The organism is Paenibacillus spongiae, from assembly GCF_024734895.1.
Lineage (GTDB): Bacteria > Bacillota > Bacilli > Paenibacillales > Paenibacillaceae > Paenibacillus_Z > Paenibacillus_Z spongiae.
The window spans coordinates 7,180,514-7,238,184 of record NZ_CP091430.1 but is presented as its reverse complement, the minus strand read 5'-3'; the positions used below and the strand labels follow the sequence as shown (position 1 = coordinate 7,238,184).

The window sequence follows — 57,671 nt, the reverse complement described above, 5'->3', positions numbered from 1 at the left end:
GGATCGTCCGTTCCTGCTTATGGAAGCCGGCTACAATTCGGACGGGGAAGTGGATTCGCATCTTACCGCGGAAGACCGGAACTCCTTCTGGCGGCATTCCAGCGGCTGGAAACTGGATTTGAGCATACCTGAGGGGGCGCACTTCACCTTTACGGACTATCAGTTTTTGCTTCCGCAACTGGAAAGCAAGCTGAGTATGTCGCCCCAAGTCATTCAAAGCTTAATCGGCTTCGCCGGTCCCGATCGGATGTTGGCTGCACAGCGAAGTTATATCACGGCATTTTTCGACCTCCATTTGAAAGGCATTCCACAATCGTTATTGCTCGAACCGTCCACCCTGTATCCGGAAGTTGAATTTGTGAAGTGATCAAAAGCACCGCAAGAGGTGAACTACGTTCAAGCCTTATATCAAATACCGTTAATCTTGGTTCCTATGTTCTCCAATGCTTCTTTTGTTCTCTCCATCAGACTTGGCTCGCTTGGAGCCTTCGCAGTTGCCTTTCCATCCAGAATGATCTGTGTTTCATCACCATTCGTTTCGTTCTGACCCTCAGAACGGATAACCGGGTTACGTTCGCTTTTTTCCATTTTAGACTCCTTTTTATATATATCTGCCAGTGTCATAAACACTTACTATTATTCCGATGCCTAATTTTCTTTATGCAGGTATGCACGGCTCAGCCATTCTCCTGGATTCGGCGGACTATAACCATTTAATGAGGATAACGTTAAGCATGTAGGAGGAAACAACAGCCGAAGAGCCGTGATTCACACCGGGCAGGGTAGTGATGGGGTAAGCCAAGATGAATGCTTGATCCTGAAAACATATTGACGGTGATTGAACGCCTGCATCATCGTGCATCCATCATCGATTCGACTTATATGGGAGAAGCCGTCCGGACGCTCGTCTGGACGGCTTTATTTTTGTTGAAGCGCAGCTCCCACACGATCCCATGATTAACCTAAGAACGGATCGCCATCCTCATTCGAACCGGTTCGATCAAGCGATTTATTGCGAAACATGCTCGGAGTCATTCCGGTGTATTGCGAAAATTTGCGCGTGAAGTAGTCCGGAGAATGAAAGCCGACGTCTGCTGCGATCTGCGTTATATTGCGGGAGGTGAACTCCAGCAGCTTGGCGGCTTGGCGAAGGCGCATCTTAAGCAGAAATTCGAGTATGGAATCGCCCGTTTGTTCCTTGAACAAGTGGGCGAGACGTGAAGGGGAAAGGCATACGTGCTGCGCCAGATCCCGGATGCTGTAGGGCTCCTTTATGTTATGGGAGATCAGATTCAGAACTTCATGGATCCGCGGATCCAGCTTATGCTTCGAATCGGAGTGCAGGCTTGTGGCAAGCAGCATGATTTCCTCCAGCGAATTAAGTCCGAGCTCTTCGCGCAATGGATGGTTCATTGCTTGATTATCGGCAATGAGGTTCGAGAAAGCCGTGCGCATGCGCTCTTGTACTACCGGATCACGAACATGGATGAACAGCAGTCCCTTGGACAATTTCGGCAGATTGATCCAGGACATCCAAGACGATCTCGGTATGAAGTGAGCCCACATCATCTCCCAATGGCTGCCTTCCGGAGTGAAGTAATCATGCGGGGTTCCCGGCTGCAAAATGATCAGATCGCCGGATCGGCAGTACTGCAGCAGGTCATCGTTTCTCACGCAGCCTTCACCCGAGAGCGTGAACATGACAAGCCAATCCTTGGTACCCCAAGAGCGGTAGCCATAAAAACCGTAAGGTTCGTTCGTGTAGCCCGACACGAGAGCTCCTGGAGGCGGAGCGGGCGTTTGTTCCAATACGCGATTGCGCGGTTTATCGTCCATGAACGGATCCCTCATTCGTCCTGTGATTGTCGTTACAGGTTCCTGATTATGAAAGTCATTGTAAGTGCGGGATGCCTGCCCGTCAAGTCAGCAGAATCGTATGGGTATTTAGCCGTTCCCGAGGTTTACGCCCTTCTTGCCGGTTGGCTAAACTAGAAGAGCAAATGCCGAGCTCATCGATAATAGGAGGCGGGTTTCATGTTAACGCATCAACATGTGTTCGATTATCAACGTGACGGTTACGTCATTCTGGAGAACGTATTCAGCCAAGAGGAAGTTGGAAGGATGATTGACACGGTAGAACGGGGCGAGGGCGTCGCGCAAGCGAACGCAGGGGGCCCTCGGGACGCTTCGGGCAGAAGTTCGAGACTGGCTCTCTGGTATGATTTGCGGGACGATATCTGGTCTGCCGCAAGCACGGCGCCCCGGATTGTCAATTCGGTCCGGATCCTGCTCGGCGAAGACGCTTCTTTCTTTCACGGGAAGGTGATGCTCAAGGAAGCGAAATCCGGCGGCGCGTGGGAATGGCATCAGGATTACGGCTATTGGTACGGCCATGGCTTTGTTTTCCCGAACCTGATCAGCGCCTTCGTCGCATTGGACGCTTCCACTGTCGAGAACGGCTGCTTGCAGGTGCTTAGAGGCTCGCATAGAATAGGCAGGCTGGACCACGGGAGAGTAGGCACCCAGACGGGAGCGGAGCAAGCCCGGTTAAATCAGATCGAGTCCATGTTCGAGCGGGTCTATTGCGAATTAAAGCCTGGTTCGGTGCTGTTCTTTCACAGCAACCTGCTCCATGCTTCGGCCGCGAACGAATCCGACCGGCACCGAAGATCCTTCATCATGTGCTATTCGGCTGCATCCAATCCGGAAATTACGGAGAACGGATTGCGGTACAGGCCTTCCTGCCCCGTCGGGGATGAAGATGCCATCATGCGTTATTAGAAATTAGCAGCCGTTCCAGGATACGACGAATACTAAAGAACAAATACCGGTCCTGATACTCCGTTATCTGCCGGTTTGTTCTAGCGGAACGAACAGGACTCATTATCGAGATTGTCACCCCCGCAATGGAAATGGCCGGACGCGATGTAGTTTCTACACGCGCCGGCCATTTTTGCGGACTATTATGATTTCGGTTCGCTCTTGCCGTCGTACCGCTTCGTCCATTCGCCGAGGATGGCTTCCCGGTCTTTAGCGGCTTGCTGCAGATCATACTTGATCAACTGCTCGACAGGGTTCTTCGAATATCCTTCAGGAATTACGCTGGAATCGCTCTTCACGGAAACGATGGCGAAATTCTTGTTGTACTCCTGCATGGCTTCATCGGAAATTGCCCAGTCCAGGAAGTCCTTCGCCACTTGCTTGATAGCCGGTTTGTTCACGAGCGCGTTCGCTTCTACGTCCCAGCCGGATCCTTCTGCCGGGAATACCGTTTCGACAGGAGAGCCTTTCTTCTTCTCCGATATGCTGCGGTATCCGAACGAGATGCCAATCGGGTATTCACCCGTACCGGCCATCTTCGCAGGCTTGGAGCCCGAGTGCGTATACAAGCCGATGTTCTCATGCAGCTTGTCCAGGTAAGCCCAAGCTTGCTCGGCGCCCTTGAGCTGAACGAGTCCGGATACCGTCAGGAAGCCCGTGCCGGAGGAAGCGGGGTTAGGCATGGTGATCAGCCCTTTATACTCGGGTTTAATCAGATCCTCATAAGATTGCGGGATCGCAATTCCTTTCTTCTCGAGCTCCACGGTATTGACCGTGAAGGCCGTTTCCCAAGCATCTATGCCGACCCAATGCGCGGGATTCGCGCTATCCTTGAAGCTCGGCTCGATCCGCTCGATGCCCTTGGGGGAATAGGGTGCGATCATGCCGTTCTGGTCAAGCACGAGAAGGCTCGTTGCAGCGGTTCCCCAGACGACATCGGCTTGCGGATTGTCCTTCTCGGCAAGCAGCTTCGCTGTGATGATACCGGTTGAGTCGCGTACAATATTGAGCTTCACATCCGGGTATTTGCTCTTCCACGTCTTCAGATATTCGTTGATTTGATCATCCTCAAGCGCGGTATAGACGGTCAGTTCCTTGCTTTCCGTGTCGACGCCGGCTTCAGCGCTGCCAGCCGCGGCGGCCGCATTATTGCCGCCTCCATTTGTTTCCGGTGCGTTGTTTTTGCTGCCGCATGCCGATAAAATGGACAAGACGATGAATGCGCTCATGATGAGTAACCAACGTTTTTTCATTGTTATCGCTCCCTTTTTCTTTCTGTGCTCTTGCTCCTTATACTATAAGGAGGATTCGTTAAACGAAGGTAAAATACAAGTAAATATTTTGTTTTGTTTTCTGTTTGGTTGTTTTATCGTGTGTTATCATGAAAAAACTACGCCGATGCACAGGCGTAGTCCTTATTCATATAATGGAAAGGCCGGCAGCATTCCGGCCCGTTATTCCGCCACGATCCAATGAATGTCATTCTCGTCCAGCTTGTCCTTCCATTCTCTTGGCGGAGCTACATCGCTGATAATCATGTCGATCTCCTCCAAGCCTGCAATCTTGCAATAGTGGTTCGTGCCGAGCTTGGTATGGTCTGCGAGCACAATCGTTTGCTTAGCTTGCTTCATGAATGCGCGGGAAAGCATGGCGCGCTCGTCCTCGTAGCTCGTAACGCCTCCGTCGATTTGAAGCCCGTCCGCCACGACAAATGCTTTATCGACATGGAAATAGGACATGAAATGGACGGCCAGCGAGCCGGAGGTCCGATAATGCTTCGGGTTGACGCGCCCGCCGAGAAGGACGATTTCGCCGTCGAATACGCCGCGGTTTTTGTAGGCGATGAGCGAATTCAGCGTATACATAGACGTGACCAATATGGTTAACTGGCTTTTGAGCGCCAGCATGTCGATCATCTGCAGCGTTGTCGTACCATCATCGAGGATGATCACCTCTTTGTCCTGCACGAGAGCAGCCGCGGCGCTGCCGATCAGGCGTTTCTCCGCGGCTTGCAGCACTTCCCGCTGCACATAGACGGGCTCTTCGCGCTCCACGTTGATTTTGACCGCGCCCCCATAAACTCTCTTCAGCTTGTTCTCAAGCTCGAGCTCCTCCAAGTACCGGCGGATCGTTTCCGATGACACCTCAAGCTTGGCTGCGAGCTCGGGCGAACGAACCTTTCCTTGAAGCTGAATCATGTTTAATATAATCTGCTTTCGTTCTTCCCCGGCAAGCGACATCGTCGTATTCTCCTTTTTGCGTGATCAATCATCCGGAGCTTTGCCGACAAGTGACAACCGGTATTCACGATTGCAACACTTGCGGACACTGCCACAATGATTTGCATTTGCATGTCGTCCGTTTACAAATTCTCAATCGTTTCGTGAATGTGAATGCCGCGTTTGCGGAGCTGATCGAAAATAGCAGATGGCTCGAATGCCTCCTCAGGCGTTACGATTCCAGGGCGGCCCGCACATAATGTCTGGCCTGTTGCGATCAGCTCCGTTGCGATGGCAAGCGGAATCCCGACGTTGCGCGTGTAGGCGCGAAGCGCTTCCCAGCCCGGCACTGAACCGTCGGACGACGGATGGGTATGGGTGAGCGTATGGCGCCGTGAAATGCCGTCCTTCACACCGGTTACTTCGACGTGCAGCGCATAGCCGTACAGTTCTGTTTGGCTGCCTTCCGGCGCATCGCATAAATAGCTCCCGATCGCATCCATAATGCCGATTTCCGCATCGCCGACACGAATCGCGTCATTCCGCATAAACCCGTATTCGTACAGGGCCCGGACAAGGCGCATATTTTGCTGCGGCCAAGTTCCCCGTACTTCGATCAATCGGACGCCTTTGCTTTGCAGGGCGCGGGCAAGGGTGCGCGTCTCGGCATGGGGAATGATGTATTGAACGGCAGTGCCGTATGGCTCAGGCAGCTTGATTTCGCGAGGACGGGCAAAAGGCGGCACTTGAATGAATTCGCCGTTCTCATAAACGATGCGGCCCGGCAGCTGCGGATCATACTCGTACGTTGTCGTTTCTGCGATAGACTTGGAGAATGCGATAGGGCGATACGACCCGTGGCTGACGCGCACATCATGAACGTCATCCAGCTGATTGGCGGCATGCATGGCCATCATTTGGGTTACGCCAGGCGTCATGCCGAAGCCCGGCAGACAGGTTCGCCCATGTTCTACGAAGCCTTCGTGGCTGCGATCTTCCTCCCCGAAGCCGTTCAAGTTGATGCCGTGGCATCCCGCCTCGGCGATGCATGCCGTCGACAGCCCGTTCAGCGTAATGGTCGTGCCGTCCATGACAATATCGTAGCCGCGCATTTGGCGGACCGTAGCGTCGTGATCGCGCACATTGACTTGTACGACATTGACGCGAGGATCGTTAAGCTCGGCGGCTACGCGCTCAGCCTCTTCCACGTTATAGTCGCCAATAGTAATTTGTTCGAATTCCGTATGCTGGACCAGATCCAGCACCGCTTCCCGGCAGATGCGGCCCGCGCCGCCCAAGCAAAATACTTTCATGTTCAATAACTCCCTTCGAATGGAAAAGGTATGGAGAAAAACCGTTGCTCTGCACAATCCGGCGGTGCCGTTATTGCCTGGCGGACAGCGCTTTATAATGTGCAACTGCCTTTAGCAAGCGGTGTACATCGCCTGGATATATCTCGCCGATACTGCCGATCCGGAAGGTATCGGCGGAGGAAATTTTGCCGGGATAGATGACAAAGCCTTCTTGTTTCAGCGTTTCGTAGAACGATTGGAACGTGAAGCCTCCGTCCTCCGGGCAGCGGAACGAAGTGATGATCGGCGATTGCAGTTCCCGCGGCAGCAGCGGCGCAAATCCCGCGGCTTCCATTCCTTCGACGAGCGCCCGCTGATTATCGGCATACCGGTTATGGCGCGCTTCGATGCCGCCTTCTTGCTCAAGCTCAACCAGCGCTTGGTCAAAGGCGCGGACAACGTGAGTGGGCGACGTGAATCTCCATTTGCCCTGCATCCGCTCCATCGTCTCCCATTGATCGTACAGATCGAGCGATAACGAGCGGGCATTGCCGCGGCATGCCCCGATCGCTTCTCCGCGTGCGAGGACGAAGCCGAAGCCCGGGACGCCTTGAATGCATTTGTTGCTGCTGCTGACCAAGAAATCGATTCCGAGCTCGGCCATGTCGAGAGGGATGCCGCCGAAGCTGCTCATTGCATCGACGATGAACGTTTTACCGTGACGGCGGACGACCTTCGCAATATCTGCAAGAGGATTGAGAACGCCTGTCGTCGTCTCGCAGTGGACGACGGCCACATGGGTAATCATCGGATCCTCCGCTAATGCCTGTTCGAGCGTATCCGGTTGAACGCTCGCAACCTCCCCGAATGGAATAACGGCAGTAGAGATGCCATGGACGGCTGCTATTTGGGCCATACGGTCTCCATAAGCGCCATTCGTAATGACAGCAAGCTTGCCGCCATTGCGCGGAAGCGCGGTTCCGAGCGCGGCCTCAACGCTGAACGTGCCGCTGCCTTGCATGAGAACGGCCGTGTATTCGGCGGGATTGGATGGCGCGGCCAAGCGGACAAGCCGCTCGCGGATCGACTGAACGAGCCGGTTATATTCGTTATCCCATGTACACCAATCGCGCAGCATCGCTTCCTTCACGGTCGCGGTCGTGCTTAGCGGGCCCGGCGTAAGAAGCAAATAGGGGTTTGCGTTTGGAACGACGGGTTTTACGTCCGGCGATGGAGCGGGAGATAATGGCTTGATCATGGCTGTTCACCCCGTACGAGCGCATTGTTAATATGCGTGATGACGCCGTCCAGTTCCCCGATTTCCCGAATGATGTAATGGGCACCGGCTGCGGTCAGGCGGTCGGACACTTCTACATACAGCCGTTCGCGTTCCGCGGCCGATAGTGCCTTCGTTTCCTCCAGGCTCAAGCCGAGCTCATTGCCGCCGAATACGACACCGACGGTCCATGCTCCGGCATGGCGCCCTTCGAGCATATCCGCCTCCGTATCGCCGCATTTAACAATAGCCCGCATCGGATAAACGCCGAGCAGCTCGGCGACGCGATAGACCATCCACGGATGCGGCCGGCCGCCGCCCGGCACTTCGTCCGGCGTTACGACGACATCGGGGGCATAACCGCGTTTCGCCGCTTCGGGCTTAATGATGTTCATCATCGGGCGGGTGTAGCCTGTCGTGGATCCGATGGCGATTCCGCTTGCTCGAAGCCGTTCCGTGAGCTCGACGGCGCCTGGAACCGGCTGGGCGAATTCATGGAGAATGGACATGAGCATCGGTTCGAACGTTTCATACATTTGATCGATATCGGCTTCTTCGGACGGACGGCCATATTTCGCCGTCCAGGCTTGCGCGACTTCCGGTGCGGCGCAAATGTCGCGAAGATGGTCTTTCTTCATCCGCCCCATCGGACCCCGGACAACGGAAGCCGGTACATCGATGCCGCGCTCCAGGAACATTCGGCGGAAAGCTTCCACCGGAGCAAAACTGCCGTAATCAACCATCGTCCCTGCCCAATCCACAATTACTGCTTTGATCATTCTTTATTCCTCCTAAAAGTTTTGTGGGGTACATCGCTTCGTGGAAGCGGAAATCGAGCAAAACTTGCTTCGAAAGCATGGGCCTAAGTTTTGTGAGGTACATCGCTTCGTTGGAAGCGGAAATCGAGCAAAACTTGCATCGTAAGCATAGGCTCTGTTGTTTTGCAAGGCTCCGTTTAACGTTCGCGCCAAGCGGCCGTCTTGCGCCGGATGCGGGCGGAATACGCTTCGTAGAGCAGGCGGACGATCAGGTTCGTGAAGATAATCAACACGGACATGGCCGCCGCTTGAGCGGTGTCTCCGGCATCGTCCATACTGACGATGGCGATGGACGCAGGCTTCAAATCCGCGCCGTACAGAAAAATGACCGCAGATACCGTTACCATGGCATTGATAAAGAAATAGATGGCCATCTCCATAATCGCCGGCAGCGAAAGAGGCAGTGTAATCCGCATGAATGAACGAATCCGGGAAACGTTCATCGACAAGGAGACGTTCTCGAATTCTTTGTCCATCATTTTCAGCGACGTTGTTGCGGTCATGAAGGGAACGGAGTAAAAGTGGGCGATATTCGCCAGCACGAGAATACTCATCGTTCCGTAAATGACGTTGAGCGGATTGCCGGGGTCGTTGAAGAAGAAAATATAAGCCAAACCGATGACAAGACCTGGCAGAGCCAGCGGCACGATAGAGAGAAAATAACCGGTTTGCCGCAAGAACGGCAGGATGCGGATATGTTCAATCAAGTACGCGAATATAAAGGTGACTAACGTACCGATGACGGCGGTTAACGCAGCCATTCGCAAGCTGTTCCAGAATGGCGCGAAGCCGCCTGCGGCTGAATCGGTAAATTTATAGTTGTCCCAGGAGAGGGTCATCTGGTACGGCCACACCTTCACTAACGACGCGGTGACAACCGCTGCGAGCAAGACCAGCATCGCCAGCGCAATCATTCCCGCATACGTATGGGCCATGACGTTGCGCGTCCGGTGAGGCCTTACAATATAAGGCGTCGATCTGGATGTGACGTACGCTTGCTGCCTGCGCGTGACGACCCGGTCGATAATGAATGCAACGACGGCCGGGAGGGTAAGCACGATGCTGACGACGGCTCCCAAGGCCATATTTTGCTGACCGACGACCTGCTTGAAAATATCCGTTGCCAGTACGTTGAACTGCCCGCCTACCACCTTGGGAGCGCCGAAATCGGTAAAGCTTAGCGTGGCGCAGACAATAATGGCGCTCATAAGCGCATATTTGACGGAAGGCAGCGTTACGGTGAACAGCTTCTTCCATTTGCTCGCCCCAAGCGTTTCAGCAGCCTCATACAGCCGGTAGTCACTGATGGACAACGCGGCTGACAAGATCAGAAATGCTTGCGGGAACGTGTAGATAACCTCTGAAATAATGATGCCGACCGGTCCGTATAGGGGAATCCGCATCTCAAAAGGCAGCCAGCCGAAGAAACCGGTGGAGATGAGTCCTTGATGGCCGAATAAATAAGTCAGTCCGATACCGTGCATCATCGTCGGTGCGAACAATGGCAGCAGTGCCGCTGCTTTGTACAGCGATTTGCCGCGAATGTCGGTACGGGCCAGCGCGTAAGCCAGCAGAAACGCCAGCGGTACGGCAATGACCGTTGTCATGAACGAGACGAAAACCGTATTTTGAAGCGACTGCAGCAGAGCCGGGGATTCGAGATAGGCTCGAAAATAAGCAAGACCCGCATAGCTGCCGTCAACGGTCAGAAAAGCTTGTTTGAAAATGGCAATGAGCGGCAAAATGATCAGGACGGCGAGCGATATGAGCATGGCCAGCAGTGCTGCGGCTTGTATCCATTCGGCTGTGCCCCAAGTGCGCCGGAATCGCGCTAAGGAGCTCTGGAGCCTGCCGCCCGGCGCGGGTCCGTGATGATTCGGCGGCTGTTCGGGCTGAGAATCGATCCGCGCTGCGTTATCGGTTTTTATCATAGGCGAGCCTCGGCATACGCCCCGTCTGCTTCAACCGGATATTGCAGCAGACGGTCGGCCGGAAGCTGCAGCGTCATGACGGTATTGCGTCTCAGGTCGTGCTGCTGAGCAGCTTGCGCCGATACATCGACCGTAACCGCCGAGGCTGCCTTGCCGCCATGATCGCTTATCGGAAGCAGGCTGATCCGGTAGAATGAACCGCGAAACTCAATGTGCTGGATGATGGCGCGGAACGATCGGGAACCGTCCGCAGTGTCCACTGCTCCGTCAGGTGCGATAATGATATGTTCCGGGCGCATGGCATAGAGCTGCTTATCCGCTGCATGTTCGGGGAAGAAGTTGATCGCTCCGATGAAATCGGCGACGAAAGGCGTGCTCGGCCGGTCGTATACCTCCTGAGGCGTACCGGTTTGCACCACGAGGCCGTGATCCATGACGATGATCCGATCCGCCATCGTGAGCGCTTCCTCCTGATCGTGAGTCACCATGACGGTCGTGATCCCAAGGCGCTGCTGCAGCAGACAAAGCTCTTCCCGAAGCTTGACGCGCACCTTCGCATCAAGCGCGGACAGCGGTTCGTCCAGCAGCAGCACCTCCGGCGACATGGCCACGGCGCGGGCTAATGCGACGCGCTGCTGCTGGCCGCCTGACAGCTGCGAAGGATAACGATCGCGGATACCTTCCAGGTCGATCAGCCGCAGCATCTCATCGAGCTTTGCCTCCACGTCCCGGCGAGGCATTTTTCCTTTCAGCCCATACGCGATATTGGCGGCAACCGTCAAATTCGGGAACAGCGCGTAGGATTGAAATACAATGCCGAAGTTTCGTTTGGCCGCGGGAAGCATCGTGATGTCGCGTCCTCCGAGCAGCACCGTTCCGGAGTCCGGCCGTTCCAAGCCGGAAATAATGCGCAGAAGAGTCGTTTTGCCGCATCCGCTCGGGCCGAGCAAGCAAGTGAATTTGCCTTTTGGAATGTCGATAGCAATGTTATTTAACGCTTGAAAGGATCCAAACGACTTTCGGACATTTCGTATGGTCAGTCCCTCTCGATTCATGGCCAATCTCCTAACGTAGCAAAATGGATAAACATGTGTTTCGTTGGCTTTGCTTGTGTTGACCCGGTTCAGACATTCATAGTGTAGGGGATAAGTGTAAATGGGGTGTAAAATCCAAGTAAAGATTGTGTTATTTATTTTAATTAATTGTATTTAGTTGGTTTTTGTAGGAGGGAGTATAGGGAGTAGGCGATATGAAATGAGAATCAATGGACGAAGAAAGATCCAATTATCGGCAATATTTTTCGATGGTTTGATCAACTGGCTGGATTCATCCCAGTCTACGGAACAATAATAAAGAAGAAAGGACGGTCTCCGCGGAGACCGTCCTTTTTCTGATTTATAAGGCTATTACACCGCAGGAGGCGTAAATACGCGCTGCGCGAACTCGTTATCGAGCATGAAGAAGGCGTTGCTGTCCTGGTCGATCCGCTTCAGCTTGTTAATGATGCTGTCGAACATAGACTCTTCTTCAACCTGCTCATCGATAAACCATTTCAGAAATTGAATGGTCGCATGCTCGCGGTCGTTCATCGCAATATCGGACAGATCGTAAATGCGGCGCGTTACGATCTGCTCATGCTCATAAGCGTGCTCGAACGCTTCCAGAATCGACTTGTATTCGTTCTTAGGGGTATCCATGCCTTGCAAGTAGACGCGTTTTCCCCGGTCGTTCAGGTACTTGTAAATTCTCATGGCATGAAACCGTTCTTCCTCGGCCTGGACGATGAAGAAATTCGCGAACCCGTCCAAGCTTTCTCCCGAGCAGTACGCGGCTATGGCCAAATAAACTTGGGCGGAGTAAAATTCGAAATTCAATTGATCGTTCAGAGCCTGACTGAGCTTATCGTTCATCATGGGCCTCACGCACCTTTCATCGGTTCTAACGGCAGACAAGCCCCTGCGCAGGATGCATGGCAACGGCTGCGAGCGGCTGGACATCAGTCTCTATAGTGTATCACAATTGGATGATTTTAGCCTATTCGCTTCTTTAATTCCTCAACCAGCATGTCGGCAGTCGGTGCGACGATGACCTCTTTCTTGCCGATCATGACGATGCACTGCTTGACGCATAGCTTGCAATTGCCTAGGCAGTCCTTCTTCTTCTGCTTGAGATCGGGGTATTCATCCTTGATCGTTTTGTATACGGCCTTCGAGCCATGCCTTCTGAAATTCCGGCAGCAATATTTGATTTTCTTCATCCGCTCGTACCGACCTTTCCGGGTGTGGTCTGCACTTTCCTTTCTCAATGATATTCATTCTCATTAAATCTGTCAACAGGCGATGTAGCGAGAGAGGCGGAGCTAATCAACATGCTGTGCACAAGCAGCAAGGACAAGTCGAATAACGATGTGCTGGGGATGTCCATCGAGGACGCGGAGGGCTTCTTCCAGGAGGAGAAGCTGATCGCGATTTCTCATATACGTCACCGCCATGGTGTATATAACCCTGGATTCGATAAGCAATGCGAGCGTTAATCGCGGAAGGATTAATCTAGGAGATGTGCAGGAACCCTGCCACACAGCTGTCAGTAATGTCGTCGTATAATAAAGTGGACAAGCCGAGAGGGGAATAACAGATGAATATTCGATATGAGAAAGTGGAAGCGATGAAATTATGCGGTCTGGCAGGGAGAACGACGAATGCCGCAGAAGCGGGACCGGGCGGGCAAATTCCGGCGCTGTGGGGGGCTTTCCATGCCAAGGGCGTTACTTCCGCATTAAGCGGTTATGCGGAACCGTCCAACATGTATGGACTTTACGCCGAATATGAGAGCGATGCGAGCGGTGAGTACACGATACTGCTGGGGCATCGTCTACTTGAGGAATCGGAACCGTCCGGACTGCCTGACCAGGAGTGGAAAACAATTGACCTGCCCGCATCTCGCTATGCCGTGTTCACGACAGAACGCGGACCGGTCGCGAAGGTTGTTCCCGAAGCTTGGGGACGGATATGGGCATGGTTCGCGGAGGGCAATGGCACCCGTACATTCACAGGCGACTTCGAACGGTACGACGGGCGCGCGGCCGATCCGGCAGATGCGGTCGTTGAGATCTATATCGCGGTTACGGATGGCGATGCCGCTAATATGTAGTCGATAAAAGCGATTGGGCAGGCGGCCTGCGTTTTAACCATACAGTCGTGATTTGTCTATTTGCCGTTACTAATGGTACGCTATAATCATCTAGAATGATTAGAAGGAGACCAGGCATGAGCACGAATGGACAACAGCGGGCGTCGATCCGCCCGGGTATTACAGTGGATATCGTCTTGAAGCAGGATCAGCCGACGGGGAAGCTGACGCGAGGCGTCGTGAAGGATATATTGACGAATTCGCCCAATCATCCGCATGGCATTAAAGTAAGGCTGCAGAGCGGACAGGTCGGCCGTGTAAAATCGATCATCGCTCCCGGCTCCGAGCAATAAGGCTGCTGAGCGAGTTCGTATAAGCCTGCTTGATCCGATGAGCCGGTATCAACGAAAGAGGCATACCGGATATCGTTAAAGCTTACAATAAACAAGGTGCCGCAGGCCAAGCCGTACGGCGCCTTGTTTATTGTCGTTGACAGTCCGTACCGCCTGTTCGATAATGACGTTGCAAGAATATGCGATCGGAGGCGACGAACAATGATTTACAGCAATTTGGCCAATTACGAGTACGAGAAAGCGACCTTTCCTGCGCCTGTACGCCGCGCGATCGACCGGCTGCTCGATATGGATCTGGACGCTCTGCCGGCAGGGCGCCACGAGTTCGGCGAACCCGGGATGTATCTGCTCATCAATGAGGTCACCACGCAGCCGAAGGAACATGTCAAACCGGAGTCGCACCTCGTACATACAGACCTGCAGCTGCTGCTAACGGGCCGTGAGCGGATGGTGGTTGCGAAGCTTTCTGCATCGCTGGAGCCGGAGGATGACCGGTTTGCAGCACAGGACATTGCCTTCTATGGAGCGGTAAGCGGCGAGATTGACGTGGACCTGGTTCCCGGTGCGTTCGTCGTCTTGTACCCCACCGATATTCACCGGCCCAACTGCTCAGTTGAAGAGGACATTCCCATTCGCAAGGCGGTTGCTAAGATCCATCAGGACCTGTTCGCCGACCGGGGATAGGCATCAGCCATGCGCAGCTCCTGGTGCTCGACATGGCGCTTCTCCACGGCACAAAGACCGGTTTTGCAATTGCCAGCAAGTATGAAAGTATTTACCGGAGCGCCATGCCTATTAAAGTGCCCGGAGGACCGGTTCGATTCTTGCAAAGACATGAGCGGAATGCATGAAAATGGCGCGCGTGGCGCAATATAACCCCGAACCCAACCATTAACGGTTGGGGCGAATCGTGCGAAGGGGGAGTTGACGTTCATGCGTGGCGTCCTTCAACTGCTAGTGGCTGTACTCTTGTGCAGCAGTTTGCTGATCGGGCATGGAGCCGCGGATGCTTCCGGGGGTAAGCCGTATCACTTTGGCTTCAAGAAGAGCAAGAATGGCCAGCTGCCGTCTATCGCGGAGGAAGGCTTCATGGACATTGTGAAGAAGCATGGTGCCATCTTCCTGGGCGACACGTCGGACAAGGAGCTCTACCTGACATTTGACAATGGCTATGAGAATGGCTTCACGGCGCCTATTCTCGACATATTGAAGAGCAAGGGTGTTCCTGCGGCCTTCTTCATTACGGGTCATTATGTAAAGGATAAGCCGGAGCTGGTCAAGCGGATGGTCGCAGAAGGGCATATCGTCGGCAATCATTCGTGGAGCCATCCGGATATGACCACCTTGCCTGCGGAGCGGGTTCAATCGGAGCTCGACCGCGTGAAGCTTGCGGTGAAGGAATTGACGGGTCAGCAGGAGATGCATTATTTGCGGCCGCCAAGAGGCATCTTCAGCGAGCAAACGCTTGCGGTTAGCCGTCAGGTGGGGTATATTAGCGTCTTCTGGTCCATTGCCTACAAGGATTGGGATACGAAGGCGCAGAAGGGTGCCAAGTACGCTTACGACAGCGTCATGGCGCAGCTCCATCCTGGAGCGGTCATGCTGCTGCATTCCGTATCCAAGGATAATGCGGAAGCGTTGGCGCAAATTATCGACGATGCCCGAAGCAAGGGCTATACCTTCAAAAGCCTGGATCAAATGAAGGTCAAGCAATATCGCTAGCTCAAATTTTTAGGCTGGCTGTCTTATCCCCGTACAGAACTACATAAGCTGCGGCCGGAGCGTCACGAACGTTACCGGCAGCAGCTTTTTATATGCATCGACTTCCGAAGCTGGGGCTCGAGGAATTGAAAACGTCCGGATTATGATGTACGTTGGTAATGACGGAATAAGCGGATTGGACGCATAAGGAGGCGATATCCGAATGGACTCGAACCTGACGGAACGCGTACGGCAAACCAGGCGAAAGCTGCGCAAACAGACGCTTACGGTTATTTTTGACGAATTCGATGGGAAGCTGATGGGGTTGGACCGGCGGAAGCGTGCGGAGAAGTACCGCAAGATGGCGGACAGTCCGTTCTCTTTCTTTCGGGGAAGCACTTATTTATTCTATAGCGACGTAACGCGGGAGTGGTTCCCGTACCATACGAGACCGGAACGGCCGACCTGGATTCAAGGCGACCTTCATTTTGAGAATTTCGGGGCGTTTCGCAGCGAATCCGGGGCGCTGGTCTATGATGTGAACGACTTTGACGAGGGCTATCTGGGCTCCTATTTGTACGACTTGCTGCGCATGTCCGTCAGCATCGCGCTCGTATGCCGTGTAAAAATGATGACGACGGAGGAGCAGCAAGGAATCATTGGCGCATTTCTGAGAGGCTATAGGGATCAAATACGCCGTTTTGCCAAGCGAAAGGACAATCCGGCGACGTTCGTCATGGATGAAGACCGCGCGGAAGGACAGATTCGCAGGCTGTTGAAGAAGCTGCGCAAACGGAAGGAGCAGCATTTTCTGGAGAAGGTGACGGCGCTCATGCAGCAGGAGCGGCAGTTCGCGGAGACGGATGAGATCGTGCCGCCCACGGAAGAGGAGCACCGTGCGCTGATGGAGGCTTGGCCGCAATATTTGGCGTCTGTAGAAGCCAGCGGGGAGGCGGCCGTTCATTTCAACATCAAAGACATGGCGGTTAAGCACGGTTCAGGCACGGCGTCGATCGGCTTGGACCGGTATTATGTGCTGATCGAAGCAGGCGAGGCGGCCGAAGGATTGGACGATGTTGTGCTTGAGGTCAAAGAGGTTCGCGTTCCCGTTCCCGCTTATTTCCTGCCGTATGACGATTCGTTCTGGGCGGCTCACGGCCATCAAGGGGAACGGGTGGTCATGACCCAGAAGGCGATGCACCATGAGGCGGACAAATACCTCGGCTTCTTATCGATGGGTGACCGGCATTTCTACGTGCGCGAGCGTTCGCCCTACAAGAAGCGGCTCAAGCTCGAATCGCTGGAGACGGCTGAATCGCTGGAGACGGTGGTCGACAGTATGGGCCGGCTGACCGCTAAGCTGCATGCCCGGGCTGATATCGATGTGCGGCAAGGGGTGCTTGCTTATCATAGCGAGGATGAGATTGTCCTCGCGATGGGCGAAGATGAAGAAACGTTCTGCGCGATTGTCGCGCAATGGGCGCTGTCGTATGCGGATCAAGTGGAATATGACTATGCGTTATTCGTCGAATGGGCGGGGAACCGCCGCAAGAGCTAGGGCGGAAATAATATAGCGGTCTAATGCATACCGTATAGAGCATCCATTTGAAACCGGGTATATAATTGCAGTACGCTTATTAAGAAAACCGTGGCTGATAGGAGGCCCACTGAAGAAGGAGGCGGGCGTGTGCATCTGTTCCCGCAATCGTTTCAATTGTCCCATATCGCATCGATTCTCTTCTCGCTGCTTGCCGGCGCGGCGGTTGTCTTTCTTCGCCTCCGCGCTTCCAACCAGCCGACTTCGATGCGCAAAATCATCATCCCGCCGATTGCGATGTCCTCCGGCTTCCTCATGTTTGCCGTGCCGGTGACGCGGGTCCCATGGCTGTGGGCGCTGGCAGCCTTCGCAGCCGGTGCGCTGCTGTTTGCTTATCCGCTCATCCGCACCTCGAAGCTCGAACGCTCCGGTGATGATATTGTGCTGAAGCGGTCGAAGGCATTCATTATCATTTTGTTAGCTTTGTTCGTGATAAGGCTTCTGCTGCACGATGTCCTGGAAGCTTACATCAGCATTCCGCAGACAGCCGGGTTATTCTTCATTCTCGCATTCGGCATGATTCTGGTATGGCGGATCGTCATGCTGCGCAAATATAATGAGCTTCAGCGGGAGCGGGAACGGGATTAAGGCAAGGAATAAGGCTGCTTGTATGAGAAAAGAGCTGTAATAAGGTGAATAAATAACTTTGCTCAAACAGAGTCCTGGCGGCGAGAAATGCCATCGGGACTTTTTTAATTGATTGGAGGGGTGCTGTCCGGGCAGCGTATCTGCAGACAATCTTGACAGGGCTTTTATCCTTTGCTAGTATTTATATTGTATAAAATATAATTTTGTAAAATCAAATAAGGGCATGCGGCCAGGAGGTGGCTATGGAATCCAACGCCTTGCTTCATCTAGATAATCAGCTTTGTTTTGCGCTGTATGCCTGCGCACGCGAGGTGACGAAGCTTTACCGGCCTTTTCTCGATGAGCTTGGATTAACCTATACCCAATATGTCACCATGCTCGTGCTGTGGGAGAAGGATGACATCGCGGTCAAAACGCTGGGCGAACGCCTGCATCTGGATTCCGGCACGCTGACGCCGCTTCTCAAGAAGCTGGAGGCATCCGGGCTCATTCTGCGCGAACGGGACCGGGAGGACGAGCGCAGCGTCATCGTTCGTCTGACCAGCAAGGGACAATCGCTTCGGGAGCGTGCAGAAGGCATACCGGGGCAAGTGTTCCGGCAGACGAAGCTGACGCCCGACCAGATTGCTGCGCTCCGCGATCAGCTTCATGAGCTGACCGCTATGATTAACGAGCAGGCTGAGCCTGAGCAAACGGAGCGCTAATTGGGCGATATGCTTACGAAGCAGTGTTTGTTCGACTACCGTCGCTATGCACACTAAAACTAGACTTATGCTTACGAAGATGTTTTTGTTCGACTACCGTCACTATGTACACAAAAACTAAGCTTATGCTTACGAAGCAGTTTTTGTTCGACTACCGTCACTATGTACACAAAAAACTTTCAGGAGGTCACAACAATGTCAACCATTTACGATTTTGAGGCGCAAACCATCAAAGGGGAAACGAAGCCGCTCGCCGATTACAAAGACAAGGTGCTGCTCATTCTGAATACGGCAAGCAAGTGCGGCTTCACCCGCCAATATGCCGACCTGCAGAAGCTGTACGAGCAATATCGCGATCAAGGGCTGGAGATCATCGGTTTCCCGTCGAATCAATTCGGCGGGCAGGAACCGGGAAGCAACGAGGAAGTGGAGAGCTTCTGCCAAGTCAATTACGGCGTGACGTTCCCGCTGTTTGCGAAGACCGACGTGCGCGACGAAACCGCCCATCCGGTATTTCAGTATTTGACGGAAGCGGCGCCGTTCAAAGGGTTCGATACGACTCAGCCCGGCGGTCAAAAGATGGATGCCTTCTTGCGCGAGAAGATGCCGCAATGGATGGGAGACAATTCGATCAAATGGAATTTCACGAAATTCCTTGTCGACCGTGAAGGAAATGTCGTCAACCGGTTCGAGTCGACGGTGGAGCCAGCCGATCTTAAGGGCGATATCGAAGCTCTTCTGTAAGGGGAGAAGGCTTTGTCTATGCTTTAAATCTCGTGTGGGTTAAAATAACATAGGCGGATATGGAGCAGCGCTTACCGGTCCAGCTGGACTGGCCAAGCAGCTGCTCTATCCGTTTCTATAAGGATTTGGTTGAGCTGCTCTCATGATCCGCTGCCTTGTATTCGGACAAACACCTTAAGTAAGATCAATGGCAGCTCGATGCGAATAAGATAACATGAGTCGTCATTCGGAGGGGAAGATATGGATAACAATTACGCTCGCCATGAGCTTCTAGCCGCTCTGCCCAAAGCGGATCTCCACATTCACCTGGACGGAAGCGTGAAGCCGGAGACGATTCTGGCACTCGCGCGAAGCCGGGGCATAACGCTGCCGGCGGACCGGGCGGATACGCTGCTTCCCTATATGAAGGTTGAAGACGATTGTGAGAGCTTGCGGGAATACTTAAGTAAATTTCAATTCGTGCTGGACTTCATGCAGGATACGGAAGCGCTGGAGCGCATCGCTTACGAATTGGTGGAGCAGGCTGCGCAAGAACAGTGCATCTACACGGAGGTGAGATTCGCACCTCAGCTTCATACCGGGCAGGGACTATCGCTCGATGCGATAATCGGCAGTGTGCTTGCAGGCTTGAGGCGCGGCGAAGAGCAGTTCGGCGTTACGGCCCGCGTGATCGTTATATGCATGAGGCATCACGCAGAGCCTGAGAACCGTGCAGCGATAGAAGCTGCAGCCAGGTTCAAGGACCGGGGCGTCGTCGCCGTCGATCTGGCCGGAGACGAAGCTTCTTACCCGGCATCGTTATTCCGGGGGCTGTTCGCGCTGGCCCGCGAGAAGGGGCTGCCGGTAACGATTCATGCCGGAGAAGCGGCAGGCCCGGCGAATATTGAGGAAGCGGTTGTCCGTCTCGGCGCAAGCCGGATCGGACATGGCGTTCGTCTGCGGGAGAACGCGGACATTCTGGAACTGGTGAAGCAGCGCCGCATTCCGCTCGAGATGTGCCCGGTCAGCAATATTCAGACGAAGGCGGTATCCGGATGGAACGATTATCCGGCGCGTGACTATATTCGGCAAGGATTGGTCGTGACGGTCAATACGGATAACCGCACGGTCTCCGGTACGACGATGACCCGGGAATACCGCATGCTGATGGATGAATGCGGCTTCGGTATCGGCGATATCGCGGGGGTCATCCGCAGCGGATTCGAAGCGGCTTTCATCGGACGGGAGCTGAAGGATTCGTTCCGGCGGAAGCTCGCAGAAGCATGCAAGGAAAAGGGTATACTGATCGATAACGAAGATTGACAATATTCCGGAAGCTGGGAGGGAGAGCCCATGAATATACGCAAATTGCGGTTGTTTGATACCGAGAACGTCTACTCCAGCGAAAACCGCGATGAATATGAGAAAGACTACGCCAGGCTGATCCAGTCTCCCGCCTTTCGCCGCATGCAGGGCAAGTCGCAAGTCTTCGGCGCAGGCACCGGCGATTATTACCGGACGAGGCTGACCCATTCGATTGAGGTTTCCCAGATCGCCCGGGAGGTCGCCCGCCGGTTGAACAAGACGGAGGCTTTCCTCGCGAAGCGGGAGCATCCCGGCCTCGTCATCGAGCCGGAGGTGGTGGAATGCGCTTCGCTGGCGCATGACCTGGGCCACCCTCCGTTCGGGCACAAAGGCGAGGAGGTACTCCATAAGCTGCTCTCTTCGCAATATGGGCTGAGTTATGAAGGCAATGCCCAGAACTTCCGTATTCTGATGTTTCTTGAGAAGCGGGCCGGGAGCGATAGCGGGCTGGATCTGACAGCCGCGGTTCTGCTTGGAATCAACAAATATCCGTTCAGCTTGGGCGAACCTGGACGGATGAAGGGCGTCTACCCACGGGAGTGGGAAGGGATCAACTATCTTCGGGAGCTGTGGGCCATGCCCGAAGGACGCGCCACGCTGGAAGCCCAGCTGATGGATCTGTGCGACGACATCGCCTATTCCACCCATGATATCGAAGACGGGATCCGGGCAGGCAAGATCCAGATGAACCGGAGCTTCTTCGAGGATGACCGGCTTGCGGAGCATCTGGTTCAGGAGATTGTTGAGGATCACGGCAACGGGAATGTGGGTTGGGAACAGGTCGATATTCCCGCGATGGTCCGACGGGTATTCGACTTGTATCTTGAGCAATGGGAAAATATTTATTTTGCCTGCGACCGGGAAGTATCGCGTACGCGCCGGGAGATGAAGGCCCGTTGGGTCAGTCAATTCGCGGCGCAGGTGGGCATTATCGACGATCCGGATACAGGCTGGAAGCGGGTAACGTTCGTCCGCGACGGCGCGGAAGATTTGGAGCTTCTCCGGACGATGGAGATTCTGAAGAAGCTTGCTTGGGTAACGCTCATTAAGGATTTCCGTGTGCAGCGGCTGCAGAAGCGCAGTGAAATCATGCTCCAGCGGCTGTGGGAGAGCTTCAAGGAGGAGACGACCGGACGTCTCATCATTCCGCCGGATTGGATAGAGAGCTATGAGCGTCAGCGGCAGAGCTGGCCGTGGCCGAGGCTGGTTGCCGATTATGTCTCGGGTATGACGGATACTTATGCGGAGAAGGTATACGGCGAGCTGTTCGCCAGCCGCAGCGGGTCGATTTACGAACGGGATTAATGCGGCTTAGCCGCTCTTTTCATCATTTTGCCGTTAAGGAAAGCGGGGTTGTAAACGATGGCCTTTCATCGCCAGCTCATACTGCCTGCCGTCCGCAGGATCAAGGATCTGGAGAAGCTGCTCGGCATGAGCTATGAGTATATCGTCCTGCTCGACAGCCACATCAGCCAAGTTCAGCATGTTGTGGAGATGGCAAGGGCGAACGGGAAAAAAGCGCTGATTCATGCCGATCTTATCGAAGGCTTGAAGAACGACGAATACGCGGCGGAGTATCTGTGCCAGGTCGTTAAGCCAAGCGGCATCATATCGACCAAGTCGGGCGTCATTATGAAAACGAAGCAAAACCGGCTGCTCGCCATTCAACGCCTCTTTCTGCTGGATACGGGCGCGCTGGAGAAGGGTTATTCGCTGCTGGAGCGGACGATGCCGGACTATATCGAAGTGCTCCCCGGCGTCATTCCGAGCATCATTACGGAGGTCAACGACCGGACGGGCATTCCGATCTTCGCCGGCGGTCTGATCCGTTCGGTTCGAGATGTGGAGCAGGCTTTGGCTGCCGGGGCGAGTGCGGTGACGACATCCGACAAGGAGCTGTGGAAGCACTTTGAAGGTCTTGCTTAAGACGGCTCCTTTACATCGGCCTCCCGCTGCTACGCGGAAGAGAAGGCTTTATTTCCTCGCTTGTAAGTGGTATGATGGCAGTAAGTTAATACACGGTTGGAGAACCCGGAGAAACCACATTTGCCCTGCATGTATGCATGCAGGGATGAATGTGGTTTCTTTTTTTGTATTCTGACTCGTAACCACCAAGGGAGGCACTACAGGATGGAACGAACATTTTCAGCTGCTGGGCGGCATGAGCTGTTGAACGGCTTACAGGATGAGATTTATGATGTATTGATTATTGGAGGAGGCATAACAGGAGCGGGTATTGCGCTTGATGCCCGGACCAGGGGCATGAAGACGGCGCTTATAGAAATGCAGGACTTTGCGGCCGGCACGTCCAGCCGTTCCACGAAGCTCGTCCATGGCGGATTGCGGTATTTGAAGCAGCTTGAAATCAAGGTTGTCGCCGAAGTCGGGAAAGAGCGTGCCGTCGTATATGAGAATGGCCCGCACATCACGACACCCGAATGGATGCTGCTTCCGTTCTATAATGGCGGCACGTTCGGCGCGTTCACGACATCGATCGGCTTGAAGGTCTATGATTTTCTGGCGGGCGTGAAGCGCGAAGAACGCCGGAAGATGCTCAGCCGGGAGGAGACGCTGCGCAAGGAACCGCTGCTGAAGGAAGAGGGCTTGAAGGGCGGCGGCTATTACGTCGAATACCGCACCGACGATGCGCGCTTGACGATCGAGGTGCTCAAGAAAGCGGTGGAAGCCGGGGCCGACGCCGTTAACTATGCCAAAGCGGAGAAGCTGCTTTATGAGAACGGCAAGCTGACCGGCGTCCAAGTGACCGACCGGATTGGCGGGGGCACCTATACGGTGCGCGCCCGGCAGGTCGTGAATGCTACCGGACCTTGGGTCGACACGCTTCGCGAGCAGGACAAATCGAAGAAGGGCAAGACGCTGAGGCTGACGAAAGGCGTGCATCTGGTGTTCAATGGGGAGCGGTTCCCGCTGCATCAGGCGATTTATTTCGATACGCCGGACGGCCGGATGATGTTTGCGATCCCCCGCGACGGCAAGACGTATGTCGGCACGACGGATACGGATTATACAGGGGACACGGCGCATCCTACGACGACCCAAGCCGATTTGGACTATGTCCTGCAGGCTTCGCGGGCCATGTTTCCGAAGCTCAATCTAAGCCAGGCGGATATCGAATCCAGCTGGGCAGGTCTGCGGCCGCTTATTTATCAGGAGGGCAAATCGCCGTCGGAGGTTTCGCGCCGGGACGAGATTTTCCGCTCCGATTCCGGGCTGATTACGATTGCGGGCGGCAAGCTTACCGGCTACCGGAAGATGGCGGAGACGGTGACCGATCTGCTCGCATCGGAACTGGGGAAGAGCGGGCGCGAAGGATTCGCCGGATGCTCCACCAAGACGCTGCCGCTATCCGGCGGGGATATGGGCGGTTCGGCAGGCTTCCCCTCCTATGTGATGACGAAGACGGGGGAAGGCGTTCGTCTGGGTCTGCCGCGGGACGCTGCGGAGCGCTTGACGCGCCGGTACGGTTCGAACGTGGATCAGGTGTACAGCCTGCTGCCGGCTGTAGCTGCCGACGCAGCGCGGTATAACATGCCTCTGGAGGTTTGCGCGTCTCTAAGGTACAGCATGGACTGTGAGATGACGGCCACGCCTTCGGACTTCTTCATCCGGCGCACCGGAGCGCTGTTCTTCGACATCGCATGGGTAAAGAAATGGGAGGATGCCGTTATTCAGGCGATGACGGACTGTCTGGGCTATACGCAGGAACAGCGGGACCGTTACAAGGCGGAGCTGGACCGGCAGCTTCAGGAAGCGATGACGCCAACCCCATAAACAAATCCGACGATAACAGAAAGAGGGATGCAGATGGATGCCAGGTATATCTTGTCGATCGATCAGGGCACGACGAGCACGAGAGCGGTCTTGTTCGATCGCGACGGCAGCGTTGCGGGAATCGCCCAGCAGGAAATTACGCAGCACTTTCCAAAGCCAGGCTGGGTAGAGCATAATGCGAACGAAATATGGGTCTCGGTGTTTGGCGTCATGGCTGCTGCCTTGACGGAGGCCGATATTCGACCGGAGCAGATCGCCGGAATCGGAATTACGAATCAGCGGGAAACAGCCGTCGTGTGGGATCGCCATACAGGCCGTCCCATCCACAACGCGGTCGTCTGGCAATCCCGGCAGACAGCGGAATATTGCGAGCAGCTGCAGCGGGACGGACATAGCGAGCTGTTCCGGGAGCGGACGGGGCTGCTCATTGATCCCTATTTCTCCGGAACGAAGGTGAAGTGGATCCTCGATCATGTCGAAGGGGCGCATGAGAAGGCGGCAAGCGGAGAGCTTCTGTTCGGCACGATCGATTCGTGGCTCGTCTGGAAATTGAGCGGCGGCAAGGCGCATGTAACCGACTATTCGAATGCTTCGCGGACGCTGATGTATAATATTCACGAGCTGCGCTGGGATGAAGAGCTGCTGCGGATTCTCGGCATTCCGGCCTGCATGCTGCCGGAGGTCCGGTCTTCCTCGGAAGTGTACGCCAATACGGTGGAGCATCATTTCTTCGGGAAGAGCGTACCTATTGCGGGGGTAATCGGCGACCAGCAGGCGGCCTTGTTCGGGCAGGCTTGCTTCGAGAAGGGGATGGCCAAGAATACGTACGGGACCGGCTGCTTCATGCTGATGAATACGGGCGATCAGGCGATTGCCTCCAAGCATGGCCTGCTGACGACAATCGCATGGGGGATCGGCGGGCGAGTGGAGTACGCGCTTGAAGGAAGCGTGTTCGTGGCGGGGTCCGCGGTGCAGTGGCTTCGCGACGGCCTTCGGATGATCAAGACGGCTGCCGATGCGGAAGCGTATGCCCGCAAGGTCGACTCGACGGAAGGGGTTTACGTTGTGCCTGCCTTCGTCGGTCTGGGCACGCCGTACTGGGACAGCGATGTAAGAGGAGCGATCTTCGGGCTGACGCGCGGCACGAGCAAAGAGCATCTCATCCTGGCTACGCTGGAGTCGCTCGCGTATCAGAGCAAGGACGTGCTGGTTGCCATGGAGGAGGACTCCGGGTTGACCTTGACCGGTCTTCGCGTTGATGGCGGAGCGGTGGACAATGCGCTGCTCATGCAGTTCCAGAGCGATCTGCTTGGGGTGGATGTAGAACGTCAGGAAATCCGTGAAATCACGGCGCTCGGTTCGGCTTACATGGCGGGTCTTGCCGTCGGTTTCTGGAAGGACCGCGAGGAGCTGCTTGCGAAATGGAAGTCCGGGCGCACGTATTCCCCTTCCATGGCGGAAGAGAAGCGTTCCGAGCTGTACGGCGGCTGGAAGAAGGCGGTTAAGGCGGCTATGGCTTTCAAGTGAGAAGGCGGCACTGAATGGCCATGGCGAGGAATATCAAGGCAGTCTATGAAATAGTCTAATGCAAAATAACAACTAAAATGAATGGAACCAACATGAACATCACTAGTCGCGCCGAATGCGGGGAACTTCTCCTTGAATCGACCGGATTAGTGATGTTTATTTGTGTATCAACAATATGTATGGCTGGCAATAGAACACTATAGAGATGGACAGCGGTGAGTTATAACAAAATTCGAGTTGTCGTGAAGTCGTATTTTTTGCATGATTACAACTAAAATGTTGAACGGCGTACAACTTCTAATGAGCGGCGTGCGACTACGCAAGAGGAGCCTCCGCTGCAGCATGCAGGCGGGGATTTCTTCACGTCATGCAGCAGAGCATTTCAAATCTTATCTCAGTAAGGAGACAGATGTCTGGCAATGGATGAGTGCCATACGGTAATATGAAAAGAATTTAAAAAATACCTCTTGAACCTCACGTTACGTGATGAATTAAGATACAGATACGGAGGTGATGATGTGACGCACAAGGTGAAGGAAGTGGCGGAGTCCGCTGGTGTTAGCGTCCGGACGCTGCACCATTATGACGAGATCGGGCTGGTCGTTCCCGAATCCGTGACGACGGGTGGACATCGGTTGTATTCAGCACGCAACCTGGAGCGGCTGCAGCAGGTGCTTTTCTTCAAAGAGATCGGTTTTTCCCTCGAGGAGATCAAGCGGGTGCTGGACAGCCCGGGATTCGACCGCAAGCATGCCTTGACGGCGCATAAAGAGCTGCTGGAGCAGAAGAAGCGGCGGCTTGAGGAAATCATCGATACCGTGAATCAAACGATACAATCCCTGGATGGAGGGCTGTCTATGAGCCGAGACGAAATGTTTAACGGATTCGATATGAAGGAAATTGAAGAACACAAAACGAAGTATGCCGCTGAAGCGCGGCAAAAATACGGCGAAGCCTATGAAGCTGCGGAACGGCGGACGAATAAATACACCAAGGAGGATTGGGCTAGCATTCACGCGGAGAACGAGGCCAGCAATGCCAAGATTATCGCCGCGATGGACCGCGGGCCGTCCGATCCTCAAGTGCAGGAAGGTGTGGGCGAGCTGCGCGCGCATATTACCCGGTATTATTATGACTGCACGCTGGACATTTTTCGGGGACTGGCCGATTTGTATGTGGACGATCCGCGGTTCACGGCCAACATCGACAAGAACAAACCGGGCTACGCGGCGTTTCTGCGCGAGGCGATGATTGTGTACTGCAAGAATCAAGGCTTGGATGTGTAAGCCGGTGTCATAACGATGATGCCACTGAAGGCCGCAGGATTTCCTGCGGTCTTTCTTGCGTGACGCAAGAGCCGTGCCGATGCCTGAGCCTGGTTGGATCGATAGCCTGCCGAGCATCCGATACATTACGAAGCAGATATATGAAGTGCTGCGGGCACAGAATCCGTTATTTGGACGTGCGTACCCCGGTAATCCGGTACTGCGATTATTTTTGAAGGGAAACAGGAGTTTCACGCCTTGGAATGGAAGAGATTATAGTCCAGGGGGTGCGGGCGAATTTACAAGAACGGGGTGGTATGATGGAAATCCGGGTCATGAACAAGGATGATTTCGATATGCGGACCGAGCTGTCCATGTATGCGTTTCAATATTCTCTTTCAAAGGAACAGCTGGATGAACAGCGGAATCAATATAAGCCTGTGGGCGAATGGGGTGCGTTTGAAGACGGCCAGCTTCAGGCGATGTACACGCTCATTCCATTTCAGCTCTATATTCAAGGGCGTCCGATGGCCATGGGCGGGATTGCGGGAGTGGCGACTTTTCCGGAACAAAGGCGTAAGGGACATGTGGCAAAGCTGCTCTCCCATTCGCTCGTCGAGATGAAGGAGAAGGGCCAAGTCGTGTCCTGCCTTGCTCCATTCTCGTTTGGATTCTATCGCAAATACGGATGGGAGCTCTATACGGATCTGAAGAGATATTCGGTCCTGCCGTCGCAATTCCCCCCACGCACTGCCACGGAAGGGCATGTAAAGCGTATTACGCCGGATAGCGCGCTGCTGGAACCCGTTTATGAAGCCTATGCCTCGCGATACAACGGTACAATGGTACGAGACCGCGATTGGTGGACGAATTCCGTAATCAGGCGCAAGTCGGGCAAAGCAGCCGTATATTACCGGCCGGATGGCGAAGCGGGAGGGTACCTTCTCTACAACATCGAGAATCGGGTGCTGCACATCCATGAGATGGTTTATCTGGACGAAACGGCAAGGCAAGGTCTCTGGACGTTCCTGGCGAATCATGATTCCATGCTCGAGAAGATCATCTTGAGTGCGCCGGCGAACGACGAGCTTCCTTACCTGCTGCCGGAACCGCGGATCAGTCAGGAGATCGTCCCGTTCTTCATGGCGCGCATCGTCGACGCGGCTTCCTTCGTGGAGCAGTATGCGTTCCGGGGGACGGGGGAGCCGGTCTTGCTGAAGTTCCAAATCATCGATCCCCATGCCCCGTGGAATGAAGGGGTGTGGACGTGGACGATCGGGGCCGATGGGCAAGGCTCGCTTGCCGGAACGGCGCTGGAAGCCGGCGAGACAGTCGATGCAGGCTGCGATATTCAAACGTTGACGGCCATGCTGATGGGTTATCAGCGGCCGCAGGCGCTGCACCGTTACGGCAGGCTGACCGGATCCGCCGAGGCGGCAGGAATACTGGAGAGCGTCATTCCGGATCGCCAGACCTATTTGATGGATTCTTTTTGAGCAAGAGATCAGGAAGGGAGCATCGCCGCTTGGAGCGGGGGGAAGCTCTCTTCTTCTTTTTTCCCGGCGGCCGATCCATGATGTTGGAGGTGTTCCTGAAGGATCATTCTCTACTCCTTACACGCATGCTTGCAGCAAAAATAATAACGAACTTATCATGAGCCGCATTGACACTCCTTTCCATGGGTAATACTACACGAAGACATCAAGAGTTGGAGAGGGGGATAACAATGGGCAAGCAAGCTGACAACGGCACTAATAATGCTGGCGAGCAGTTCTCGCGTGCGGGATTTATTCTCGCTGCGATCGGGAGCTCGGTAGGCCTTGGGAACATGTGGAAGTTTCCGTATATCACGGGAAAATACGGCGGAGCGGCATTTTTCATGGTCTTCATCATTTGCTTGATTATTATCGGCCTGCCTATCATGCTGGCGGAGATGGCGATCGGCAGGGGCGGGCGCGGCAGCGCGGCAGCCTCGTTCACCCGTCTGAGCGGCAACAAGACATGGGGAGGACTTGGCTTCATATCCGTTCTGGCGTCGTTTCTGATCTTCTCCTATTACGCGGTCGTTGCCGGGTGGACGCTTCATTATGCGATGCTGTCCTTCACGGGGAACCTGTTCACGTCGACGGACTTCGGCGCCAGGTTCGATACCTTCATCGGCAGCTATTGGCCGATATTCTGGCAGGGGATTGTTCTTCTCCTGACAGTCTTGGTTCTCACGGCGGGGATCTCGGCGGGGATCGAGCGGTTCAACAAAATTCTGATCCCCGGCCTTGTCATCCTGCTGGTCGCGCTGGTCGTGCGGTCGCTAACGCTGGAGGGCGCCGCGGAAGGGGTCGGCTTCTTTCTGAATCCCGATTTCGGCAAGTTGACGCCGGAGGCGGTGCTTGCCGCGCTCGGACATGCTTTCTTCTCGCTTTCGCTCGGGATGGGGATCATGATTACATATGGCGCGTACGTGAACAAGCGGCAATCGCTTAGCGGAGCTGCAATGGCCGTGGGAATCGGCGATTTGCTGTATGCCTTTCTGGCGGGGATGATCATATTCCCCACGACATTCGCTTTCCAGCTGGAGCCGGCGCAAGGTCCCGGACTCGCATTCGTCGTGCTGCCGGTCGCCTTCTCGGCGATGCCGCTGGGCGCGTGGTTTGGCGGGCTGTTCTTCATCCTGCTGGCGATTGCTGCACTAACTTCAGCTGTATCGCTGCTGGAGGTGTCGGTCTCCTTTTTGCTGGAGCGGGTAAAATGGGGGCGGACGAAGACGGTATGGATCACGGGCATCGTCTGTTTTATCGTGGGCCTGCCCTCCGCCTTGTCGGTCGGGGGAACGGTGAAGGGGCTGAGCTTCGGCGGTAGATCGATATTCGATTGGGTGGACTTCGTGACCTCGAATATTATGCTGCCGCTCGGGGGCTTGATCGTGACGATCTTCGCCGGCTACTTCTGGAAGAATGCCTCCGAGGAAGCCGGCCTCACGGCAGGATGGTTCAAGGTCTGGCTGTTCATGCTTCGCTATATAGCGCCGATTCTCGTCGTTCTTGTCTTTCTCTATTCGACGGGGTTAATACGATTCTAAACGAAAGCAAGCCCGTGCGGGGCGGCCGATCGGGGCTGCTTGCACGGGCTTGTGTTCTTCTCGCCGTTAAGACGGCATCCATCGTGTTCTCTTCATCCGGCCTTATTCGATCAGAGCTTGGACACCAATAAGATGACCAGCATCCAGAAGGAAACCGAAAAGGCGATTGCGCCCAGCAGTCCCCAATTTACGCGTTGTAACAAGACGATCACACTCCCCCGCTGCATATTCCCGGTATTAGTATCGCCCAAATGTTGGAGCGTTAACGAAAAGGGAGTTTTTAATATAAGAAAGCATAAATCTCTACTACTAAGGGAAGAAACTCCGTTCGCGGCCATGGACGGCATCTGCCGATACTTATAGCGTTAGTCCGCTCATAAGGCTCGTGCACGGTGATCGATCCCGGCGGCATCGGCATACCGAACGGCAGAGCTGATGAGAGCCTCTGCCGCTAACCGGATATTGGTATGCGACATGCAGTTAGATTACATGCCGGGATGACTTTCTACCGCTGAACTGGCTCTCGTATAAATCGGCGTAGAAGCCGCCTTGGGCGAGCAGCTGCTCATGCGAGCCTTGCTCGATCACGGTTCCGTGGTTCATCACGAGGATGAGATCGGCATCCCGGATCGTGGACAGCCTGTGCGCGATGACGAAGCTCGTTCTTCCCATCATCAGCTCGTTCATCGCCTGCTGGATATGAACCTCGGTCCGCGTATCGACGCTGCTCGTCGCTTCGTCGAGGATGAGGATCGACGGGTCGGCCAGAATGGCTCTGGCGATGGTCAGCAGCTGCTTCTGGCCTTGCGAGATGTTGGACGCTTCCTCGTTGAGGACCGTGTTATAGCCGTCCGGCAATGTGCGGATAAAGTGGTCCGCGTACGCGGCTTTCGCCGCCTGCAAGACTTCTTCGTCCGTGGCACCGGCGCGGCCGTACGCGATATTCTCGTGGATAGTTCCGTTAAACAGCCATGTGTCCTGGAGAACCATGCCGAACAGGCTGCGGAGGTCGCCGCGCTTCATCTCGGTAATATCGGCGCCGTCGATCGTAATGCGGCCGTCGTTGATCTCGTAGAAGCGCATGAGCAGATTGATCAGCGTTGTCTTGCCCGCGCCGGTCGGTCCGACAATGGCGATGGTTTGACCTGCTTTGACATCAATGTTCATGTTCTCGATGAGCATGGCTTCCTCCGAATAGCCGAAATGGACATGCTCGAACCGGACATGGCCCTTCGGCAGTTCGATGACCTTCGCGTCTTTGTCTGCTTCCGGTACCTCCTCCGTCTCATCAAGCAGCTCGAATACCCGCTCTGCCGACGCGATGGTCGATTGAATGATATTGGCGATTTGCGCCGTTTGCGTCACCGGCATCGTGAATTGGCGGGAGTATGAGATAAACGCCTGAACATCGCCGATCTCGATCGATTTGCGCAGGACGAGAATACCGCCTGCGACGGCGACCAGCACGTACCCGATGTTGCCGATAAAGCCCATGATCGGCATGATCATGCCGGAGACGAATTGGGCGCGCCAGCCCGACTCGTATAACCGCTCATTCACAACGTCGAACTTCTGGATCGATTTATCTTCGTGACCGAACGCCTTGACCACAGGGTGGCCGGTATACATCTCTTCAACATGGCCGTTGAGCTCGCCTAGCGCCGCCTGTTGGCCTTTGAAATAGGCTTGCGATTTCTTGGCGATCATGGCGATGGCCAGGAAGCTGACCGGAAGCGTTATGACGGTAATCAACGTCAAGAGCGGACTGATGGTCAGCATCATGACGATGACGCCGATCAGCGTAATAACGGCGGTGATGAACTGGGTCAAGCTTTGCTGCAGGGTGCTGCTTATATTATCGACGTCATTCACTGCGCGGCTTAGAATCTCGCCGTGCGTGCGGGAGTCATAGAATTTAAGCGGCAGACGGGCGAGCTTCTCGTTCACGTCCTTGCGCAGGTCGTAGACCGTTTTCTGAGCGACCCCCGCCATGACGTACTGCTGAATATAACTGAACAACGAACTGATCACATACAAACCGGCGAGAATGATCAGGATGTTCCAGATGTATGTGAAATCGATGGGAGTTCGCTCGACGAAGCTCCTGTACAGCTCGGTCGTCGCTTTGCCCATAATCTTGGGCCCGAGGATGGAGAAGACGGTGCCGAGCACGGCCGTAACGAATACGATGAGAAGCGCGCCCCGATGCGGCATCAGATAGCCGATAAGCCGCTTTAGCGTTGCCTTGAAGTTCTTCGCCTTCTGGACAGGCATTCCCATTCCGCCCGGACCGCCCCGTCCGGGCCCGAAGCCGAAGCCTCCCGGAGAGGGGCCGCCCGGTTTGCGCTCCGGTCCGCCGGCGCCGCCGCTCGGTCCTTGAGGTCCTTGCTTCTGCTGCTCACTCATGCGATCTCCTCCTCTGAAAGCTGCGACTTCACGATTTCACGATAGATCTCGCAGGTTTGCATCAGATCGCGATGTGTGCCGATCGCGGCAATCTGCCCGTCGTCGATGACGATGATCCGGTCGGCGTCCATGACCGTGCTGACCCGCTGGGCGACGATGATCACGGTGGCATCATCCGTCTCGGAGCGGAGCGCTTCGCGAAGCTTCGCATCGGTCTTGAAATCTAGCGCCGAGAAGCTGTCGTCGAACAAGTAAATATCCGGCTTGCGGACAAGCGCGCGGGCGATCGAGAGCCGCTGCTTCTGGCCGCCGGATACGTTCGTCCCTCCCTGCGAGATGGCGGACTCGAATTGATCCGGCATCGCCGTCACGAAATCGGTCGCTTGGGCAATCTCGGCTGCATGGCGAATTTCCTCTTCCGTCGCATCCTCCTTGCCGAAGCGAATATTATCGGCGATGGTGCCGGTGAAGAGCAGCGCTTTCTGCGGGACAAGCCCGATTCGCTCACGGAGCTTCTCTTGTGTGAGGCCGCGCACATCAGACCCGCCTATGCGGATGCGCCCTTCGCTGACGTCATAGAACCGGGGGATGAGGTTGATCATCGTCGACTTGCCGGAGCCGGTACCGCCAATGATCGCCGTTACCTCGCCAGGGCCTGCCGTGAACGAAATATTCGAGAGCGCCGGAATTTCGGCCCCTGGATAGTAGAAGGTGACATTATCGAATTCCACCGTGCTTGAAGCGGGCTGCGTGGAGGAGGAGGCTTCCGCCGGATCTTCAATATTCGGCATCATATTCAGCACCTCGTTGATGCGGATAGCCGATGCGGAAGCGCGGGGAACCATGACGAACATCATGGAGGCGAAGATCAAGGAGAACATGATTTGCCAAGCATATTGAATGAACGCGATCAGCTCGCCGACCATCAAATCGCCGCTATCGATACGGAGCCCGCCGAACCAGACGATGGCGATGCTGGCGATGTTGATGACCAGCATCATGATCGGCATCAGGATGGCCATCAGCCGGTTAACGGCAACCGCCGTATCCGTCAAATCCCGGTTGGCGGCGTTGAACCGCTTCTGCTCATGGGCCGTGCGATTGAAGGAGCGGATGACGCGAATCCCGGTCAAATTTTCCCGCAGCACGAGGTTCAGTTTATCGATCTTGACCTGCATCGCTTTGAACAGCGGGACGCTGCGGCTGACAATCGCGAGAATGATTACCGCAAGGATAGGAATAATGCCAATAATGATGAACGACAGCTTAACGTCCTTGGAGAGCGCCATAATAATGCCGCCGAAGCACATTAGCGGAGCCATTACCATGACGCGCATCATCATCGTCAGCACCATCTGGACCTGTGTAATGTCATTGGTCGTCCGGGTAATGAGCGAAGCTGTGCCGATCTTGTCGAATTCGTTCAAGGAGAAGCGCTCGACATGGCTGAATACGCGGCTGCGCAAATCTTTGCCGAAGCCGCCCGCGGCCTTGGCGGACAAATAACTGGCGCCGATGGAACAGAAGCCGCCAACGGCTGCGATAAACAACATAAAGCCGCCTATTTTCCAGATGTAAGATTGATCGCCGGGGGTGACTCCCTTATCGATGATATCGGCCATTAGCGTAGGGAGGTAGAGGTCCGAGAGAGATTGAAGGAAGACGAGCAGCAGCACAAAAACGACGGGCGTCCGGTAAGGCTTTAAAAAACGCAGGAGCTTAATCATCTCTTCTTGTTCACCTTCGTTTCGGAAGAATTGGCATCGGAGTCGGCCTCGCAAGGAGACGCCGCGATGGGATTGCCTTCGTTGTAGAAATTGTAGATGTCTTCGAGCGTTTCGATTAGCTCTCGGGTGCGCTGCGCGCCCAGATGCTCCATCAGCTCTTCAAGGCGGCGGTGCATCGAAGAATCGATCTCGCTTGTTATCTCCTCGCCCTCGGTGCTCAGCTTGATCCGGACGATCCTGCGATCCTTCGGATCGGCCGAGCGTTCCAGAAGCCCTCTTGCGGTGAGCACATTCACCATCTGCGAGACGGTCGGCAAGGTTACGCGAAGGAAGGTGCTGAGATCGGACAGTTTCAGACCTGATGGGTTGGATCTCATGCCCTTGCGAATGCTGAGCAGCATGATCGTTTCACTGCGTGTGCAGCCGTCAATTCCTTGACGTCCGCCCCAAGGGATATGCTTCAGCTGCCGTAATGCGTGTAAGAGCGCGTGGGAGGCGGTGTGGTCGGTAGACATCGTGAAATACCCTCCAAGTCAGTTGGCAAGGCTGTAAAATATTTACTTAGCTAACCTAACTATAGAGAGATCATTTTGCCGTGTCAAGGCAGAAAACAGCTATAACAATTTCGGTCTTACGGCTAGCGATACGCAGCCGCCCCCACATCGCACGGCTGTAACGCCGTTTTTCGGCCTTAGGGCTAGCGATACGCAGCCGCTGACCGAGCCTCCGACAGGCGATCTACCAAACCAACAGAGCCCTAGCGAAGTAAGGGCTGCCGAAAGGTTTGGCGATCTTATGCGGATGCGCCTGGGCAATGGAGTCTCAGTCAAGCATTCGGCAGGCGCAGCTATGGCCCAATGATCGGGCTTCTTGCATCGGTGACGGCGCCCTGCCGTAAAGGAGCCGCTGATACCCTAGTGACATGCGATCCACGCTGAATCCGCGGATCAAGCTTCTTGCAGGGATCCTTCGCAAAAAACCAATTTCGGAAGTTCCGGGAAAGCCGATGCGGTCCCTCCCGCCAATTTCGGAAGCTCCGGGAAGGCCGATGCGGTTCCCCTCGCCAGACATTGATCTTATAATCACTCTGAAAATTGTGTATTATAATAGGATAGACAAATTCGTTGAAAGGTTGGTCGCTGTGGAGAATAAGACATCATCCTCAAACTTTATCAAAACGATCGTCGAAGCCGATTTGAAAGCCGGCAAAGTTAGCGAGATCGTAACCCGTTTTCCGCCGGAGCCGAACGGTTACCTGCATATCGGCCATGCCAAGTCGATCTGCCTGAACTTTGAGCTTGCCGATGAATATAAAGGCAAAACGAACCTGCGATTCGATGATACGAATCCATTGAAAGAAGATACAGAGTACGTGGATGCCATTCAAGAGGACGTGCGCTGGCTGGGCTTCGAATGGGATGATCTGCGGTTCGCATCAGACTATTTCGAGGAAATGTACAACCGTGCCGTGCTGCTGATCAAGAAAGGCAAGGCATATGTGTGCGACCTGTCCGCCGAGCAGATGCGCGAGACGCGGGGAACGCTGACCGAGCCGGGCCAAGACAGCCCGCACCGCAACCGCAGCGTGGAGGAGAATCTCGACTTGTTCGCCCGCATGCGCGCAGGCGAATTCAAGGACGGGGAGAAGGTGCTCCGCGCCAAGATCGACATGGGCTCGCCCAATATCACGCTGCGCGATCCGGTCCTGTACCGCATCTCGCATACGCATCATCACCGCACCGGGGACGCATGGTGCATCTATCCGATGTACGATTATGCGCATCCGCTGGGCGATGCGATCGAAGGCATCTCGCACTCCATCTGTACGCTGGAGTTCGAGGATCATCGTCCGCTGTACGACTGGGTCGTTGCCGAGTGCGAGATGGACGCGGAGCCGCATCAATACGAGTTTGCGCGCCTGAATCTGACGAACACGATCATGAGCAAGCGCTATCTGAAAATGCTCGTCGACGAAGGCGTCGTCGACGCTTGGGACGACCCGCGCATGCCGACCGTCAGCGGCCTGCGCCGCAAAGGCTTCACGCCTGAAGCGATCCGGGCCTTCTGCCGCGAAATCGGCGTATCCCGTGCATACAGCGTTGTGGACGAGCGGATGCTGGAGCACTTTATCCGCGAGGACTTGAAGCTGAAGGCGCTGCGCACGATGGCCGTCATCAAGCCGCTGAAGGTCGTCATCACCAACTACCCGGAGGGGCAGGTGGAGATGCTGGACGCGGAGAACAATGCCGAGAACGAAGCGATGGGCGTTCGCCAAATTCCGTTCTCGAGGGAGATCTATATCGAGCAGGACGACTTCATGGAGAATCCGCCGAGCAAATATTTCCGCTTGTTCCCGGGCAACGAGGTTCGGCTGAAGCATGCCTATTTTATTACATGCCAAGAGGTCATCAAGGATGCCGAGGGTCGGGTAGTCGAGCTGCGCTGCACCTATGACCCGGAGACGAAGAGCGGTTCCGGATTTACAGGTCGCAAGGTGAAAGGAACGATCCACTGGGTCGAGGCTTCGCAAGCCATTCCGGCCGAATTCCGGCTGTTCGAGCCGCTGCTGCTGGATGCCGAGGATGAAGACGACGACAAGCCGTTCCTGGAGCGGATCAATCCGAATTCCATGGAGGTGCTGGAAGGCTTCGTCGAGCCGAATATGAAGGATGCCGAAGGGAATGACAAATTCCAGTTCTTCCGCCACGGTTACTTCAATGTCGATCCGAAGCTGTCCGGCCAAGACCGCATCGTATTCAACCGGATCGTATCGCTTAAGAGCTCGTTTGACGTGAAGGCGTAACGAATAACCGGCTTCAAACAAGAAGGGGGATCAGCTGTGCAGCTGATCCCCCTTCGTTCTGTTCTCTCCCGGATGATATCGGTTGACGGAGGAGAAGAGACGGCATATAGTCGAGTAAACCTGAGTTAAATGAGTATGAATCTCGACAGATGCTTGCTTCAAGCGGCAGTCTGACTTGTGAGCCGATGCAAATGATATGCAAGGGAGGCAACCATACGTTGGAGCTAAGAAGTGATGATCCCCCGCTGAGCGGAATCATTCTGGCAGGCGGGCAAAGCACGAGAATGGGCAGGGATAAGGCGCTGCTGGATATCGGAGGGAAGCCGCTGCTGAGCCGAATTGCCGGGCAGATGCTGACGGCTGGCATCCATCCGGTCGCCGTAGCTGTCGGCGAGGGGCAGAAAGAAGAACAATATCGTTCCATCCTCTGTGACAGGGAGGGGCGGGTGGATTTCGTCCGCGACATCTATCCCGGCTGCGGGCCGCTCGCAGGCCTGCACGCGGCATTATCCGCCCTGCCGGCGGGTTATGCTTTCGTTATGGCTTGCGATATGCCTGTACTGTCGGGATCGCTCCTGCGGCGAATGGCAGAAGCCGCATTTCGGCTGCCGGCAGCCGATCCGTCGGCCCCGGATGTCTTCCGGACGCCGGAGCAGCCCTTCCATGCGATCTATCATACGCGTATTGCCGCGCAGCTGCGGCTAAGATTAGAAGAAGGCGACTATAGCGTCATGCGCATGCTCGATACATTAAACAATCATCTCGTGCAGCCGACGCCGGAGGAGGAGGAGGCATTCGTCAATTTGAATAGCCCGGAGATGTACGAGAGCTATATCGAGCGCACAAGCCGCGGCGATGTCGATTGAACGAATCTGAGAAGGAATGCGACTATCCGCCGCGGGGCGGAATGCCGATACAATCCATATAAACAAAAATAGAAGGCATCAAGCGACTTATCGTCAATAAGGTCGCTTGATGCCTTCTATTATACGTGTGCTTGTCTTAGGGGTTGTGCCCGAGGTGAGTGGATATTTTCATTGCGGTTTCCTTGACCTTCGCTCCAATGACCGGGATATCCTGGACCGGCAGCTCGTTCCGGATGGCCGTAATGCTAATGGCAGCGATCTGCTTGCCGTTGTGGTCGAATATGGACGATCCGATGCACCGTATCCCGATCTCGCCCTCTTCGTCCTCCACCGCATAGCCTTGTTCCCGCGCGCTGGCCAGAATGGCTTTAAACTCCTTGAGCGAGGTGACGGTGTTCTCCGTCTTGAGGGCCAGCCCGGTTTGCCCGATAATATGCTCCAGCTCTTCATCGCTCAAGTGGCTGGCCAATGCCTTGCCGACGCCCGATACGTGAAGCGGCCACCGCTGCCCGATGTAGGTGTTGAATTTCACGAACGACGCGGGACTCTCAACCTTCTCCAGATAAACGGCTTCCCCATGATCCAGAATGGCCAGATGTACCGTGAATTTCGTCTCCTGGGCGAGCTCCTCCATGAATGGCTTCGCCTGCTGGCGAATATCCAGCTTATCCAGCACGCTCTGGCCCAAGCTGATAAACCGGGTGCCGAGCGAGTATTTGCCCTCGTCGGTCTTCGTAATATATTGACGCTGCTCCAACGTATTGAGAATGAAGAAAGCGCTGGTCTTCGGCATGCTGACGAGCTTGCACAGCTCGGATACGCCCAGCGGAGTCTCGTGGGCGGCGATCGTTTCGATGATCAGCAGCGTCTTTTCCAGGGAAGGAACCGTATATTTCTTGGATGCATCCAACGTGGAAGAACCTCCTTATTTAAACAGTGTTTATGATATAGTATAATGAACGAAAATACGGGTTCATAGCTTTATAGTCAGTATAGTTTATTCCCTGATCGATGGCAACAATGGATTGGGCATGCGGAATCGGGCGGAATATTATTTGAGAAAGTAAAAAACACCGTAGATTGTAAGCGCATTCTAAGGAAAAGTCATCATATACATGTAATGTATAGTGACTCATCATGTAACATCCAGCGTGTAGAAGTGTCATATTTCGTAATTTATTCTTGACACTCTTAAGGCGTGATTTTATAATCTAACTATATTATTAAACGGTGTTTAAAATGCTAATGAACAAGGCTGGGCGACAGCGGAGGATTATATGGCGGGAGGTGAAACGGCGGCTTTGTTTTAAAGTGTCCAGGATACTTGCTAATATCTCTGAGGATGAGATTATTTTCGCCGCCGAGGATGGCGTCTTCTGTTTCTTCTTGGGACAGGCTCGGCTATCGTACCGGTTAGGAAAGACGTAGGGGGAGCAAACGCGTACGATCATATTCAAACACTAGGGGGATAACGATCCATGCACAGACATAAGAGATTCATTGCTGCACTGGCTTTACTGTTAACGGTAAGCGTATTCACGGCATGCTCAAACTCAAACGTAAATTCCAAGAATGGCGGAGAACAGGGCGATGGCGGGGAACAGAAGGTTACGCTGTCCATGATTTTTCAAGAGTCATTATTCAATGGCAGTCATGAAGAAATATTCAAAGAATACACGGATGCGAATCCGAATGTAACGATAAAGGCAGAGACGATTCCGGACGGTTCCTATAATGAGACGATGCGGACAAGGCTGTCTACGGGAGAGGTTCCGGACCTGTATCAAGCCGCAATACACGCGACATTAACGGATGACCTTGAACGTGAAGGCTATATTCAAGACCTGAAGGACCTGGCTCCGGTGCAGAATTATTCCGAATCCATTCAACAAGCGACGAGAGATTACGGTGACAAACAGGTTATATTTTCAATTGGGGTAGGTGTGCTTGGCATTGCCTACAACAAAGCGATGCTAGCCGAAGTAGGCTATAACGAGCCGCCCAAGACATGGGAAGAATTGATGGATGCCGGTAAGAAGCTGAAGGACAACGGCAAGGATCTGCTCGTATACTCCTCCAAATGGGCGACGGGCATTGGCAATGTCTTTCACTGGGCCTTCGGTGTAAACGCTTCAAAAGACGCTGCGTTCAAGGAAGCATACTTGTCCAAGTCGGTCGATTGGAGCAAGCCTGAGAATCGTGCGGTGCTGGTGGACGGATTTACGAAATTCAACGAATTGAATCAATATGTACGCACAGGCAGCTTTACGAACGAATATGCCATCGCCCAACAAGCGTTCGCCAACGGGGAAGCGGCTATGATTCTGGGCGGTACGTGGGAAGCGGGCGCTCTGCGCGGTTTGAACCAGGATCTTGATCTTGGATTCATGAATCTGCCGTATGCGCCGGAAGACCAGAATGCTTATGTTCTCGTGCCCGAGGACGGAATATCGGTCAATGCGAAGAGCGAGAACTTAGAGGAGGCGAAGAAGTTCATCGGCTGGCTGTTTAGCAAAGAGACGTACGCGAAGGTCCAGAAAGCGAAGGGCAACTTCTCCGCCATGCCGGGCGTAGGCGATATCGATCCTTCCTATACGGAGGTGCCAGGCTGGATGGAGACGGACCGCGTCATCACATTCGCGAATTCGGGGCCGATCGAAGAGGCGACTTGGCTGACGCTTGGCAATCTGGCACAAGAATTCACATTCAAGAACAACTTGGATAAAGTCGTCGACAACTTTATTAGCGAATACAACAAGATGAAGAAGTAACGATGGCGTGGGGCGGGGAATCGGGATGGCTTCCTTTCATTTCGATTCCGCCGCTTGATCTGTCATTATGCCGCTTCGATGCGCAAGTTTTCTGACAAGAGCAGCATCAGTGAATTTGAGGAAAAAGGGGTTACCCTATGCAGAAAAAACTGTTTCTCACCGGCATTATGTTTATCATTCCGATTACGGCGATCATGGTTATCTTCTTCTTCTATCCGATCGTACAATCTTTCTACTATAGCTTGACGGATTGGAACGGGGTTGGCAGCTATACATTTATCGGCTTCGACAATTATGTCGACATTTTCAATAGCGAGCTGTTTACGGAATCCTTGAAGCGGACCCTGATCATAGGAATATCGGCGGCCGTATTGTCTAATTTATTCGGGCTCATCTTTGCCGTGATGCTGGATCAGGCGCTGAAGACGAAGAGCTTGTTAAGAGCATTGTTCTACATTCCGAATGTAATCCCGATCGTTGTCGCGGCGTTCGTATGGCGCTATATCCTCGATGCTAACAACGGCTTGATTAATACATTGCTCAGCAAAGTAAGCGAAGACAGAGTTGTGATTCCGTGGATCGATTCGCCGGATTATGTGGTATTCGCGATTATTATGATTGCCGTGTGGCAAATGTGGGGGCCGATCATGGTCATCTATCTCGCCTCGCTGCAGGGCGTGCCGCAAGAAATGAAGGAGGCGTCGATGATCGACGGAGCGTCCAAGGTGCGGGGCTTCTTCTCCATTACATTGCCTTTGATCGCTCCCGGCATTACGGTCAACGTCCTCATCGGGCTGGCGAACGGCATTCGGATATTCGATTTGCCGTATGCCTTGACGGGCGGGGGGCCGGCCAATGCGAGCGAAACGCTGGCGATCCGTATCTATAAGTATGCGTTCAGCTCGCCGGACATGGCGTATGGCCTTGCGACATCATTCGTTCTCACCTTGGTTGCGATGGTGATTACTTACGTCTTCATAGCGGTCTCCAGAAAATACGAGCAGGGGGCGCTGTGATGAGACATAAATTAAAGAAATATGTATTCGAGCTTGTCGTCGTAATCACGGCGTTAATTGTGTCCATTCCGCTGTATCTCGTCATTATCAATACGTTCAAGAGCCATAAGGACATTTTGACGAAACCGCTGTCATTCCCTACATTCGATGTCGGATTTGACAATATCGTCCGGGCGTTCGAAAAGATGAACATCGTGAAATCCTACGGGGTTACCGTGTCCATTGGAGCAATGGCGCTCGTCTTGGCGATTCTGCTCTCGGCGCTTGCGGCTTATGCGGTGTCGCGGATCAAGCATCCGCTGTTCGGATTCATGTATTGGGTCTATCTGTCGGCGATCTTGATTCCGATTCAGTCGGCGATCATTCCCGTCACCTTCTTGCTCAAGGACCTGCATCTGCAAAATAATCTTGTCGGCATCTCGCTTGTCTACGCTGCCATCTTATCGCCGTTCTGTATCTTCATGTACAGCGGGTTCATGCGCGCGCTGCCATATGAGCTTGAAGAGTCGGCTTATATGGAGGGCAGCTCGGCAGTAAGGACATTCTTCCAAATCATATTCCCGCTGGTTCAGCCGGTAACGGCGTCGCTCATTATCCTTCAGTTCATCTATGTATGGAACGACCTGCTGCTCCCGCTGATCCTGCTCAACTCGAATGATTATCCGACGGTGAGCATTAATTTGTATAAGTTTTTCGGAGGTCGCGGCATGGCCGACTTGAGCCTGCTGTTCGGCGGGATTACGCTTACGCTGCTGCCGATCCTGACCTTGTTCATCAGCTTCCAGCGCTTCTTCGTGAAAGGCTTGTCCGCGGGCGCCGTCAAAGGCTGACCGTTAAGGACGGCAGCGGGGATGATTCGGCAGTTGCACTAATATACTTCATAATAAGGAGAAGATTACTGATGACTCAACAATTGACATTAGACGAAAAGTTCGAACAGATGAAAGAGGTTCTGTACGCTGCGGTTATATGCGACACGCTGGATGAGCTGGGCTACCGCAATCAGGCGATGCGTGAGGACATCAACCCGATCTCGACGGATTGGGTGCTTGTAGGCCGTGCGAAAACCGTTCTTGCCGTAGACGTCTATCATGAATCCGAGAATCCGTATGCGAAGGAAATCGAAGCGATCGACAGCGTCAAGCCGGGCGAGGTGCTGATCGGCTGTACGAATGAATCGAAACGCAACGGTCTCTGGGGCGAGCTGCTGTCCACCGCTTCGAAGATGCGCGGTGCGAATGGCGCCGTCGTGGACGGCCTCATCCGGGACACGAAGAAAATTCTGGAGCTCGACTTCCCGGTATTCGCGACCGGCACGAAGCCGGTTGATTCGCGGGGACGCGGAATGGTCATCGACTATGATTGCCCGGTTGTCTGCGGCGGCGTTAGCGTAATGCCCGGCGATATTATTTTCGGCGACCGCGATGGCGTGGTTGTTATTCCGAGCGCGCTGTTCGACCAAGTGTTCGAGCTGTCCATGAACAAGGCGACGCGTGAAAACTCGAGCCGCCAAGAGCTGTTGGATGGGAAGTACCTAAGAGATGTTTACGACAAATACGGCGTTCTCTAAGGCGGCGATTCATCGAACGTTAAGGAGCATATAGCAGATCGGGGTAGTCCTGGGAAATCTACGGAAAATGGAGTGAACCGTGATGAGACTGCAAGGCAAAAGAGCGCTCGTAACTGGAGGCGCGCGGGGAATCGGCAAAGGCGTCGTGGAACGCTATTTGGCTGAGGGAGCCAAGGTTATCGTGATGGACCGCAGCGAAGCGGATTTGAAGGAAACGGAAGCCGAGCTGACGGCAGCCGGATATGGCGATTCCGTGAGGTTCCTGGTATGCGACATTAGCGAGCCGGAGTTGCTGACGCGCCAAGCGGCGGAGGCGATCGGTTATTGGCAGGGCTTGGACATTCTCGTTAATAATGCGGGTATTGCGTTCCGCGAGTCATTCATGGACATTACTCCCGATCATTGGAACAAAGTCATGAACATTAATTTGAATGCGGTGTTTCAATTGAGCCAAATCGCGGCACGCCAGATGATTCAGCAGGGAACGGGCGGCAGCATTGTGAACATGAGCTCGAAGAACGGCTTGGCGGGCAGTTCCATGCTGGCTCACTACAATACGTCCAAAGCCGGAATCATCCTGCTCACGCAGTCGATGGCGGTAGAGCTTGCTCCCCATGCCGTTCGCGTGAATGCGGTAGCGCCCGGCTTCATCGATACGCCGCTGGACCGGGGGCTGCGGGAGAAGGAGGGGCTTGCGCCTTATTCGGAACGGACGCCGATGAAGCGCCTGGGCACGATCGAGGAAGTGGCGAACGTGTTCCTGTTCCTGGCCTCGGGGGAGTCCTCTTATGTAACCGGAACGACGATTACCGTTGACGGAGGCCACATGGCGAATGCAAGTGAAGTATAAGTCTTAGCCTTAAGCTCTCGAAACAATGGCTATTAGCGGTTTTGCTCTTTGTGGAGCTAATACTTGATTGACGAGAAATGACATTCAGACGGCCAAACGTTTGAATGTCATTTTTTTTATCGTTGGACGAATCATTCGCTCAATCTGCATAAGAAAAGCTGTATGGAGAGTGTTTGCTTGTTCAGAGAGTATTGATATTATTTTCGTAGATACCAAAGGTTAAGGAGGGGATTCTATTGAGGACGGACATCTATAATTGGAAACCTATATCCGTACCGGAAGTGAATGAAATTTTCTCGGCTCTTCCTGTGAGATGGTTTATAGCAGGCGGCTGGGCATTGGATCTGTACCTGGGCAGGCAGTCGAGGGCGCACGCCGATATCGATGTCATTCTATTTCGGGAAGAGCATCTAACGGCTTTCAAGGCTTTATCCGGCGACTGGACGCTATATAAGGCCGAGAAGGGGGAGTTGAGTCTATGGGAAGAAGGTGAGTTTCTGGCTGCAACAGATGATATATGGGTATGCAAGGGCGGCGATTCGCCATGGGTCTTTCAAATTATGCTGGTCGATACGGAGCGCGACTCCTGGATCTACAAGAGAGAACGGTCGATCCGGAGAGAGGTAAGCGATATATTCATGACGACTGAGGAAGGGATTCCCTTCTTAAAACCGGAAATTCAACTGCTTTATAAAGGCGGCAGCTCGGGGATCAGAGAGAAGGATGAGCGTGATTTTCAAACATTCCTCCCCCTTCTTGAGCCGCATGCGAAGGAATGGCTTGCGGCATCGTTGAAAAGGCAGTTTCCGGGCGGTCATCCATGGATGGATGACTTATAGAATAATTGTTATCCGCGAAGTATTGAAGGGGCAGCCGGAGGGCTGTCCATTTTGTGCTTTTTGCCCCCGAAAAGTTCATTATATCGTCGAAATAAGTGATGAATAGGCGTCTTTTCGCATATAATTCGGGAGGATATATGTTCACAAATATTCCATAATTATGTCAGGTATGGTGTGCGATAGGTCATAGAAAAAATGAAAAGTATTATTATAATATTACATATAATTACATTAAAAAATCATTTAATTAAGTCTTATGTTCCACAAGGTAATGATAATAAAATTCCACAGCCGTTCAAGGGCTGCATGATCTCGTCGTCAAATCAGAGCGCATTACATTAAAGTGTTAACACTAGAAAGCGGGACAACAAAAAAGCATAATTGCATAAAAGTGCTAAAGTGCTTTAGATCATTGGAGTGTGGTACATAAAAGCACTAAAGCAACAACGTATAAAAGCCATAAAGCATACATCGAAATGGATCTCTTCAAGGGGCTAAAGTCATAAGTTTATTTTTCCAGAACCCCACAAAGATCGTTGGGTTTGAAAAAATATGGAGGAGGGGAAAGAATGCCAGTCAGTAAAATCAGGCTTTTTTGCGCATTGTATTAGCATGAAATTCCATTTAAAGCTATTAATAGCTTGAAGTAATGAAGGTTGGTTCGAATTACCTAAGGGAAAATTGCTGGAATGGGATTATAATAAACGTAGAGTGTGGAAAAAAAGCGGTTTCAATCCAAAATGGTCGGGTCGTTTTCGTGCCTCACTTATGATTTTACCCAATAGATGCAATTATTTTTCATAATTAATGGTAATTAAATTGTTATTTTGTGAAAATTATTGTGACTATTATATTGGGCGGTTATAATTCAGTCTATATTTTAAACGAGGGGTGTCAATTAATGAAAGTTAAGTTAACATTACTGTTAGCTGCAGTTGTTGCTATGGTGACTGTTCTGAGCGCATGCGGCTCCGATAACGCCGGCGGAGATCAAACGTTCCGCATGAACCTGACTGCCGAACCGCCTACATTGGATCCGGCACTGATTCAAGACCAAGTATCCTCTACGGTTATGACGGGTCTCTTCGAAGGCCTCACTCGTAACGAGAAAGGCGAAACCGTTGCTGCCATGGCTGAGAAATGGGACATCTCGCCAGACGGCAAGAAGTATACGTTCCATATCCGCCAAGACGCGAAATGGTCCAACGGAGATCCTGTAACGGCCCATGACTTTGAATATTCCTGGAAGCGTACCTTGGACCCTAATTTGAACCCGCCTGCTCCATATGCTTACCAGCTTTACTATATTAAGAACGCGCAGAAGTATAACACGCCGGACAGCGGCGTGAAGGTCGATGAGGTTGGCGTGAAAGCGGTCAACGATACCACGCTCGAGGTCGAGCTGGAAAACCCAACGCCTTACTTCTTGAACCTGACGTCGTTCTACACGTACTACCCGGTTCACAAGTCGGTAAAAGACAATCCGAAGTGGGCTGCCGAAGCATCGTCGTTCGTTTCCAACGGTCCGTTCAAGTTGGAATCGTGGAAGCACAATGATTCCATTGATCTTATTCCGAACGAGAACTATTACAAGAAAGACGAGATCAAGCTGCAGAAGGTTCATTTTGTCATGATCGACGATCCGAATACGGAAGCGAACATGTACGAAACCGGCGAGCTTGATTGGAGCGGCATGCCGACCGGTACGATTCCTACCGAGCAATTGTCGAAATTCTTGGCTGACAAGAATCCGGAATTGTCCGCACCGGGCACGGCTAGCGTCTACTACTACGTCATCAACAACGAGAAGAAGCCGTTCAACAATGTGAAGGTGCGTAAAGCGCTGGCGATGGCTATCGATCGTCAAGCATTGGTCGATAAGGTTGTGAAGGGCGGTCAAACGCCTGCATATGCTTATGTACCGCCAGGTATCCATGGTACGGATAAAAACTTCCGCGATGAAGTTGAAGGCAACCTGTTCAAGGAAGACGTTGCGGAAGCGAAGAAGCTGCTGGCCGAAGGACTTGCTGAAGAAGGCATGACGGCAATGCCAGTGTTCGAGGTTTCCTTCAACGAAGGTCTTCACAAGCAAGTGGCGGAAGCCATTGCGGATATGTGGAACAAGAATTTGGGCATTACCGTTAAAACGCAAACGGTAGAATGGAAAGTATTCCTGCAGAACCGTACGTCCGGCGCTTACGATGTGGCGCGTTCGGGCTGGGGCGCAGACTACAATGATGCGATGACGTTCCTCGACATGTGGCTGACAGGCGGAGGCAACAACGACGCCAAATTCAGCAATGCCGAATTCGATAAGCTGATTAAAGAAGCGAGCACGACCTCCGATCAGAAGGCGCGCGTAGATGCAATGGCCAAAGCGGAGAAAATCTTGGTTCAAGACAACATGGCGATTATTCCGCTGTACTACTACACTAGCCCGCACTTGGTAAAACCTTACGTGAAGGGTGTCGAAATGGATTACAAAGGCGATATTGACTACACGAGAGCCTATATGGAGCAAGAATAACCATTAGGTCCGGTTTTTACTCAAGTGAAGCGGAAATACGTAGGTGACGTCAACTTGACGGCCTACGTATTTTCAATTTTGACATCTACATGGGAGGTGGTGGGTCATGTTCCGATATTTACTTCGTAAAACGGTCAACATCGTGATGTCGCTGTTCGTGCTGGCGACCGCAACGTTTTTCCTGATGAAAGCCATTCCTGGCGATCCGTTTATGCAGGAGAAGAACGTACCGGACGTCGTAAGGGAGAACCTCATCAAATTTTACGGATTTGACAAGCCATTGTGGGAGCAGTACCTCGTTTATTTGAACAATTTGATTCACCTGGATTTGGGCATGTCGATGCGTCAACAATATCAGAGCGTCAGCGACATCATTGCCCGTTCATTTACGTACTCGATGCAGCTTGGCCTTGTCGCGATCGTGGTCTCGATTGTCGTCGGTATCGCAATCGGCCTGATTGCGGCGTTGTATCACCGCAAGCTGATCGATAAGCTGGCGATGCTCTTTGCGACACTTGGGATCGCCATTCCGAACTTCGTATTGGGGACGCTCCTTCAATATTATTTTGCCAATAAGCTTAGGCTCTTCGATGTCGCGGGGCTGAACGATCCCTCTGACTTCGTGCTGCCGACCATTGCGCTCTCGGTCCTGCCGATTGCCTTTATCGCCCGGTTGACCCGGTCTACGATGCTTGAGGTGTTATCGGCCGATTATATCCGGACCGCCAAGGCGAAGGGGATCGGTTCGCTCACGATTCTGATTCGCCATGCGCTGCGCAACGGGCTGCTGCCGGTCGTATCATATGTCGGACCGATGACGGCGAACATTATTACGGGCTCGGTTGTCGTCGAATCGATATTCGGCATATCCGGACTGGGCAAGTTCTTTACCATGAGCGTATCGAACCGGGATTATACGCTCATTATGGGGATCACGCTGTTCTATGCGGCAGTGCTTATGTTTGCGAGATTCCTTACGGACATCGCTTATGCACTAATCGATCCTCGGATTAAAATGATCAAAAAAGGAGGCGGAGGCCATGCAGCCGGCTGAATTTAATCCTCAGGAAGGGCACATCGATTCCGCCCAATTTGCCCGTATCGAAAAGAGTGCGAAGGTAAAAGAAGAGAAGGTCGTCCAAAGCCGTTCCGCCGGTCAAGAAATCTGGTACCGGCTGCGGACGAATCACTGGGCCATGTTCGGACTGTACGTTCTTACTGCCGTTATAATCATGGCCATTATCGGTCCGATGATTTCACCGTATGATTATTTCTCGACGAATTTGGACGCAACGAATCAGGCGCCATCCTCCGAATATTGGTTCGGCACGGATAACCTTGGCCGGGACATGTTCTCCCGCACGTGGAAAGGCGCGCAAATTTCGCTCACGGTCGGTTTGGCGGCGGCTCTTGCCGATTTGCTGATCGGCGTACTGATGGGCGGCATCATGGGCTACTTCGGCGGGAAAGTAGACGAGTTTCTCAACCGTTTCTCTGAAGTGCTGTATGCGATCCCTTACCTGCTGGTCGTCATTCTGGTCAGCGTCGTATTGGGTTCGAATATGTGGACAATCGTTCTTGCGATGTCCATTACCGGCTGGATTAACATGTCCTGGATTGTGCGGGGGCAGATTATGCAACTGAAAAATCAAGAATACGTGCTCGCTTCGCGGTCAATGGGCGCAGGCGGCTTTCATATTTTGCTCCGTCATCTGATCCCCAATTCGCTTGGTCCGATTATCGTGACGGTTGCTCTATCCGTACCATCGGCGATATTCGCCGAAGCATTCTTGAGCTTCCTCGGGCTTGGGGTGCAATCCCCGGCTGCATCTTGGGGCGTTATGATTAACGACGCATTGTCCAGCTGGAAGATGTATCCGTGGCAGCTGTTATTCCCGGCCGGCATGCTGACGATCACGATGCTGGCGTTCAACATCTTCGGCGACGGTCTGCGTGATGCATTCGATCCGAAGATGAAGGTTTAACGGAGGTGATTGTCGATGAAAGATAACGATACAGTATTATCTGTTGAGGGACTTCAAGTTGCGTTCCGGACGCGGAGCGGTGAAGTTCAAGGGGTCCGCAGCGTCACGTTCGACCTGAAGAAGGGAGAGGCGCTCGCGATTGTCGGCGAGTCCGGCAGCGGCAAGAGCGTCACCGCCCAATCGATCATGCGGCTTGTTCCATCGCCGCCGGGAATGGTGAAGGGCGGACAAATCCTGTTTAACGGCGAAGATATCTTGAAGAAGTCGGAGAAAGAGATGGAAGCGATCCGTGGCAAGGAAATGGGAATGATCTTCCAGGATCCGATGACGTCGCTTAATCCGACCATGACGATCGGCCGTCAAATTACGGAAGTGTTGATGAAGCACCAGAACATGGACAAGAAGCAGGCGCGGGAGCGTGCGATCGAGATGCTGCGATTGGTCGGATTGCCGAGCCCGGAGCAGCGCTTCTCCCAATATCCGCATGAATTCTCGGGCGGCATGCGGCAGCGTGCGATGATCGCCATTGCCCTGTCATGCGATCCGGCGCTTCTAATTGCGGATGAACCGACGACGGCTCTGGACGTTACGATTCAGGCGCAAATATTGGAGCTCATGAAGGATTTGCAGGAACGGCTGGGCACATCGATTATTCTGATTACGCATGATCTTGGTATTGTTGCGGACATGTGCGACCGCGTCATCGTCATGTATGCAGGCAAAGTGGTTGAGGAAGGTACGAAGGAGGAGATCTTCAAGAATCCGAAGCATCCGTATACGCGCGGATTGCTCCGTTCACTCCCCCGTCTGGATCAGCCGAAGGATGAGCCTCTTATTCCGATTGACGGTACGCCGCCGAACATGGCCAATCCTCCGCAGGGCTGCGCGTTCTGCGACCGCTGCGATTATGCGATGAAAATATGCACCCAGGCAGATACGGAGATGATCGCGCATAGCGAGACTCATTCGTCCAGGTGCTGGCTTCACCATAGCTCGTATAGAGAGGAGTGAATCGTATGAATGGAACTTCCGCGCCTTTAGTGGAAATCGAAGGGCTTAGCAAACATTTTCAAGTGGCTAACGGACAGACGCTTAAGGCCGTTAACGATCTGACGCTCGGCATCCGCAAGGGCGAGACGCTTGGCGTCGTGGGTGAATCCGGCTGCGGCAAATCTACGGCCGGCCGGACGATTCTGCGGTTATATGAGCCGACGGCGGGTATCGTTAATTTTAACGGTCAGAATATCTATAAGATGAGAGGGAACAAGCTGAAGGAGCTGCGCCGTCAGATGCAGATGGTGTTTCAGGATCCGTACGCTTCGCTCAATCCGCGCTGGTCGGTGGAGAACATTATCGCAGAACCGCTCGACCTGCATAATTTGGCCGGCAGCCGCAAGGAGCGCCGGATGAAGGTGGAGAGCCTTCTCGAGCGCGTTGGACTCCAGTCTTCGCATGCGGACCGTTATCCGCATGAATTCTCAGGCGGTCAGCGCCAGCGTATCGGGATTGCCCGGGCGCTCGCGGTTGATCCGCAATTCATCGTATGCGACGAGCCGATCTCGGCGCTCGACGTTTCGATTCAAGCTCAGATTGTTAACCTGCTGAAGGAGCTTCAGAACGACGAAGGTCTCACGTATATGTTCATTGCCCACGACTTGGCGATGGTGAAGCATATCAGTGACCGGGTGGCGGTTATGTATCTCGGTAAGCTGGTTGAGCTTGCGGACAGCGCCGATCTGTATGCCGATGCGCAGCATCCTTATACACAAGCGCTGCTGTCTTCGATTCCGGTTCCGGATCCGGACATCGAAGCCCGTAAAGAACGGATCGTGCTCAAGGGTGATATTCCGAGCCCGATCAATCCGCCGAGCGGATGTCCGTTCCGCACGCGTTGTCCGGTTGCGACCGAACGCTGTGCGGCCGAGATGCCGCAGCTGCGCGAAGTAAAGCCGGGCCATCTGGCGGCTTGCCACTACGCTTAATTGTAGGATTGGAAGACCGCATCATCCTTACCGATGATGCGGTTTTTTGTGTGTTGCGGACACGGAATACCTTATTCTTAGGATTCGGCTTCTTTTTATATCGTTGTGGACATCAGAACCTCTATTTGTAGTAATCGCAGGGATTCGGGGCTACTCCAGCACTAATAACGTCTCTCGTGTCCGTAATCTTGCAGAAACCTTCAAGAATCCCCAGTAACGTATTTGGTGTCCGTTAACTATTGAACTCGGGCGGTGATGTGGGTTCCGATCTGTGTTTGGAAGCCTATTGAATATAGTGTACACTTAATGGAGTTAATCGGAATAATGGACGATCGGGGTGGGGAAAAGATGAATAGCGCCTATGTGAATCAGCTGGAAGAGTGGCTGCGCAGTGAGGCGAATCCGGAGAATGCGGGCCCTATGTCCGCTTATATGCGGAATTTGTTTCCGTTCCTTGGTTTGAAGAATCCGGAGCGGGTCATTCTGACAAGGTCTTTCCTGCTCGAATACGGGATGCCGGCGGATGACGAGCTGGAGCGGGTTGTGCGCGAGCTGTGGCTGCTTCCGGAACGGGAGTTTCACTATACGGCCATGCAGCTGTTGGAGAAGCGGTTGAAGCAGTCGGAGCCGGAATGGATTGAACTGCTGCAGTGGATGATCACGGAAAAATCATGGTGGGATACCGTAGATCTGATCGCCGGCAAGCTTGTCGGCGGGCTGTTTACCCGGTACCCGGAGCTCATTCCGGTATATACGGATATGTGGATTGCTTCAGACAATCTATGGCTGCGAAGAAGCGCCATCTTATTTCAGCTCCACTATAAGGACAATACGGATCAGGAGCTTTTATTTGAATATATCCGACGATGCGAAGGTGAAGAGGAGTTCTTTATCCGCAAAGCGATTGGCTGGGCGCTGCGGGAATATTCGAAGACGAATAAGGAGGCCGTCATCCGGTTCGTCTCCGAGACGGAGCTGTCACCGCTCAGCGTGCGCGAAGCCTTGAAGTGGGTGAAGGCGAAGGAAGCCAAGGCATAGCCGGCATACATAGTGAATAACAGGGTATGGGGCTCGGCGTCAGGAAGGGTCAAAAAACGTTTGACGGACATTGAATAGCATGGTAAACTTATAACCAAGTAAACTAGTATGAATTATAGGAATAAAGGCGGTGCCCAAGTATGAATCATCCCATAACGATCAAGAGCGGCGATGTGCATCTATCCGGCGTCCTGCAGTATCCCGCGTCCGATAATGAAGACCGGTGGAAGAAGAAGTTCCCGATCATCATCATTTGCCACGGGTTTATCGGCAACCGCATCGGCACGGATCGGCTGTTCGTCGAGGCTGCAGAGCAGCTGACAGGCAGCGGCTACCTTGTCCTCCGTTTCGATTATGGCGGCTGCGGCGAGAGTACGGGAGATTACGGGAGCGGCGGACTTGATGCCCTCATCGATCAGACGCGGACCGTCATTGATTATGCGGCTGGCCTGGATTTGGTTGATCCCGATCGGATCATGCTGCTCGGACACAGCTTGGGCGGGGCTGTGGCGGTTCTGACCGCGGCGCGGGACAGCCGGGTGAAATCGCTCGTGCTCTGGGCGCCGGTCGCGCACCCCTATATGGATATACGCAACATTATCGGGAAACAAGCGGTCGCAGAAATCGAGAAGACAGGCAAAACGGATTATTTGCATTACGAGCTTACGCAGCATTTCATTAATTCATTGGTGGAATATCAGCCGCTCACGGAGCTGCGCGGCTACAGCGGAGACGTGCTGATCGTGCATGGTACGGCCGACACGGTCGTTCCGGTCGACTATTGCTTCCTCTATCAGAAGACCTTCTGGCTGCGCAAGGAGGGCTGCTGCGACAAGGAAGTCATCATGCAGGCGGACCACACCTTCTCCTCGAAATCGGCGCGGGACCAAGCGTTCCAATTTACGCTCCGCTGGATTGAATCGCTCGGCAAGCGCCGTTCGGATTGGAGCTATTGGACGATTTAATGCCATGAAACAGATAGATTGATTGCGAAATGCTTTGCCATTATGGGGTAACCATAGCGGCAAGGCGTTTTTGCCGTTCATCCGAATGCGTCCTAGCTGCGGAGAAGAGACGCATATAAACAAGGTTAATCATTCATGCCACTAAAGTTCACAATCGCATGTGGATAATGTTGATTAATTGTTAGTAAGTATGTGGATAAGGTGTGATGATAAAGTTATCCACATGTCGATAGATTTTATTCGATCTCGGAGGCATGTGCTGTGGATTGGGGAGAATGAAACGGAATGCATGAAGTTATATAATGATAGGATCAAGGCTATGAATAGGCTGAGTGTTGAGAGCCGAAAGCGAGGTGCAGCGTGAAGAAACGCCAATTATGGATTATCGCAGCCGTGCTTCTTATATGCATGGTTGCTGCCGGATGCGCGAAGAGCGGCAATCCGACGCCGGATAACGGCGGAAAACCGACACCACCGGGAGAAGTCCGTCCGCAGCCGGAAGAGCAGCCTCCTGCCGGAACGGATAATAAGGGGAATAACAACGGCGATAGCGCACAAGGAAGCGATGAGCCGGAGAATAACGCTTTCCAGCAAGTATTGGCGAAGATGTCGCTTGACCAGAAGATCGGCCAGCTCATCATAGCCGGTGTGGATGGGACCGCTGCGAATAACCAGGACAAGCGAATGATCGCCGAGCAGCATGTGGGCGGCATCATTTTCTACAAAGATAATCTGGCTTCACCAAAAGCGGTCATTACGTACATCAACCAGTTGAAAGAATGGAATAAAGCAAGTGCGGCACCGCTCATTCTGTCGGTAGATCAGGAGGGCGGCAAGGTTAGCCGGCTTCCCGGGCTGGAACGGCTGCCTTCCGCGGCGGCGATTGGCGCAACGGGGAAAGTGCCGTTCGCCTCGGCGGTAGGTTCGCTGCTCGGACGGGAAGCGGAAGCCATGGGGCTTAATATGGACTATGCCCCGGTCCTTGATATTAACAGCAACCCGGATAATCCGGTTATCGGCACGCGCTCTTACGGGGCGACCGCAAAGGTAGTGACGAGCATGGGGATGGCGGTTATGAGCGCTATTCGCAACGAGGGCGTAATTCCGGTCGTGAAGCATTTTCCGGGGCATGGAGATACCTCAGTGGACTCTCATCTGGAGCTGCCGGTCGTGCACAAGAATCTGGAGCAGTTAAAGGAATTTGAATGGAAGCCGTTCGCTGAAGCGATCGGACAGGGGGCCGATGCCGTCATGGTGGCCCACATTCTGTTCCCGAAGATAGATGAGGACTATCCTTCCTCGTTGTCGAAGACGATTATAACGGATCACTTGCGCGGAACGCTCGGATTCGAAGGGGTGGTCATGACCGATGACATGACGATGGGCGCCATTGCCCAAAATTACGGCATTGGCGAAGCGGCCGTCCGTACGGTCATGGCAGGTAGCGATATTGTGCTGGTAGCCCATGAGTACGGCAATGTCGATAAGGTCATCCAGGCTCTGAAGCAGAGCGTAACCAAGGGAGAGCTAACCGAACAGCGGATCGATGAGAGCGTGATGCGGATACTGGAGCTGAAGCAGCGCTACAAGTTGAATGACGAGCCGGTCGCTTCGCCGTCATTGAGTAAGTTGAATGCGGATATCCGCAGCGTGTTGAAGCAGTATACGAGTGGATAGGGATAGGCGGGAGCTATAGCGTGATCCGGCCGGTCCGCGTCAGCGCACGGGCGTCTGTAACGGCCCAAAAAAGGTCTTACAGAAGCGCCGCAGCAGGGCGGCGGGGTCTGTAAGACCGAAAAAGGGCGTTACAGCGTGATCCGGCCGGTCCGCGTCAGCGCACGGGCGTCTGTAACGCCCAAAAAGGTCTTACTGCTTGCGAATCTATCGCCCGGGCGGGGCGAGCCTGAGCCGGTCTCCTCAATCTTCCTTGTTTGGGCATAACGCCCCGGAGGTATGTAAGTAGTACAAGTTGGCGAGCAGAGGTGAACAGATATGGCGAACGAGAAGGACAGGGCAACCCGCGTCGATCCCAAGAACAATCGGGACCATCCGGAGCAGTATCCGACGGATGAGCCCAGCCTGTTCGATGTGTGGGAAAGTCAGAAGAATGTCAACCCGGTCCCGATGGAGGATCTGAAGCCCGACAAGTAAGAGGAGAAGCGCCAGACGCATACGAAGAACGAATCCTCCAGTCAGAAGAAATATCATTCGGGATTCGGAGAAGGTTAACGATACGAAAGAATAGCAGCATTAAAAAGAAGCCGAGGGCAGGCGGGAATCCGTTCAAGCCCGAGGCTTCTTTGATGTTTGACCTGCCTGTTCTGTTATACGTGCACCCGAAGGGTTAGCTGTGGATACATCGCCGAACGTTCTGCAATCATCTTCTCCACCGTCTCCCGATCGAACGCGGAGCTGAACAGTTCCGGGTCCGGCTCGAAGGTCACGCTTGTTCCCGTCTCGCCTGTCGTGCCAACCGGAGTCAGCGCACTGCGCGGGATGCCGTGGCTGTAGTCCTGGCGAATAATCGAGCCGTCCCATCTCGTCTCGACCTGCAGGTGGAGCGACAGGGCATTGACAACTGCAATGCTAATTCCTTTCTCTCCGCCCGGCACGGTGTAGGACGCGCCGGTTGCGGTTCGGTTATGCAGATCGGTCATGACGGTCTGGAGCCAGGAACGATCGGTATCCGCCCCGGGGAACGCGCGGGCTGGAATGCCGCGTCCATTGTCCGCTACCGTCACCCTGGAATCGTCATGAATATAAATATTCACTTCCGTGCAATAGCCGGCATTGTGCTCCAATAGACTGTTCTCCAGCACAGCACCCAGCAGGGCATGCGGGTCGTGCTTGCCTTCCGTGCTGCCCAGGTATGCGGAAGAATTGCCGCGGACCTCGGTCATGTCCATATAATCGCTCGCATCGAGCAGGTCGGAAGCTGCGGCAAGAAGCAGCAGCAAAGGTAGCGTACGGTGGCGGGGAATTGAATATCGGCCGCCGCGGTCATCCTGCTGCAGCAGGTCGGCGCCGAGCAGCGCCTTCAGATGGTGGTACAGCTGACCGGTCGTCCCCATGTTCAGCCGTTCGACCAGCTCGGCCCCGCTCATAGGCTCCTGCAGGATCGTGCGGATAATATCGAGCCGCTGCTTATGCCCGAGCGCGCCTACCACTTTGGCTGCCTTTTCCCCGTCGGTGGACAAAATCTGGTTCACGGATCGCGATTTCGGCTCCCAGCGGAATCGGGCATTATCCTGGTTGTAGTGGCCGGAGTAATAAAGCTCGCCGGAGGAAGAGCTGGACTTATCGGTCTCGGCGGGCGTATACGCCGCAGCGGGTAGATCCTGACGGGCAGATGCTGCTCGGATTGCACCTGTATCGGCTGCTCCCGTCAGCTGTCTGACTTGCAGGGCAAGATCGGCGAGCTGTGTCTTCATGTCATCTAATTCAGCGGCGAAGTCTCTGGATGGAGTCATAAACATCACCTCATTGCAGTAATTACGTAATAACGTTATTACGTAATTAAATAGTAACATCGGATCCATCATTTGTAAATCTTTTCTTTGATGTGGAAATTCTGTATGGGGTGCTTATCTGGACCATTGACAACAGGCTGGGGAGAAGATAAAATTTCTTTCGGACTAACGATCGTTAGGTAAGTGGGCATGAGCCTCAACGGGACTTTGTTTTCATATAATCGCGGAGGGATTGGATATGACCGCTTCGAAATTGAAGCATGCAGCGTTAATGCTATTTACGGAGTCGGGCTATGAAGGGACTTCCATGTCTCAGATTGCTAAGGCTGTCGGGATTAAGACGCCGTCGATCTATGCCCATTTTGAATCGAAGGAGCAACTGTTCCTTGCATTGGTCGAGGATGTGATCCGGGAAGATTGCGGCCAATTCTTGAAGATTGTCAATCAGACTGCCGATTGGCCGCCGCTGGAACGGGTGCGGGCGGCTTTCCATTATTATTCCGGCCATGGGGAACCGACGCTGGAGAAATCATTCCTGAAAAGGACGATAATGGTGCCGCCCCGCCATCTGCGGGACCGGCTTCGTCAAGATTTCGACGGGCATGAGCGGTTTCTGACTAGTCATCTTGCTCCTCTCATCCAAGGTTGCATGACACATGGCGATGAGCTTGACGAAGAGG

At 53.7% G+C, this 57,671-nt stretch carries 54 protein-coding genes (2 of these 54 running past the window's edge); 38 read left to right on the top strand and 16 right to left on the bottom strand.

The features are described 5' to 3' along the window. Positions 1 to 367: the 3' portion of an FtsX-like permease family protein gene (locus tag L1F29_RS32520; RefSeq protein ID WP_258386104.1), read on the top strand. Its footprint begins 2,831 nt before the window's first position; the window shows 367 of its 3,198 coding nt (coding positions 2,832-3,198); the start codon falls outside the window, past its left edge; its stop codon occupies positions 365 to 367. A gap of 41 nt (positions 368 to 408) precedes the next feature. Here the strand turns inward: L1F29_RS32520 and L1F29_RS32515 are convergent, their stop codons facing one another. Then, positions 409 to 588 (bottom strand): hypothetical protein, encoded by a 180-nt coding sequence (locus L1F29_RS32515; protein WP_258386103.1) that lies wholly within the window; start codon positions 586 to 588, stop codon positions 409 to 411. A 219-nt stretch (positions 589 to 807) separates the two neighbouring features. On the opposite strand from L1F29_RS32515, the gene L1F29_RS32510 reads away from it, so the two are divergent. Then, positions 808 to 957: a hypothetical protein gene (locus L1F29_RS32510; protein WP_258386102.1), complete on the top strand. Its 150-nt coding sequence runs from the start codon at positions 808 to 810 to the stop codon at positions 955 to 957. On the opposite strand, the gene L1F29_RS32505 is transcribed toward L1F29_RS32510, so the two are convergent. Continuing rightward, positions 958 to 1,836 carry a helix-turn-helix domain-containing protein gene (locus tag L1F29_RS32505; protein WP_258386101.1) on the bottom strand — a complete coding sequence of 293 codons (879 nt, stop codon included), beginning with the start codon at positions 1,834 to 1,836 and terminating at the stop codon, positions 958 to 960. 198 nt (positions 1,837 to 2,034) lie between these two features. Between L1F29_RS32505 and L1F29_RS32500 the strand changes: the two genes are divergently transcribed. After that, on the top strand, positions 2,035 to 2,781 hold the full coding sequence (locus L1F29_RS32500; RefSeq protein WP_258386100.1) for a phytanoyl-CoA dioxygenase family protein: 747 nt from the start codon (positions 2,035 to 2,037) through the stop codon (positions 2,779 to 2,781). Between the two features lie 182 nt (positions 2,782 to 2,963). Here the strand turns inward: L1F29_RS32500 and L1F29_RS32495 are convergent, their stop codons facing one another. The 9 genes from L1F29_RS32495 to L1F29_RS32455 all read right to left on the bottom strand — a co-directional run bounded on the left by L1F29_RS32495 (position 2,964) and on the right by L1F29_RS32455 (position 12,613). Next, entirely contained in the window at positions 2,964 to 4,073 is a 1,110-nt protein-coding gene (locus L1F29_RS32495; RefSeq protein ID WP_258386099.1) for a putative 2-aminoethylphosphonate ABC transporter substrate-binding protein, read from the bottom strand. Between the two features lie 201 nt (positions 4,074 to 4,274). Further along, positions 4,275 to 5,060: a DeoR/GlpR family DNA-binding transcription regulator gene (locus tag L1F29_RS32490; RefSeq protein ID WP_258386098.1), complete on the bottom strand. Its 786-nt coding sequence runs from the start codon at positions 5,058 to 5,060 to the stop codon at positions 4,275 to 4,277. Positions 5,061 to 5,182: 122 nt separating this feature from the next. After that, entirely contained in the window at positions 5,183 to 6,352 is a 1,170-nt protein-coding gene (locus L1F29_RS32485; RefSeq protein WP_258386097.1) for a saccharopine dehydrogenase family protein, read from the bottom strand. 70 nt (positions 6,353 to 6,422) lie between these two features. Continuing rightward, complete coding sequence (phnW, locus tag L1F29_RS32480) at positions 6,423 to 7,589, bottom strand: 2-aminoethylphosphonate--pyruvate transaminase (RefSeq protein ID WP_258386096.1); 1,167 nt, start codon at positions 7,587 to 7,589, stop codon at positions 6,423 to 6,425. Next, positions 7,586 to 8,386 (bottom strand): phosphonoacetaldehyde hydrolase, encoded by an 801-nt coding sequence (phnX, locus tag L1F29_RS32475; RefSeq protein WP_258386095.1) that lies wholly within the window; start codon positions 8,384 to 8,386, stop codon positions 7,586 to 7,588. Before phnX ends, phnW begins: the two co-directional genes overlap by 4 nt. 176 nt (positions 8,387 to 8,562) lie before the next feature. Continuing rightward, positions 8,563 to 10,356, bottom strand: coding sequence for a putative 2-aminoethylphosphonate ABC transporter permease subunit (locus L1F29_RS32470; protein ID WP_258386094.1), 1,794 nt, complete (start codon positions 10,354 to 10,356; stop codon positions 8,563 to 8,565). After that, entirely contained in the window at positions 10,353 to 11,411 is a 1,059-nt protein-coding gene (locus L1F29_RS32465) for an ATP-binding cassette domain-containing protein (RefSeq protein ID WP_258386093.1), read from the bottom strand. The genes L1F29_RS32470 and L1F29_RS32465 overlap by 4 nt, the downstream gene beginning before the upstream one ends. A 351-nt stretch (positions 11,412 to 11,762) precedes the next feature. Then, positions 11,763 to 12,266 carry a ferritin gene (locus L1F29_RS32460; RefSeq protein ID WP_309252429.1) on the bottom strand — a complete coding sequence of 168 codons (504 nt, stop codon included), beginning with the start codon at positions 12,264 to 12,266 and terminating at the stop codon, positions 11,763 to 11,765. Between the two features lie 119 nt (positions 12,267 to 12,385). Beyond that, positions 12,386 to 12,613, bottom strand: a complete 228-nt coding sequence (locus tag L1F29_RS32455; protein ID WP_258386091.1) for a DUF1450 domain-containing protein — start codon at positions 12,611 to 12,613, stop codon at positions 12,386 to 12,388. 111 nt (positions 12,614 to 12,724) lie between these two features. Here L1F29_RS32455 and L1F29_RS32450 point away from each other — a divergent pair, with 111 nt between their 5' ends. From L1F29_RS32450 to L1F29_RS32370, 17 genes are all read left to right on the top strand, one after another. Then, positions 12,725 to 12,889, top strand: coding sequence for a hypothetical protein (locus tag L1F29_RS32450; protein ID WP_258386090.1), 165 nt, complete (start codon positions 12,725 to 12,727; stop codon positions 12,887 to 12,889). A gap of 101 nt (positions 12,890 to 12,990) precedes the next feature. Next, positions 12,991 to 13,506 carry a GyrI-like domain-containing protein gene (locus L1F29_RS32445; protein WP_258386089.1) on the top strand — a complete coding sequence of 172 codons (516 nt, stop codon included), beginning with the start codon at positions 12,991 to 12,993 and terminating at the stop codon, positions 13,504 to 13,506. Between the two features lie 116 nt (positions 13,507 to 13,622). Then, positions 13,623 to 13,838 (top strand): YwbE family protein, encoded by a 216-nt coding sequence (locus tag L1F29_RS32440; RefSeq protein ID WP_204820163.1) that lies wholly within the window; start codon positions 13,623 to 13,625, stop codon positions 13,836 to 13,838. 201 nt (positions 13,839 to 14,039) lie between these two features. Then, positions 14,040 to 14,522, top strand: coding sequence for a NanQ anomerase/TabA/YiaL family protein (locus tag L1F29_RS32435; protein WP_258386088.1), 483 nt, complete (start codon positions 14,040 to 14,042; stop codon positions 14,520 to 14,522). Positions 14,523 to 14,771: 249 nt separating this feature from the next. Further along, on the top strand, positions 14,772 to 15,560 hold the full coding sequence (pdaA, locus tag L1F29_RS32430) for a delta-lactam-biosynthetic de-N-acetylase (protein WP_258386087.1): 789 nt from the start codon (positions 14,772 to 14,774) through the stop codon (positions 15,558 to 15,560). A 202-nt stretch (positions 15,561 to 15,762) separates the two neighbouring features. Next, positions 15,763 to 17,097, top strand: a complete 1,335-nt coding sequence (locus L1F29_RS32425) for a DUF2252 domain-containing protein (RefSeq protein WP_258386086.1) — start codon at positions 15,763 to 15,765, stop codon at positions 17,095 to 17,097. 129 nt (positions 17,098 to 17,226) lie between these two features. Continuing rightward, on the top strand, positions 17,227 to 17,724 hold the full coding sequence (locus tag L1F29_RS32420; protein ID WP_258386085.1) for a CcdC family protein: 498 nt from the start codon (positions 17,227 to 17,229) through the stop codon (positions 17,722 to 17,724). A 242-nt stretch (positions 17,725 to 17,966) separates the two neighbouring features. Continuing rightward, complete coding sequence (locus L1F29_RS32415; protein ID WP_258386084.1) at positions 17,967 to 18,428, top strand: MarR family winged helix-turn-helix transcriptional regulator; 462 nt, start codon at positions 17,967 to 17,969, stop codon at positions 18,426 to 18,428. A gap of 195 nt (positions 18,429 to 18,623) precedes the next feature. After that, the gene (locus L1F29_RS32410) at positions 18,624 to 19,172 is read left to right on the top strand and encodes a glutathione peroxidase (protein ID WP_258386083.1); all 549 of its coding nucleotides are present in this window, start codon (positions 18,624 to 18,626) and stop codon (positions 19,170 to 19,172) included. A gap of 240 nt (positions 19,173 to 19,412) precedes the next feature. Continuing rightward, positions 19,413 to 20,474: an adenosine deaminase gene (add, locus tag L1F29_RS32405; protein ID WP_258386082.1), complete on the top strand. Its 1,062-nt coding sequence runs from the start codon at positions 19,413 to 19,415 to the stop codon at positions 20,472 to 20,474. A 30-nt stretch (positions 20,475 to 20,504) separates the two neighbouring features. Continuing rightward, complete coding sequence (locus L1F29_RS32400) at positions 20,505 to 21,821, top strand: deoxyguanosinetriphosphate triphosphohydrolase family protein (RefSeq protein ID WP_258386081.1); 1,317 nt, start codon at positions 20,505 to 20,507, stop codon at positions 21,819 to 21,821. Between the two features lie 57 nt (positions 21,822 to 21,878). Further along, positions 21,879 to 22,442 (top strand): glycerol-3-phosphate responsive antiterminator, encoded by a 564-nt coding sequence (locus L1F29_RS32395; RefSeq protein ID WP_258386080.1) that lies wholly within the window; start codon positions 21,879 to 21,881, stop codon positions 22,440 to 22,442. A 204-nt stretch (positions 22,443 to 22,646) separates the two neighbouring features. Further along, the gene (locus L1F29_RS32390; RefSeq protein WP_258386079.1) at positions 22,647 to 24,308 is read left to right on the top strand and encodes a glycerol-3-phosphate dehydrogenase/oxidase; all 1,662 of its coding nucleotides are present in this window, start codon (positions 22,647 to 22,649) and stop codon (positions 24,306 to 24,308) included. A 33-nt stretch (positions 24,309 to 24,341) separates the two neighbouring features. After that, the gene (gene glpK / locus L1F29_RS32385; protein ID WP_258386078.1) at positions 24,342 to 25,835 is read left to right on the top strand and encodes a glycerol kinase GlpK; all 1,494 of its coding nucleotides are present in this window, start codon (positions 24,342 to 24,344) and stop codon (positions 25,833 to 25,835) included. 518 nt (positions 25,836 to 26,353) lie between these two features. Beyond that, positions 26,354 to 27,121: a MerR family transcriptional regulator gene (locus L1F29_RS32380; protein ID WP_258386077.1), complete on the top strand. Its 768-nt coding sequence runs from the start codon at positions 26,354 to 26,356 to the stop codon at positions 27,119 to 27,121. A gap of 242 nt (positions 27,122 to 27,363) precedes the next feature. Further along, a complete protein-coding gene (locus L1F29_RS32375; RefSeq protein WP_258386076.1) occupies positions 27,364 to 28,596 on the top strand; it encodes a GNAT family N-acetyltransferase in 1,233 nt (410 codons plus the stop codon). A gap of 230 nt (positions 28,597 to 28,826) precedes the next feature. Then, complete coding sequence (locus L1F29_RS32370; RefSeq protein ID WP_258386075.1) at positions 28,827 to 30,176, top strand: sodium-dependent transporter; 1,350 nt, start codon at positions 28,827 to 28,829, stop codon at positions 30,174 to 30,176. 480 nt (positions 30,177 to 30,656) lie between these two features. Here L1F29_RS32370 and L1F29_RS32365 read toward each other — a convergent pair whose 3' ends face one another. The 3 genes from L1F29_RS32365 to L1F29_RS32355 are packed head-to-tail and all read right to left on the bottom strand — an operon-like array spanning position 30,657 to position 34,824. After that, positions 30,657 to 32,582 (bottom strand): ABC transporter ATP-binding protein, encoded by a 1,926-nt coding sequence (locus L1F29_RS32365; protein ID WP_309252359.1) that lies wholly within the window; start codon positions 32,580 to 32,582, stop codon positions 30,657 to 30,659. Beyond that, positions 32,579 to 34,309: an ABC transporter ATP-binding protein gene (locus tag L1F29_RS32360; protein ID WP_258386074.1), complete on the bottom strand. Its 1,731-nt coding sequence runs from the start codon at positions 34,307 to 34,309 to the stop codon at positions 32,579 to 32,581. Before L1F29_RS32360 ends, L1F29_RS32365 begins: the two co-directional genes overlap by 4 nt. Beyond that, positions 34,306 to 34,824 carry a MarR family winged helix-turn-helix transcriptional regulator gene (locus L1F29_RS32355; protein ID WP_258386073.1) on the bottom strand — a complete coding sequence of 173 codons (519 nt, stop codon included), beginning with the start codon at positions 34,822 to 34,824 and terminating at the stop codon, positions 34,306 to 34,308. Before L1F29_RS32355 ends, L1F29_RS32360 begins: the two co-directional genes overlap by 4 nt. Before the next feature lie 626 nt (positions 34,825 to 35,450). Between L1F29_RS32355 and L1F29_RS32350 the strand changes: the two genes are divergently transcribed. Both L1F29_RS32350 and L1F29_RS32345 read left to right on the top strand, forming a co-directional pair. After that, positions 35,451 to 37,112 carry a glutamine--tRNA ligase/YqeY domain fusion protein gene (locus L1F29_RS32350; RefSeq protein ID WP_258386072.1) on the top strand — a complete coding sequence of 554 codons (1,662 nt, stop codon included), beginning with the start codon at positions 35,451 to 35,453 and terminating at the stop codon, positions 37,110 to 37,112. 218 nt (positions 37,113 to 37,330) lie between these two features. Next, positions 37,331 to 37,978: a molybdenum cofactor guanylyltransferase gene (locus L1F29_RS32345; RefSeq protein WP_258386071.1), complete on the top strand. Its 648-nt coding sequence runs from the start codon at positions 37,331 to 37,333 to the stop codon at positions 37,976 to 37,978. 136 nt (positions 37,979 to 38,114) lie between these two features. On the opposite strand, the gene L1F29_RS32340 is transcribed toward L1F29_RS32345, so the two are convergent. Beyond that, positions 38,115 to 38,888, bottom strand: coding sequence for an IclR family transcriptional regulator (locus tag L1F29_RS32340; RefSeq protein ID WP_258386070.1), 774 nt, complete (start codon positions 38,886 to 38,888; stop codon positions 38,115 to 38,117). Between the two features lie 568 nt (positions 38,889 to 39,456). Here L1F29_RS32340 and L1F29_RS32335 point away from each other — a divergent pair. From L1F29_RS32335 to L1F29_RS32265, 15 genes are all read left to right on the top strand, one after another. Beyond that, positions 39,457 to 40,749, top strand: a complete 1,293-nt coding sequence (locus tag L1F29_RS32335) for an ABC transporter substrate-binding protein (protein ID WP_258386069.1) — start codon at positions 39,457 to 39,459, stop codon at positions 40,747 to 40,749. Between the two features lie 137 nt (positions 40,750 to 40,886). After that, positions 40,887 to 41,765, top strand: a complete 879-nt coding sequence (locus tag L1F29_RS32330; RefSeq protein ID WP_258386068.1) for a carbohydrate ABC transporter permease — start codon at positions 40,887 to 40,889, stop codon at positions 41,763 to 41,765. Beyond that, positions 41,765 to 42,595 (top strand): carbohydrate ABC transporter permease, encoded by an 831-nt coding sequence (locus L1F29_RS32325; protein ID WP_258386067.1) that lies wholly within the window; start codon positions 41,765 to 41,767, stop codon positions 42,593 to 42,595. The genes L1F29_RS32330 and L1F29_RS32325 overlap by 1 nt, the downstream gene beginning before the upstream one ends. Positions 42,596 to 42,666: 71 nt before the next feature. Continuing rightward, positions 42,667 to 43,335: an RraA family protein gene (locus L1F29_RS32320; protein WP_258386066.1), complete on the top strand. Its 669-nt coding sequence runs from the start codon at positions 42,667 to 42,669 to the stop codon at positions 43,333 to 43,335. Between the two features lie 82 nt (positions 43,336 to 43,417). Further along, positions 43,418 to 44,185, top strand: coding sequence for an SDR family NAD(P)-dependent oxidoreductase (locus L1F29_RS32315; RefSeq protein ID WP_258386065.1), 768 nt, complete (start codon positions 43,418 to 43,420; stop codon positions 44,183 to 44,185). 236 nt (positions 44,186 to 44,421) lie between these two features. Beyond that, positions 44,422 to 45,024 carry a nucleotidyltransferase domain-containing protein gene (locus L1F29_RS32310; RefSeq protein ID WP_258386064.1) on the top strand — a complete coding sequence of 201 codons (603 nt, stop codon included), beginning with the start codon at positions 44,422 to 44,424 and terminating at the stop codon, positions 45,022 to 45,024. 901 nt (positions 45,025 to 45,925) lie between these two features. Further along, entirely contained in the window at positions 45,926 to 47,551 is a 1,626-nt protein-coding gene (locus L1F29_RS32305) for a peptide ABC transporter substrate-binding protein (protein ID WP_258386063.1), read from the top strand. A gap of 106 nt (positions 47,552 to 47,657) precedes the next feature. Then, positions 47,658 to 48,605: an ABC transporter permease gene (locus L1F29_RS32300; RefSeq protein ID WP_258386062.1), complete on the top strand. Its 948-nt coding sequence runs from the start codon at positions 47,658 to 47,660 to the stop codon at positions 48,603 to 48,605. Beyond that, entirely contained in the window at positions 48,592 to 49,536 is a 945-nt protein-coding gene (locus tag L1F29_RS32295; RefSeq protein WP_258386061.1) for an ABC transporter permease, read from the top strand. The genes L1F29_RS32300 and L1F29_RS32295 overlap by 14 nt, the downstream gene beginning before the upstream one ends. A gap of 15 nt (positions 49,537 to 49,551) precedes the next feature. Further along, entirely contained in the window at positions 49,552 to 50,547 is a 996-nt protein-coding gene (locus L1F29_RS32290; RefSeq protein ID WP_258386060.1) for an ABC transporter ATP-binding protein, read from the top strand. Between the two features lie 5 nt (positions 50,548 to 50,552). Next, positions 50,553 to 51,518: an ABC transporter ATP-binding protein gene (locus L1F29_RS32285; RefSeq protein WP_258386059.1), complete on the top strand. Its 966-nt coding sequence runs from the start codon at positions 50,553 to 50,555 to the stop codon at positions 51,516 to 51,518. 348 nt (positions 51,519 to 51,866) lie between these two features. Next, the gene (locus tag L1F29_RS32280; protein ID WP_258386058.1) at positions 51,867 to 52,556 is read left to right on the top strand and encodes a DNA alkylation repair protein; all 690 of its coding nucleotides are present in this window, start codon (positions 51,867 to 51,869) and stop codon (positions 52,554 to 52,556) included. 140 nt (positions 52,557 to 52,696) lie between these two features. Further along, complete coding sequence (locus L1F29_RS32275) at positions 52,697 to 53,521, top strand: alpha/beta hydrolase (RefSeq protein ID WP_258386057.1); 825 nt, start codon at positions 52,697 to 52,699, stop codon at positions 53,519 to 53,521. 360 nt (positions 53,522 to 53,881) lie between these two features. Beyond that, on the top strand, positions 53,882 to 55,198 hold the full coding sequence (gene nagZ, locus L1F29_RS32270) for a beta-N-acetylhexosaminidase (RefSeq protein WP_258386056.1): 1,317 nt from the start codon (positions 53,882 to 53,884) through the stop codon (positions 55,196 to 55,198). A gap of 315 nt (positions 55,199 to 55,513) precedes the next feature. Further along, positions 55,514 to 55,672: a YczO family protein gene (locus tag L1F29_RS32265; protein WP_309252358.1), complete on the top strand. Its 159-nt coding sequence runs from the start codon at positions 55,514 to 55,516 to the stop codon at positions 55,670 to 55,672. Positions 55,673 to 55,845: 173 nt separating this feature from the next. On the opposite strand, the gene L1F29_RS32260 is transcribed toward L1F29_RS32265, so the two are convergent. Next, positions 55,846 to 56,991 carry an ATP-binding protein gene (locus L1F29_RS32260; RefSeq protein ID WP_258386055.1) on the bottom strand — a complete coding sequence of 382 codons (1,146 nt, stop codon included), beginning with the start codon at positions 56,989 to 56,991 and terminating at the stop codon, positions 55,846 to 55,848. Between the two features lie 238 nt (positions 56,992 to 57,229). Here L1F29_RS32260 and L1F29_RS32255 point away from each other — a divergent pair, with 238 nt between their 5' ends. Beyond that, positions 57,230 to 57,671: the 5' portion of a TetR/AcrR family transcriptional regulator gene (locus L1F29_RS32255; protein WP_258386054.1), read on the top strand. 146 nt of this gene lie beyond the right edge of the window; the window shows 442 of its 588 coding nt (coding positions 1-442); it begins with the start codon at positions 57,230 to 57,232; its stop codon lies off the right edge, out of view.

Coding starts and splice junctions, on each gene's coding strand:
- L1F29_RS32515 (WP_258386103.1), bottom strand. CDS start 588: ATGGAAAAAAGCGAACGTAACCCGGTTATCCGTTCTGAGGGTCAGAAC.
- L1F29_RS32510 (WP_258386102.1), top strand. CDS start 808: ATGCTTGATCCTGAAAACATATTGACGGTGATTGAACGCCTGCATCAT.
- L1F29_RS32505 (WP_258386101.1), bottom strand. CDS start 1,836: ATGGACGATAAACCGCGCAATCGCGTATTGGAACAAACGCCCGCTCCG.
- L1F29_RS32500 (WP_258386100.1), top strand. CDS start 2,035: ATGTTAACGCATCAACATGTGTTCGATTATCAACGTGACGGTTACGTC.
- L1F29_RS32495 (WP_258386099.1), bottom strand. CDS start 4,073: ATGAAAAAACGTTGGTTACTCATCATGAGCGCATTCATCGTCTTGTCC.
- L1F29_RS32490 (WP_258386098.1), bottom strand. CDS start 5,060: ATGTCGCTTGCCGGGGAAGAACGAAAGCAGATTATATTAAACATGATT.
- L1F29_RS32485 (WP_258386097.1), bottom strand. CDS start 6,352: ATGAAAGTATTTTGCTTGGGCGGCGCGGGCCGCATCTGCCGGGAAGCG.
- phnW (WP_258386096.1), bottom strand. CDS start 7,589: ATGATCAAGCCATTATCTCCCGCTCCATCGCCGGACGTAAAACCCGTC.
- phnX (WP_258386095.1), bottom strand. CDS start 8,386: ATGATCAAAGCAGTAATTGTGGATTGGGCAGGGACGATGGTTGATTAC.
- L1F29_RS32470 (WP_258386094.1), bottom strand. CDS start 10,356: ATGATAAAAACCGATAACGCAGCGCGGATCGATTCTCAGCCCGAACAG.
- L1F29_RS32465 (WP_258386093.1), bottom strand. CDS start 11,411: ATGAATCGAGAGGGACTGACCATACGAAATGTCCGAAAGTCGTTTGGA.
- L1F29_RS32460 (WP_309252429.1), bottom strand. CDS start 12,266: ATGAACGATAAGCTCAGTCAGGCTCTGAACGATCAATTGAATTTCGAA.
- L1F29_RS32455 (WP_258386091.1), bottom strand. CDS start 12,613: ATGAAGAAAATCAAATATTGCTGCCGGAATTTCAGAAGGCATGGCTCG.
- L1F29_RS32450 (WP_258386090.1), top strand. CDS start 12,725: ATGCTGTGCACAAGCAGCAAGGACAAGTCGAATAACGATGTGCTGGGG.
- L1F29_RS32445 (WP_258386089.1), top strand. CDS start 12,991: ATGAATATTCGATATGAGAAAGTGGAAGCGATGAAATTATGCGGTCTG.
- L1F29_RS32440 (WP_204820163.1), top strand. CDS start 13,623: ATGAGCACGAATGGACAACAGCGGGCGTCGATCCGCCCGGGTATTACA.
- L1F29_RS32435 (WP_258386088.1), top strand. CDS start 14,040: ATGATTTACAGCAATTTGGCCAATTACGAGTACGAGAAAGCGACCTTT.
- pdaA (WP_258386087.1), top strand. CDS start 14,772: ATGCGTGGCGTCCTTCAACTGCTAGTGGCTGTACTCTTGTGCAGCAGT.
- L1F29_RS32425 (WP_258386086.1), top strand. CDS start 15,763: ATGGACTCGAACCTGACGGAACGCGTACGGCAAACCAGGCGAAAGCTG.
- L1F29_RS32415 (WP_258386084.1), top strand. CDS start 17,967: ATGGAATCCAACGCCTTGCTTCATCTAGATAATCAGCTTTGTTTTGCG.
- L1F29_RS32410 (WP_258386083.1), top strand. CDS start 18,624: ATGTCAACCATTTACGATTTTGAGGCGCAAACCATCAAAGGGGAAACG.
- add (WP_258386082.1), top strand. CDS start 19,413: ATGGATAACAATTACGCTCGCCATGAGCTTCTAGCCGCTCTGCCCAAA.
- L1F29_RS32400 (WP_258386081.1), top strand. CDS start 20,505: ATGAATATACGCAAATTGCGGTTGTTTGATACCGAGAACGTCTACTCC.
- L1F29_RS32395 (WP_258386080.1), top strand. CDS start 21,879: ATGGCCTTTCATCGCCAGCTCATACTGCCTGCCGTCCGCAGGATCAAG.
- L1F29_RS32390 (WP_258386079.1), top strand. CDS start 22,647: ATGGAACGAACATTTTCAGCTGCTGGGCGGCATGAGCTGTTGAACGGC.
- glpK (WP_258386078.1), top strand. CDS start 24,342: ATGGATGCCAGGTATATCTTGTCGATCGATCAGGGCACGACGAGCACG.
- L1F29_RS32375 (WP_258386076.1), top strand. CDS start 27,364: ATGGAAGAGATTATAGTCCAGGGGGTGCGGGCGAATTTACAAGAACGG.
- L1F29_RS32370 (WP_258386075.1), top strand. CDS start 28,827: ATGGGCAAGCAAGCTGACAACGGCACTAATAATGCTGGCGAGCAGTTC.
- L1F29_RS32365 (WP_309252359.1), bottom strand. CDS start 32,582: ATGAGTGAGCAGCAGAAGCAAGGACCTCAAGGACCGAGCGGCGGCGCC.
- L1F29_RS32360 (WP_258386074.1), bottom strand. CDS start 34,309: ATGATTAAGCTCCTGCGTTTTTTAAAGCCTTACCGGACGCCCGTCGTT.
- L1F29_RS32355 (WP_258386073.1), bottom strand. CDS start 34,824: ATGTCTACCGACCACACCGCCTCCCACGCGCTCTTACACGCATTACGG.
- L1F29_RS32335 (WP_258386069.1), top strand. CDS start 39,457: ATGCACAGACATAAGAGATTCATTGCTGCACTGGCTTTACTGTTAACG.
- L1F29_RS32330 (WP_258386068.1), top strand. CDS start 40,887: ATGCAGAAAAAACTGTTTCTCACCGGCATTATGTTTATCATTCCGATT.
- L1F29_RS32325 (WP_258386067.1), top strand. CDS start 41,765: ATGAGACATAAATTAAAGAAATATGTATTCGAGCTTGTCGTCGTAATC.
- L1F29_RS32320 (WP_258386066.1), top strand. CDS start 42,667: ATGACTCAACAATTGACATTAGACGAAAAGTTCGAACAGATGAAAGAG.
- L1F29_RS32315 (WP_258386065.1), top strand. CDS start 43,418: ATGAGACTGCAAGGCAAAAGAGCGCTCGTAACTGGAGGCGCGCGGGGA.
- L1F29_RS32305 (WP_258386063.1), top strand. CDS start 45,926: ATGAAAGTTAAGTTAACATTACTGTTAGCTGCAGTTGTTGCTATGGTG.
- L1F29_RS32300 (WP_258386062.1), top strand. CDS start 47,658: ATGTTCCGATATTTACTTCGTAAAACGGTCAACATCGTGATGTCGCTG.
- L1F29_RS32295 (WP_258386061.1), top strand. CDS start 48,592: ATGCAGCCGGCTGAATTTAATCCTCAGGAAGGGCACATCGATTCCGCC.
- L1F29_RS32290 (WP_258386060.1), top strand. CDS start 49,552: ATGAAAGATAACGATACAGTATTATCTGTTGAGGGACTTCAAGTTGCG.
- L1F29_RS32285 (WP_258386059.1), top strand. CDS start 50,553: ATGAATGGAACTTCCGCGCCTTTAGTGGAAATCGAAGGGCTTAGCAAA.
- L1F29_RS32280 (WP_258386058.1), top strand. CDS start 51,867: ATGAATAGCGCCTATGTGAATCAGCTGGAAGAGTGGCTGCGCAGTGAG.
- L1F29_RS32275 (WP_258386057.1), top strand. CDS start 52,697: ATGAATCATCCCATAACGATCAAGAGCGGCGATGTGCATCTATCCGGC.
- L1F29_RS32265 (WP_309252358.1), top strand. CDS start 55,514: ATGGCGAACGAGAAGGACAGGGCAACCCGCGTCGATCCCAAGAACAAT.
- L1F29_RS32260 (WP_258386055.1), bottom strand. CDS start 56,991: ATGACTCCATCCAGAGACTTCGCCGCTGAATTAGATGACATGAAGACA.